Annotated in this window: 57 protein-coding genes (2 of these 57 running past the window's edge); 29 read left to right on the top strand and 28 right to left on the bottom strand. The window is 69.9% G+C overall.

Features of this window, described 5'->3' with window-relative positions; translation table 11 throughout:
* The 4 genes in view from D2K64_RS03160 to D2K64_RS03145 are tightly spaced (at most 43 nt apart) and all read left to right on the top strand, a layout consistent with a single transcriptional unit that may run on beyond the window.
* On the top strand, positions 1 to 3 hold the end of the coding sequence (locus D2K64_RS03160) for a tripartite tricarboxylate transporter TctB family protein (RefSeq protein WP_120006525.1). It extends 486 nt beyond the left edge of the window; the window shows 3 of its 489 coding nt (coding positions 487-489); its start codon lies off the left edge, out of view; it ends in the stop codon at positions 1 to 3.
* 3 nt (positions 4 to 6) lie between these two features.
* A complete protein-coding gene (locus D2K64_RS03155; protein WP_120006523.1) occupies positions 7 to 1,521 on the top strand; it encodes a tripartite tricarboxylate transporter permease in 1,515 nt (504 codons plus the stop codon).
* A 43-nt stretch (positions 1,522 to 1,564) separates the two neighbouring features.
* Positions 1,565 to 2,611, top strand: a complete 1,047-nt coding sequence (locus tag D2K64_RS03150) for an SPL family radical SAM protein (protein WP_120006521.1) — start codon at positions 1,565 to 1,567, stop codon at positions 2,609 to 2,611.
* 4 nt (positions 2,612 to 2,615) lie between these two features.
* Entirely contained in the window at positions 2,616 to 2,939 is a 324-nt protein-coding gene (locus D2K64_RS03145; protein WP_120006519.1) for a hypothetical protein, read from the top strand.
* Positions 2,940 to 2,943: 4 nt separating this feature from the next.
* On the opposite strand, the gene D2K64_RS03140 is transcribed toward D2K64_RS03145, so the two are convergent.
* The 3 genes from D2K64_RS03140 to D2K64_RS03130 all read right to left on the bottom strand — a co-directional run bounded on the left by D2K64_RS03140 (position 2,944) and on the right by D2K64_RS03130 (position 6,672).
* Positions 2,944 to 4,101, bottom strand: coding sequence for a PQQ-dependent sugar dehydrogenase (locus D2K64_RS03140; RefSeq protein WP_238383974.1), 1,158 nt, complete (start codon positions 4,099 to 4,101; stop codon positions 2,944 to 2,946).
* Between the two features lie 5 nt (positions 4,102 to 4,106).
* Positions 4,107 to 4,439 carry a thioredoxin TrxA gene (gene trxA / locus D2K64_RS03135; RefSeq protein WP_120006517.1) on the bottom strand — a complete coding sequence of 111 codons (333 nt, stop codon included), beginning with the start codon at positions 4,437 to 4,439 and terminating at the stop codon, positions 4,107 to 4,109.
* Between the two features lie 100 nt (positions 4,440 to 4,539).
* The gene (locus D2K64_RS03130; RefSeq protein WP_238383973.1) at positions 4,540 to 6,672 is read right to left on the bottom strand and encodes a YjbH domain-containing protein; all 2,133 of its coding nucleotides are present in this window, start codon (positions 6,670 to 6,672) and stop codon (positions 4,540 to 4,542) included.
* Positions 6,673 to 6,781: 109 nt separating this feature from the next.
* On the opposite strand from D2K64_RS03130, the gene D2K64_RS03125 reads away from it, so the two are divergent.
* Positions 6,782 to 7,438, top strand: coding sequence for a DUF1028 domain-containing protein (locus D2K64_RS03125; RefSeq protein WP_120006515.1), 657 nt, complete (start codon positions 6,782 to 6,784; stop codon positions 7,436 to 7,438).
* A 25-nt stretch (positions 7,439 to 7,463) separates the two neighbouring features.
* Here D2K64_RS03125 and D2K64_RS03120 read toward each other — a convergent pair whose 3' ends face one another.
* The gene (locus D2K64_RS03120; protein WP_120006513.1) at positions 7,464 to 8,477 is read right to left on the bottom strand and encodes an asparaginase; all 1,014 of its coding nucleotides are present in this window, start codon (positions 8,475 to 8,477) and stop codon (positions 7,464 to 7,466) included.
* A 67-nt stretch (positions 8,478 to 8,544) separates the two neighbouring features.
* Positions 8,545 to 9,963 carry an MATE family efflux transporter gene (locus D2K64_RS03115; protein WP_202910447.1) on the bottom strand — a complete coding sequence of 473 codons (1,419 nt, stop codon included), beginning with the start codon at positions 9,961 to 9,963 and terminating at the stop codon, positions 8,545 to 8,547.
* A gap of 160 nt (positions 9,964 to 10,123) precedes the next feature.
* Here D2K64_RS03115 and D2K64_RS03110 point away from each other — a divergent pair, with 160 nt between their 5' ends.
* The 5 genes from D2K64_RS03110 to D2K64_RS03090 all read left to right on the top strand — a co-directional run bounded on the left by D2K64_RS03110 (position 10,124) and on the right by D2K64_RS03090 (position 15,249).
* Positions 10,124 to 11,299 (top strand): MFS transporter, encoded by a 1,176-nt coding sequence (locus tag D2K64_RS03110; protein WP_120006510.1) that lies wholly within the window; start codon positions 10,124 to 10,126, stop codon positions 11,297 to 11,299.
* Positions 11,300 to 11,497: 198 nt separating this feature from the next.
* Positions 11,498 to 11,704: a cold-shock protein gene (locus tag D2K64_RS03105; RefSeq protein WP_120006508.1), complete on the top strand. Its 207-nt coding sequence runs from the start codon at positions 11,498 to 11,500 to the stop codon at positions 11,702 to 11,704.
* Between the two features lie 141 nt (positions 11,705 to 11,845).
* The gene (locus D2K64_RS03100) at positions 11,846 to 13,627 is read left to right on the top strand and encodes an IlvD/Edd family dehydratase (RefSeq protein ID WP_120006507.1); all 1,782 of its coding nucleotides are present in this window, start codon (positions 11,846 to 11,848) and stop codon (positions 13,625 to 13,627) included.
* The gene (locus tag D2K64_RS03095; protein ID WP_120006505.1) at positions 13,627 to 14,376 is read left to right on the top strand and encodes an SDR family oxidoreductase; all 750 of its coding nucleotides are present in this window, start codon (positions 13,627 to 13,629) and stop codon (positions 14,374 to 14,376) included. Before D2K64_RS03100 ends, D2K64_RS03095 begins: the two co-directional genes overlap by 1 nt.
* A 24-nt stretch (positions 14,377 to 14,400) precedes the next feature.
* The gene (locus D2K64_RS03090) at positions 14,401 to 15,249 is read left to right on the top strand and encodes a fumarylacetoacetate hydrolase family protein (RefSeq protein WP_120006503.1); all 849 of its coding nucleotides are present in this window, start codon (positions 14,401 to 14,403) and stop codon (positions 15,247 to 15,249) included.
* Positions 15,250 to 15,282: 33 nt separating this feature from the next.
* Here the strand turns inward: D2K64_RS03090 and ureG are convergent, their stop codons facing one another.
* The 9 genes from ureG to D2K64_RS03045 are packed head-to-tail and all read right to left on the bottom strand — an operon-like array spanning position 15,283 to position 24,620.
* Positions 15,283 to 15,918 carry an urease accessory protein UreG gene (gene ureG, locus D2K64_RS03085; protein ID WP_120006501.1) on the bottom strand — a complete coding sequence of 212 codons (636 nt, stop codon included), beginning with the start codon at positions 15,916 to 15,918 and terminating at the stop codon, positions 15,283 to 15,285.
* Positions 15,915 to 16,613, bottom strand: a complete 699-nt coding sequence (locus D2K64_RS03080; RefSeq protein ID WP_456316361.1) for an urease accessory protein UreF — start codon at positions 16,611 to 16,613, stop codon at positions 15,915 to 15,917. The genes ureG and D2K64_RS03080 overlap by 4 nt, the downstream gene beginning before the upstream one ends.
* Positions 16,591 to 17,124, bottom strand: a complete 534-nt coding sequence (locus D2K64_RS03075; protein WP_202910445.1) for an urease accessory protein UreE — start codon at positions 17,122 to 17,124, stop codon at positions 16,591 to 16,593. The genes D2K64_RS03080 and D2K64_RS03075 overlap by 23 nt, the downstream gene beginning before the upstream one ends.
* Before the next feature lie 8 nt (positions 17,125 to 17,132).
* Positions 17,133 to 18,842: an urease subunit alpha gene (gene ureC, locus D2K64_RS03070; protein WP_120006497.1), complete on the bottom strand. Its 1,710-nt coding sequence runs from the start codon at positions 18,840 to 18,842 to the stop codon at positions 17,133 to 17,135.
* A 4-nt stretch (positions 18,843 to 18,846) separates the two neighbouring features.
* Positions 18,847 to 19,152: an urease subunit beta gene (locus tag D2K64_RS03065; RefSeq protein WP_120006495.1), complete on the bottom strand. Its 306-nt coding sequence runs from the start codon at positions 19,150 to 19,152 to the stop codon at positions 18,847 to 18,849.
* A gap of 24 nt (positions 19,153 to 19,176) precedes the next feature.
* Positions 19,177 to 19,479, bottom strand: coding sequence for an urease subunit gamma (locus D2K64_RS03060; RefSeq protein ID WP_120006493.1), 303 nt, complete (start codon positions 19,477 to 19,479; stop codon positions 19,177 to 19,179).
* Between the two features lie 34 nt (positions 19,480 to 19,513).
* Positions 19,514 to 20,338: an urease accessory protein UreD gene (locus D2K64_RS03055; RefSeq protein ID WP_157985694.1), complete on the bottom strand. Its 825-nt coding sequence runs from the start codon at positions 20,336 to 20,338 to the stop codon at positions 19,514 to 19,516.
* Between the two features lie 44 nt (positions 20,339 to 20,382).
* Entirely contained in the window at positions 20,383 to 21,285 is a 903-nt protein-coding gene (locus D2K64_RS03050; protein WP_120006489.1) for a response regulator transcription factor, read from the bottom strand.
* Positions 21,282 to 24,620: a hybrid sensor histidine kinase/response regulator gene (locus tag D2K64_RS03045; RefSeq protein ID WP_120006487.1), complete on the bottom strand. Its 3,339-nt coding sequence runs from the start codon at positions 24,618 to 24,620 to the stop codon at positions 21,282 to 21,284. Before D2K64_RS03045 ends, D2K64_RS03050 begins: the two co-directional genes overlap by 4 nt.
* 207 nt (positions 24,621 to 24,827) lie before the next feature.
* On the opposite strand from D2K64_RS03045, the gene urtA reads away from it, so the two are divergent.
* The 5 genes from urtA to urtE are packed head-to-tail and all read left to right on the top strand — an operon-like array spanning position 24,828 to position 30,174.
* Positions 24,828 to 26,078, top strand: a complete 1,251-nt coding sequence (gene urtA / locus D2K64_RS03040; protein WP_120006485.1) for an urea ABC transporter substrate-binding protein — start codon at positions 24,828 to 24,830, stop codon at positions 26,076 to 26,078.
* 4 nt (positions 26,079 to 26,082) lie between these two features.
* Complete coding sequence (urtB, locus tag D2K64_RS03035; protein ID WP_120006483.1) at positions 26,083 to 27,645, top strand: urea ABC transporter permease subunit UrtB; 1,563 nt, start codon at positions 26,083 to 26,085, stop codon at positions 27,643 to 27,645.
* Positions 27,642 to 28,742: an urea ABC transporter permease subunit UrtC gene (gene urtC / locus D2K64_RS03030; protein ID WP_120006481.1), complete on the top strand. Its 1,101-nt coding sequence runs from the start codon at positions 27,642 to 27,644 to the stop codon at positions 28,740 to 28,742. The genes urtB and urtC overlap by 4 nt, the downstream gene beginning before the upstream one ends.
* Positions 28,739 to 29,476, top strand: coding sequence for an urea ABC transporter ATP-binding protein UrtD (gene urtD / locus D2K64_RS03025; protein WP_120006479.1), 738 nt, complete (start codon positions 28,739 to 28,741; stop codon positions 29,474 to 29,476). Before urtC ends, urtD begins: the two co-directional genes overlap by 4 nt.
* A 5-nt stretch (positions 29,477 to 29,481) precedes the next feature.
* Positions 29,482 to 30,174, top strand: a complete 693-nt coding sequence (urtE, locus tag D2K64_RS03020) for an urea ABC transporter ATP-binding subunit UrtE (RefSeq protein ID WP_120006477.1) — start codon at positions 29,482 to 29,484, stop codon at positions 30,172 to 30,174.
* Positions 30,175 to 30,216: 42 nt separating this feature from the next.
* On the opposite strand, the gene D2K64_RS25325 is transcribed toward urtE, so the two are convergent.
* The 8 genes from D2K64_RS25325 to D2K64_RS02995 form a co-directional block, all read right to left on the bottom strand.
* Entirely contained in the window at positions 30,217 to 30,573 is a 357-nt protein-coding gene (locus D2K64_RS25325) for an MFS transporter (protein WP_238383972.1), read from the bottom strand.
* The gene (locus tag D2K64_RS25320) at positions 30,570 to 30,749 is read right to left on the bottom strand and encodes a hypothetical protein (protein ID WP_238383971.1); all 180 of its coding nucleotides are present in this window, start codon (positions 30,747 to 30,749) and stop codon (positions 30,570 to 30,572) included. The genes D2K64_RS25325 and D2K64_RS25320 overlap by 4 nt, the downstream gene beginning before the upstream one ends.
* Before the next feature lie 30 nt (positions 30,750 to 30,779).
* Positions 30,780 to 31,196, bottom strand: a complete 417-nt coding sequence (locus D2K64_RS25315; RefSeq protein WP_238383970.1) for an MFS transporter — start codon at positions 31,194 to 31,196, stop codon at positions 30,780 to 30,782.
* Positions 31,197 to 31,261: 65 nt separating this feature from the next.
* Complete coding sequence (locus D2K64_RS25310) at positions 31,262 to 31,495, bottom strand: MFS transporter (protein WP_238383969.1); 234 nt, start codon at positions 31,493 to 31,495, stop codon at positions 31,262 to 31,264.
* A gap of 145 nt (positions 31,496 to 31,640) precedes the next feature.
* Positions 31,641 to 32,441, bottom strand: coding sequence for an OBAP family protein (locus tag D2K64_RS03010; protein ID WP_120006475.1), 801 nt, complete (start codon positions 32,439 to 32,441; stop codon positions 31,641 to 31,643).
* A gap of 63 nt (positions 32,442 to 32,504) precedes the next feature.
* A complete protein-coding gene (locus D2K64_RS03005; protein ID WP_120006473.1) occupies positions 32,505 to 33,512 on the bottom strand; it encodes an aldo/keto reductase in 1,008 nt (335 codons plus the stop codon).
* 78 nt (positions 33,513 to 33,590) lie between these two features.
* Positions 33,591 to 35,123: a UxaA family hydrolase gene (locus D2K64_RS03000; protein WP_202910443.1), complete on the bottom strand. Its 1,533-nt coding sequence runs from the start codon at positions 35,121 to 35,123 to the stop codon at positions 33,591 to 33,593.
* A gap of 155 nt (positions 35,124 to 35,278) precedes the next feature.
* A complete protein-coding gene (locus D2K64_RS02995; RefSeq protein ID WP_120006471.1) occupies positions 35,279 to 35,923 on the bottom strand; it encodes a YqgE/AlgH family protein in 645 nt (214 codons plus the stop codon).
* A gap of 106 nt (positions 35,924 to 36,029) precedes the next feature.
* Between D2K64_RS02995 and D2K64_RS02990 the strand changes: the two genes are divergently transcribed.
* Complete coding sequence (locus D2K64_RS02990; RefSeq protein ID WP_120006813.1) at positions 36,030 to 36,512, top strand: peroxiredoxin; 483 nt, start codon at positions 36,030 to 36,032, stop codon at positions 36,510 to 36,512.
* A gap of 60 nt (positions 36,513 to 36,572) precedes the next feature.
* Here the strand turns inward: D2K64_RS02990 and D2K64_RS02985 are convergent, their stop codons facing one another.
* Positions 36,573 to 37,193 (bottom strand): NUDIX hydrolase, encoded by a 621-nt coding sequence (locus D2K64_RS02985; protein WP_120006469.1) that lies wholly within the window; start codon positions 37,191 to 37,193, stop codon positions 36,573 to 36,575.
* 146 nt (positions 37,194 to 37,339) lie between these two features.
* On the opposite strand from D2K64_RS02985, the gene D2K64_RS02980 reads away from it, so the two are divergent.
* The 8 genes from D2K64_RS02980 to D2K64_RS02945 all read left to right on the top strand — a co-directional run bounded on the left by D2K64_RS02980 (position 37,340) and on the right by D2K64_RS02945 (position 43,981).
* Complete coding sequence (locus D2K64_RS02980) at positions 37,340 to 37,819, top strand: SUF system Fe-S cluster assembly regulator (RefSeq protein WP_120006467.1); 480 nt, start codon at positions 37,340 to 37,342, stop codon at positions 37,817 to 37,819.
* A gap of 12 nt (positions 37,820 to 37,831) precedes the next feature.
* Entirely contained in the window at positions 37,832 to 39,328 is a 1,497-nt protein-coding gene (sufB, locus tag D2K64_RS02975; protein ID WP_120006465.1) for a Fe-S cluster assembly protein SufB, read from the top strand.
* A 140-nt stretch (positions 39,329 to 39,468) separates the two neighbouring features.
* Positions 39,469 to 40,212: a Fe-S cluster assembly ATPase SufC gene (sufC, locus tag D2K64_RS02970; RefSeq protein ID WP_120006463.1), complete on the top strand. Its 744-nt coding sequence runs from the start codon at positions 39,469 to 39,471 to the stop codon at positions 40,210 to 40,212.
* The gene (sufD, locus tag D2K64_RS02965; RefSeq protein WP_120006461.1) at positions 40,209 to 41,507 is read left to right on the top strand and encodes a Fe-S cluster assembly protein SufD; all 1,299 of its coding nucleotides are present in this window, start codon (positions 40,209 to 40,211) and stop codon (positions 41,505 to 41,507) included. Before sufC ends, sufD begins: the two co-directional genes overlap by 4 nt.
* Positions 41,507 to 42,745 carry an aminotransferase class V-fold PLP-dependent enzyme gene (locus D2K64_RS02960; protein ID WP_120006459.1) on the top strand — a complete coding sequence of 413 codons (1,239 nt, stop codon included), beginning with the start codon at positions 41,507 to 41,509 and terminating at the stop codon, positions 42,743 to 42,745. The genes sufD and D2K64_RS02960 overlap by 1 nt, the downstream gene beginning before the upstream one ends.
* Positions 42,745 to 43,212 (top strand): Fe-S cluster assembly sulfur transfer protein SufU, encoded by a 468-nt coding sequence (gene sufU / locus D2K64_RS02955; protein WP_120006457.1) that lies wholly within the window; start codon positions 42,745 to 42,747, stop codon positions 43,210 to 43,212. The genes D2K64_RS02960 and sufU overlap by 1 nt, the downstream gene beginning before the upstream one ends.
* On the top strand, positions 43,205 to 43,588 hold the full coding sequence (locus D2K64_RS02950; RefSeq protein ID WP_120006455.1) for an SUF system Fe-S cluster assembly protein: 384 nt from the start codon (positions 43,205 to 43,207) through the stop codon (positions 43,586 to 43,588). The genes sufU and D2K64_RS02950 overlap by 8 nt, the downstream gene beginning before the upstream one ends.
* A gap of 24 nt (positions 43,589 to 43,612) precedes the next feature.
* Positions 43,613 to 43,981 (top strand): HesB/IscA family protein, encoded by a 369-nt coding sequence (locus D2K64_RS02945; RefSeq protein ID WP_120006453.1) that lies wholly within the window; start codon positions 43,613 to 43,615, stop codon positions 43,979 to 43,981.
* 34 nt (positions 43,982 to 44,015) lie between these two features.
* Here D2K64_RS02945 and D2K64_RS02940 read toward each other — a convergent pair whose 3' ends face one another.
* The 5 genes from D2K64_RS02940 to D2K64_RS02920 form a co-directional block, all read right to left on the bottom strand.
* A complete protein-coding gene (locus tag D2K64_RS02940; protein ID WP_238383968.1) occupies positions 44,016 to 45,080 on the bottom strand; it encodes an MBL fold metallo-hydrolase in 1,065 nt (354 codons plus the stop codon).
* Between the two features lie 33 nt (positions 45,081 to 45,113).
* Positions 45,114 to 46,397, bottom strand: a complete 1,284-nt coding sequence (locus D2K64_RS02935; protein WP_120006451.1) for a class I SAM-dependent RNA methyltransferase — start codon at positions 46,395 to 46,397, stop codon at positions 45,114 to 45,116.
* Positions 46,394 to 46,801 carry a DUF2721 domain-containing protein gene (locus tag D2K64_RS02930; RefSeq protein ID WP_120006449.1) on the bottom strand — a complete coding sequence of 136 codons (408 nt, stop codon included), beginning with the start codon at positions 46,799 to 46,801 and terminating at the stop codon, positions 46,394 to 46,396. The genes D2K64_RS02935 and D2K64_RS02930 overlap by 4 nt, the downstream gene beginning before the upstream one ends.
* A 27-nt stretch (positions 46,802 to 46,828) precedes the next feature.
* Positions 46,829 to 48,019, bottom strand: coding sequence for an acyl-CoA dehydrogenase (locus D2K64_RS02925; RefSeq protein WP_120006447.1), 1,191 nt, complete (start codon positions 48,017 to 48,019; stop codon positions 46,829 to 46,831).
* Positions 48,020 to 48,125: 106 nt separating this feature from the next.
* A complete protein-coding gene (locus D2K64_RS02920; protein WP_370764249.1) occupies positions 48,126 to 49,934 on the bottom strand; it encodes a DEAD/DEAH box helicase in 1,809 nt (602 codons plus the stop codon).
* Between the two features lie 172 nt (positions 49,935 to 50,106).
* Here D2K64_RS02920 and D2K64_RS02915 point away from each other — a divergent pair, with 172 nt between their 5' ends.
* From D2K64_RS02915 to bcsA, 5 genes are all read left to right on the top strand, one after another.
* Positions 50,107 to 50,814, top strand: coding sequence for an alpha/beta fold hydrolase (locus D2K64_RS02915; RefSeq protein ID WP_120006445.1), 708 nt, complete (start codon positions 50,107 to 50,109; stop codon positions 50,812 to 50,814).
* Between the two features lie 94 nt (positions 50,815 to 50,908).
* Positions 50,909 to 51,943, top strand: coding sequence for a glycosyl hydrolase family 8 (locus D2K64_RS02910; protein ID WP_238383967.1), 1,035 nt, complete (start codon positions 50,909 to 50,911; stop codon positions 51,941 to 51,943).
* Positions 51,944 to 52,417: 474 nt separating this feature from the next.
* Positions 52,418 to 52,855: a hypothetical protein gene (locus D2K64_RS02905; RefSeq protein WP_120006443.1), complete on the top strand. Its 438-nt coding sequence runs from the start codon at positions 52,418 to 52,420 to the stop codon at positions 52,853 to 52,855.
* Positions 52,856 to 52,864: 9 nt separating this feature from the next.
* On the top strand, positions 52,865 to 53,689 hold the full coding sequence (bcsQ, locus tag D2K64_RS02900) for a cellulose biosynthesis protein BcsQ (RefSeq protein WP_120006441.1): 825 nt from the start codon (positions 52,865 to 52,867) through the stop codon (positions 53,687 to 53,689).
* Between the two features lie 6 nt (positions 53,690 to 53,695).
* Positions 53,696 to 54,878, top strand: partial view of a UDP-forming cellulose synthase catalytic subunit gene (gene bcsA, locus D2K64_RS02895; protein ID WP_120006439.1) — the beginning only. 3,371 nt of this gene lie beyond the right edge of the window; the window shows 1,183 of its 4,554 coding nt (coding positions 1-1,183); its start codon is at positions 53,696 to 53,698; its stop codon lies off the right edge, out of view.

Below are 54,878 nucleotides of genomic sequence, written 5' to 3'. Positions count from 1 at the left end.
TGAGCCATGGATGTCTGGTCCGGCCTGGCACTCGGCTTCGGCAACGCGCTTTCGATCACCAATCTCGGCTGGGCGCTGCTCGGCTGCTTTCTCGGCACCGCGATCGGCGTGCTGCCGGGCATCGGCCCGGCGCTGACCATTGCGCTGCTGCTGCCGATCACCTTCCAGGTGTCGGCGACCGGCGCCTTCATCCTGTTCTGCGGCGTGTTCTACGGCGCCATGTATGGCGGCTCCACCACCTCGATTCTGCTGAACACGCCGGGCGAATCGGGCTCCATCATCACCGCGCTGGAAGGCGCCAAGATGGCCAGGAACGGCCGCGCCGGGCCGGCGCTGGTCACCGCGGCGATCGGCTCCTTCGTCGCCGGCACCATCGGCACGCTGGGCATCTCCTTTATCGGTCCGGTGGTGGTCGAGCTGGCGCTGAACCTGGGGCCGGCAGAATATTTCGCGCTGATGGTGCTGTGCTTCGCGACCGTGTCGGCGGTGCTCGGCGGATCGGCGCTGCGCGGCCTCGCCTCGCTCGGGCTCGGGCTGCTGATCGGCCTCGTCGGCATCGACCTGCAGACCGGGCAGCCGCGCCTGACCTTTGGCGTGCCGGAACTGCTGGACGGCATCGACGTGGTGCTGGTGGCCGTTGCGCTGTTCGCGGTGGGCGAGACGCTGTTCCTCGCCTGGACCCATGTTCCGGGCAAGCAGGAGGTGCGCGAGGTCGGCTCGCTGATGATGTCCAGGGAAGACTGGAAGCGCTCGACCGGGCCGTGGTTCCGCGGCGCGCTGCTCGGCTTTCCGTTCGGCGTCATGCCGGCCGGCGGCACCGAGATGCCCACCATGCTCAGCTACTACGCCGAGCGGAAGATGGTGCGCGCCAGGTATCGCCATGAATTCGGCACCACCGGAGCAATCGAGGGCGTGGCCGGACCGGAGGCGGCCAACAACGCCGCCGCAGCCGGCGTGCTGGTGCCGATGCTGACGCTGGGGCTGCCGACCTCGGCCACCGCGGCGATCATGCTGTCCGCCTTCCAATCCTACGGCATCCAGCCCGGCCCGCTGTTGTTCACCGCCCAGGCCGACCTGGTGTGGACGCTGATCGCCTCGCTCTACATCGCCAACATCATGCTGGTGGTGCTGAACCTGCCACTGGTCGGGCTATGGGCGCGCATCCTGAAGATCCCGACGCCGCAGCTTTATGCCGGCATCCTGGTGTTCGCCACCATCGGCACCTACGGCATCAGCAACAGCGTGGTGGACCTGGTGCTGCTCTACGGCATCGGCATCATCGCCATGTTCATGCGCCGCTTCGACTTCCCCACCGCGCCGGTGGTGATCGGCATGATCCTGGGACCGATGGCCGAGCAGGCGCTGCGCCAGGCCATGACCATCAGCCAGGGCGACTGGACCACCTTCTTCACCCGGCCGATCTCGCTCTCCATCCTGCTGATCGCCCTGGTCGCCCTGGTCGGACCACGCCTCTGGGGCCTCGTGGTGCGCAACCGCATGGACAGCGCGCCGAGCGCGTGATCCCACCCTGGCATGGCGCGGCGGCGGCCCAACATGAGGGACCATGCCGCCCGCCATCCCCTGGACACCGCGTCGCCTGCTGGTGACACCCTCCGCCCTCCGCTTCGACCACGGCGCCGCCATGGTGGAGCGGGCGGCGGCGGCCGGCGCCGAGATCATCCGCCTGCCGGCCGATCGCCTGTCCGGCCTGCCGGACAGCTACCGTGACAGCAAGACCACCATGGCGGTGGTGGTGGCCCCGCCCAGCCGCCGGCGGCCGCAGCCGATCCCGCCTTCCGCAGACTGGCGCTTCGACCTGGCGGAAGGCTGCCCGGCGCATTGCCAGTACTGCTACCTGGCAGGGTCGCTGGCCGGGCCGCCGATCATCCGCGCCTATGCCAACCTGCCGGAGATCCTTGCTGAATTGCCGCCGCTGCTGGGGCAGGGGCAGGTGACCTCGCGTTCCGAGGCGCGGCGGGGGGAGGGTACCACCTTCGAGTGTTCCTGCTACACCGACCCGCTGGCGATCGAGCCAATCACTGGCAGCCTGGCCGCGGCGATCCGCCATTTCGGCGCCTGGGAGGCTCCGGTGCAACTGCGCTTCACCACCAAGTTCGACGCGGTGGCGCCGCTCCTGGACCTGCCGCACCGCGGCCGCACCCGGATCCGCTTCTCGCTGAACGCCCGCTCGGCCGAACGCTATGAAGGCGGCGCCCCGCGCATGCCGCGCCGGCTCGCGGCGCTGCGGGCGGTGGCCGGGGCGGGCTATCCGGTCGGCATCACCGTGGCGCCGATCCTGCCCCTGCCGGAATGGCAGGCGGAGTATGACCGCCTGCTGGCCGAGGTGGCGGAGGCGCTGGACGGGTTGCAGCCGGACCTGACGGCCGAGCTGATCACCCACCGCTTCACCGACAAGTCCAAGGGCGTGCTGAACGACTGGTATCCCGGCAGCGACCTGCCAATGGACGAGGCGGAGCGCACCCGCAAGCTGACCAAGTTCGGCACCGGCAAATGGGTGCTGCCGCGCGACGCCATGACGGCGATGCGGGACGCGGTGACCGCTTCGCTGCGGCGCTGGCTGCCGACGGCGCGTCTGCTGTACTGGACCTGAGGCGATGCCGGAGAAGCATCCGGTGACCCCGGACGGACGCTATTTCGTGGTACGGGGGCGACTGTGGCGCCGCGCCGATCCCGCCCTCGGCGAGGCGGAGCGCGCGGCGCTGACCCGCGAACTCATGGCCGGCCGGCGTGCCAAGCAGCAGGCCATGCGCCAGGGCGACGAGGCCGGGCGTGAGGCAGCGCGCCGGCGCATCGAGGCGGCCAAGCACGCCCTCGGGGAACGCGGGCCGGTGTGGTGGAGGGATGGTGCGCCGGACCTCAACCGCCACATGGCGCGCAACACGCCTTATGCCGAATGGTTCGCGGCCCTGGAAGGCTGAGCCGTCAGCCTTCCGCCGGCTCCAGCCGCAGGATGCGGCCGCGGCTCTCATCGGTCAGCAGGTACAGGAAGCCGTCCGGCCCCGCCAGCACATGGCGGATCCGCGTCCGGCCCCAGAGCAGGCGCTCCTCGCCGATGATGCGGTCACCCTCCGTGGTCAGGCGCAGCAGGCCCGCGCCGCTCAGCGCGCCGAGAAACAGGTTGTTCTTCCAGCCGGGGAACGCCTCGCCGGTGTAGAAGGCGGCGCCGGACGGGCTGATCGACGGGACCCAGGCCCGCAACGGGTCCTGCATGTCCGGCCGCGAATCCGCCTCGTGAATCTGAGCGCCGCTATAGGCCCGGCCATGGCCTACCACGGGCCAGCCGAAATTGGCTCCGGGACGGACCAGATTCACCTCGTCGCCGCCGCGCGGGCCCATCTCGACCTCCCACAGCGTGCTGGTGGCCGGGTTCACCGCCAAGCCCTGTGGCGAGCGCAGGCCGAGGGCAAAGATCTCCGGCCGCGCATTGTTGCCGGGGATGGGCGGGTTGCCTTCGGCCGGCCGTCCATCGCGTTCCAGCCGCAGCAGCTTGCCGGCGAGATCCGAGACATCCTGCGCCCGCTCCGACTGGCGCTGCCGGTCGCCGGTGGTCAGGTAGACCTTGCTATCCGGGCCAAAGGCGATGCGACAACCGTAATGGCCGTTGCCGGTCTGGGCCGGGGTGGCGTCCAGCAACGGCTGTACCATGTCCAGCGAACGCGCATCGGCGGCCAGCCGCGCCCGCACCAGCCGGGTGAGATTGCCACCGCGCACCGCGGCCGCCTGGCAGAAATACAGCTCGCGGCTGCTGGCGAAGTCGGGGGCCAGTTGGATGTCCAGCAGGCCACCCTGGCCACCCGCCGCCACCGCCGGCACGCCCGCAAGCGGCGGCGAAACGCTGCCGTCCCGCGTCACCAGCCGGATCCGCCCGGGGCGCTCGGTCACCAGCATCCGGCCATCGGGCAGGAAGGCGGCACCCCAGGGATGCTCCAACCCGGCGGCGAAGGAGGTGGCGCGGAAGCTCGCGGCCTCGCTGCGCACCACCGCCTCGCCACCTCCCGGGCGCTGGGCGCAGGCCATGGTGGCGCCGCCCAGCGACAAAGCGAGGGCCAGGGCGGCGAGGCGGCGGCGCGGCGGGGTCAAGGCGCTTACTTCGCCAGTGCGCCGGCAATCCAATCCTTCAGGGCGCTCTTGGGCAGCGCGCCGACCTTGGTTTCGACCGGCTTGCCGTCCTTGAACAGGATCATGGTGGGGATGCCGCGCACCGCGTACTCGTTCGGCGTCATCGGGTTCTCGTCGATGTTCACCTTGGCGATGGTCAACTGCCCGGCATAGTCCTTGGCGATCTCGTCCAGGATCGGCGCCACCATGCGGCAGGGACCGCACCACTCGGCCCAAAAATCCACCAGCACGGGGCCGGAGGCACCCAGCACATCCTGCTTGAAGCTGTCGTCGCTGACGGCCTTGGTGAGTTCGCTCATGTGTCTCTTTCCTCAGCGTGCCCGGTTGTCGGGCGCGTCGTGTGTCCGCCCAGAAATCGTGTGCCGGGGCCGCCGGGTCAAGCGGCGGGCGGCACGGGGATCACCGGGCGAAGCCGCCGATGCTCCGGCGCAGCGCGTCCTGCCGCCCGTCGCGCGTCACCTCCCAGAGCGGGTTGTCCACCGATAGGCGCTGGCCGCCATCGCGCTGCACCGGGCGGATCACCGCGCTGCCGATCCCGGCATCCTGCCGCCCGAACAGCGACAGCGGGATCCGGACATAGAGCCCCTTGTCGAAGGAGCCCTCGCCGAAGCGCGCCGCCGACACGTTGGTGAAGGTGGCGAAGCCGCCGACCTCGATGCCCGAATCGAAGCGACGGCCGACCTCCACCGTGGTGCCCCAGTCGCCGGCGAGATAACGGCCGGCGCGCAGGATCCCGAACAGGTTCCACACCGGCAGGTCGGCGTAAAGCGAGGCGTGCCCGGTGGCCACGCTGTAGCCGCGGAAGCCCAGCTTGCCGTCGAATTCACGCTGCGCCACCCAGTTGAGGTCGAGGCCCAGGGCGAAGGGGCGGTCCTGCGGCCGCCACAGCACCTCGGCGGACAGGCCGCCGAACATCGGCTCCAGATACCCGGCCGAGGCGCGGGCGAACACGTCCGGTGCCAGGGTCCAGATCCGCTCGGCATAGAGGGTGGACACGGCGGTTCGCCCTTGCCGCGCATATTCGGCATAGTCGCTGCGGACGTGCGGCAGCAGACTGTCCGAGGGCAGGCCGCCCGACAGGTTGCCGAACAGCGCCTGCTGCACGCCGCCGGCCAGGGCGAAGCCGCTGCCGAGATCGAGCCGCGCTCCCGCGCCCAGGGATGCCTGCCAGCGCAGCGTGCGTGACGGATCGCCCAGCGCCAGGCCGAGGCGCGGTCCGACCTCCCAGTCCCAGAACGGGCCCGGCGCCCGCAGCGTGCCCGGCGCCAACTCCCCGGTGGCGGGCAGCAGGCGGCTGGCCATCCAGGCTTCCTCGGGGCTGGACAGGCCGACGGCCAACGCTTCCAGCGTCAGCCGCGGCACGTCCAGCACGGCGATCTCCGTGCCCGAGCGCCACCAGCGCAGCCGAAGCATCTCCAGCCCCGGCGGCAGCACCGGCTGCACCGCGCGCAGCGCCCGCGCGGTGACCTGCGGCAAGGTGCGGTAACTGCCGCCGGACAGGGCGATCTCGGCCGCGCCGCCATCCTGGCGAAAGGCGAGGCCGCGAAAGCCGGCACCGGCCAGCCTGTCGAACACGGCCTGCGCCAGCGTCACCTCGTCGCCCGCGATGCCGCGCGGGCGGGCCGACAGGGGCGGCGGCGCCGGCAGGGCGAGGGATGGCGGCTCGGCGGGATCCATGCGCAGCGAGAGACGGAACAGCAGGTCGGTGCCATGCACGAAGTGCAGGCCGGCATCGGCCCAGCCATTGCTCCATTGCAGTCCCAGATTGACGCGCGACTCCGCTTCGCCGCGCAGGGCCGTGCGGCGGGCCGGGTAGCCGCCACGCTCGTCGCGCAGCGCGTCGCCGGACCATTCGGCCTTGGCGCGCAGCCCGTCCAGCGCGCCCCAGGGAGTGCCGAAGGCCGGCACGCTCCATTCCACGCCGGCAAAGGGCGCCATGTCCTCGCCACGGAAGAAGCCGGTCTGCACGGTGCCGCCGCGGCCGACATCGCGCGGCCGGTCCCGGAAGCTGTCGGAGGCGAGGGCGAGCGGGCTGTTCCACTCCGCCCCGGTGCCGATGCGGCCCCAGCCCAGCCCCGCCGTCACGTCGAAGCCCCACCAGCGCTTGGAGGCGGCGATGTACTCCCCCGCATACAGGCCGGTGCCGATGAAATCCTGCAGGCCGATCGCCAGGGCCGGGGTGGTGTCGGTTTCCTCCAGCAGCCGCAGCTTCAGGTCGAAGGCGCGGTCGGTGGTCATGCCCCGTCCGCTGGTGGCGTCCAGGCGTTCCGTCAGGCGAAAGGTGGTTTCCAGAAACGGCAGGGCCTGGAAATTCAGGAACCAGAAGCGCCGCTGGTGCCGGATCGCGGTGCCGGCTTCCAGCGTGCCATCGGGGCGGAGCCGCGCATTGCGCATCTCGATCAGCCCGACACCGCCGAAATCGCCGCCGGTGGCGGGAATCTCCTCCGCCCGCGCGGCCCCGAGGCCTGCCAGAAGCAGCATGGCCGCCACACGCACGAGGCCGAGGCATTTGCCGGCTTTTCCGGCGAGCATACTCACGATGCTGTGATAATAACCGATGACGCGAAGCCGCGCCAGGATTTTGCGCGCCGCCGGGCGGGGCGGTGGACAAGGCCCGGCACCTCCCCTCCAATGCCGGGCCATGACCTTTTCCCTGCTCGGCCGCTGCCTCCGCACCGGCCATTTCGGCGCCGTCGCCACCACCTCAGGCCTCAGCATCGGGGCGCGGGTGCCGTTTCTCCGGGCCGGCCTTGGCGGCGTGCTGACTCAGCACCGCACCGATCCGCGGCTCGGGCCGCGCGGCCTGGACCTGCTGCGCAGCGGCTGCTCCGCGGCAGAAACGATCGCCGCCCTGGCCGCCAGCACGCCGGATGCCGGCTGGCGGCAACTGGCGGCGATCGACTCGGCCGGGCGCACCGCCTTCTTCCACGGCGCGCGGGTGAAGCCGGCGCACAACCATGCGGAGGGCGCCGACTGCATCGCCATCGGCAACATCCTGGCTAGCGACCAGGTGCCGCAGCGCATGGTGGAGGCGTTCCTGGCCCAGCCCGAGGCGGCGCTGGGTGACCGGCTGATCGCCGCGCTGCGGGCCGGAGAGGCGGCGGGCGGAGAAGGACGCCCGCTGGTCTCGGCGGCGCTGCTGATCGTGGGAACCGAGAGCTTTCCCTACGCCGATCTGCGCGTCGACCGCGATGCCGGACCGATCGAGGCGCTGGCCTCGCTCTGGACCGAATACGCGCCGCAGGCCGAGGATTACGTGCTGCGCGCCGTGGACCCGATGCGCTTCAGCCCGATCTGACGGCGGGAGCCGGCGGCGGCCGTGCTCAGTAGGTCGCGAAGATCCGCGCGATCTCCGCCGGATCCTGGGTCACGGTCAGCGCCAGGGCCAGCAGCACGCGGGCCTTCTGCGGCGTCAGGTTGTCGGCGGACAGGATGCCCTGCTGCCGCATGCGCGTCCCGGCCACCACCCGCCCGCTGCCGACGCGGGTGGATTGCACCACCACCACGCCCTGCTTCACCGCCTCGGCCAGGGCATCCTGCTCCACGGGGGTCGGGCCGCCCGGGGCGAAGCCGGCGCTGACGATGCCGCGGGCACCGGCCGCGACAAAGGCGCGGATGGCGGTTTCGTCGGCATCGGCATGGGAATAACAGATGTCGACGCGGGGCAGGGCGCCGAGCGTGCGGATGTCGAATTCGGTGTCCGGCGCGACGCGGCGCAGCGGCTTGCGGTAATAGCTGATGCGGTCGGCATCCGCGTGGCCCAGCACGCCGAAATCCGGGGTGCGGAAGGTTTGCAGCCGCCAGGTGGAGGTTTTCGACACCTCGCGCGCCGCCTGGATCTCGTCGTTCAGCAGCACCAGCACGCCGAGGCCGCGCGATTCCGGGCAGGCCGCGACGCGCACCGCGTTCAGCAGGTTCATGCCCATGTCGGCGGACAGGCCGGAAGCGGGACGCTGCGCGCCCACCATGACCACCGGTACCGCCACCTTCAGGCTCAGCGACAGCGCATAAGCGGTTTCCTCCAGCGTCGCCGTGCCATGGCCGATGACGATGCCGGCGAGGCCAGGGATTTCGGCCACGGCCTTGTCGCATTCGCGGGACAGGGCCTGCCAGTCGCGGAAGCCAATGCGCGTCGAGATCACCGCGCTGTAGGGGCGGGGGATAACCTCCGCCACCAGCGCCAGTTCCGGCACGCGCGCCACGATGGCGGCGGCGTCCATGACCCGGCCGTGGCGCCCGTAATCCTGGATGTCGAGGCCGTTCTCGCCCAGCGAGGCCATGGTGCCGCCGCTGCCGATGAAGGCGATGCGGGGCTGGGTCGGGGCGGTGTTCGGCATGGGGCTTCCGGTGTTGCTGCGAAGCCAAGCTGTAAATCCGAAGCGCCGCCCCCGCCAGGGGTGGTGCCTAGCCCGGCTGCACCGCCAGCCGGATCGGCCGGGTCCGGCCGCGGCCCGCCAACTGGGCCCAGCGCAACGTCATCAGCACCGCCACCACCGCCAAGCCGCTGGCCAATCCGATCCAGACGCCGAGCGGCCCCCAGCCGCCCGGAAAGCCGAGGCCGAGGCCGATCGGCAGTCCGAGCCCCCAATAGCCCAGCGCGGCGAACAGCAGCGGCAGGCGGGTATCCTTCAGCCCGCGCAACGCGCCGGCGGCGACGGCCTGCACCCCGTCCGACAACTGGAACACGCCCGCCACCATCAGCAGCGTGGCGGCCAGCGCGCGCGCCTCGCCCAGCTCCGGCGCCAGGAACAGGGCGGCCACCGGGCCAGGCAGCAGCAGCAGCACGGTGGCCGTCAGGGCCATGAAGCCGCCGCCGAGGCCGATCGCCACCCAGCCGGCGCGCCACGCGGCCTGCGCGTCATCCGCCCCGGCGGCCAAGCCGACCCGGGCCGTGGCGGCCTGTCCGATGCCCATCGGCACCATGAAGCACGCGCTGGCCACCTGCAGGGCCACGGCATGGGCCGCCACGGCGGTGGGGTTGAACCAGCCCATCACCAGGGCGGTGGCACTGAAGATGCCGATTTCCAGCAGCATGGAGCCGGCGATGGGCAGGCCGACCGCTACCATCTCGCCGATGCGGCGCCAATCGGCCCGCCAGAACCGGCCCATCAGCCGGAAGCGGGACAGCTGGCGGTCGCGCATGATCCACAGGGCGAGGCCGAGCAGCATGCTGCCATTGGCGATGGCGCTGGACAGCCCGGCCCCCACCACTCCCATGGAGGACACGCCTAAGCCCCCCGCCACCAGAACGTAAAGCAGCGCCGCGTTCACTCCGATGGCGAGCGCCGACACCCAGAGCGCCGGCGCCGGGCGCCCCATCGCGGCCAGGAAGCCGCGCAGCACGGCGAAGCCGTAGAAGAACGGCATGCCCCACAGCAGCGCCCGGTTGTAGCGCTGCGCCTCGGCCGCCAGTGCCGGGTCCTGCCCCGCGGCCAGCAGAAGGGCGCCGGTGTTCCACAACAGGGTGCCCAGCACCAGAAACAGCGGAAGGCCGAGCCAGGCGGCGGCGCGCACGGTGCGGCGCATCTCCCGCATGTGGTGGCGTACCCGCCCGCGCTCCTGCGCCAGCATGGCGGAGGCGGCAAAGGCGGCGCCGAAGGCCGGGGACAGCGCGATGAAGTACAGGTTGCCGCCCAGCGTCACGGCCGCCAGCGGCAACTCGCCGATGCGGCCGAGGAACAGGGTATCGGTCAGCACCAGCGCGATCTGCGACAGGTTGGTCAGCGCCAGGGGCCAGGCGAGCATCAGGGTGGCGCGGAGCTCGCGCTCCCATCCTCCCGGGGAAAGCGGCGCCTTCTGCGCCTCGATGGTGTCCGTGTGCATGGTCGGAGCGGCTCTAGCGCAGGTGGCGCCGGAAATCCCGCGACGATCTCGTGTCCGGCCGCCCGGCGGCGGGGGCCGGTTGAGGCAGCCATGCGCCGGGCAGGCGCGACACTGCGGGGGAGCCCGGCCATGATGCGCTGCACACCATCCCGGACCTTGAATGATAGACTCGCCTGCTGCCGTTCCCCACTGGCTGACCCTGCTGCTGGCCGCCGCCTGCGGGTTGATCGTGGCCAACATCTATTACGCGCAGCCGCTGATCGGTCCGATCAGCGCCGAGCTGGGCCTGTCCCCCGGCGCTGCCGGCCTGATCGTCACCATGACGCAGATCGGCTACGGCATCGGCCTGTTGCTGGTGGTGCCGCTGGCCGACCTGATCGAGAACCGCCTGCTGGTGCTGTGCGTCACGGCCCTGGCCGGGCTCGGGGTGGTGCTGGCGGCGCTGTCCGGTTCGGCGCTGCCCTTTCTGCTGGCCTCGCTGATGATCGGCCTGGGCTCGGTCGCGGTGCAGATCCTGGTGCCCTATGCCGCGCACATGGCGCCGGAAGCGATGCGCGGACGGGTAGTCGGCAATGTGATGAGCGGATTGATGCTCGGCATCATGCTGGCCCGTCCCGTGGCCAGCTTCGTCACCGGCCTCAGCTCCTGGCACGCCGTGTTCGTGCTGTCGGCGGCGCTGATGCTCGCGCTCGGCGTGGTGCTGCGGCTCGCGCTGCCGGTCCGCAGGCCCCATTCCGGCATGGGCTACGGCGCGCTGCTGCACTCCATGGGGCGGCTGGCGGTGACGCTGCCGCCGCTGCGCCGCCGCGCCCTGTACCATGCCGGGCTGTTCGGCGCGTTCTCCTTGTTCTGGACCGCCGTGCCGCTGCGGCTCGCGGGCGAGTTCCACCTGTCCCAGACCGGCATCGCGCTGTTCGCCCTGGCCGGGGTGGCGGGGGTGATCTCGGCGCCGATCGCCGGGCGGGTGGCCGATCGCGGCTGGGTGCGGCCAGCCACGGCGGCGGCGCTGCTGCTCGGCATGGCGTCCTTTCTGCTCACCCTGCCGGCGCCGGCAGGCTCCACCTTGGCGCTGGTCCTGCTGGTGCTGGCGGGCATCGCGCTCGACTTCGCCGTGTCGGCCAATGTTGTGCTGGGCCAGCGGGTGATCTTCGGCCTCGGCGCCGAGCTGCGCGGCCGGCTGAACGGGCTCTACATGGCAACGTTCTTTCTCGGCGGCGCCGTGGGCTCCGCGCTCGGCGGCTGGAGCTTCGCCGCCGGTGGCTGGTTCCTGACCGCGATGTGCGGCCTTGCCCTGCCTGCCTTGTCCTTGGCCTATTTCGCGACCGAACGCCGCTGAATCGCGATCTCACGTGCTTTCCGGTTGTGATATGAGCCTGGTATCCCTAGATGTGCCTCCGTCGACTGGTTTTGGTTTCGGCTTGCCTTCATCGTACTGGCCCCTGAGGCAGTGCGGCGTGCCTGGTGCCCGGTCCCATCGAAAGTTGATCCATCGCGCATGTCGCGTGAAGGAACTTCCTATCTACGGAGCACTGCGATGCCGACTGGTACCGTGAAGTGGTTCAACCCGACCAAGGGTTTCGGTTTCATTCAGCCGGAAGACGGCTCCAAGGACGTGTTCGTGCACATCACCGATGTGCAGCGTGCCGGCCTGCAGGGGCTGAACGAAGGCGAGCGCGTGGAGTTCGAGCTGCAGAAGGGCCGCGAGGGCAAGGTCTCCGCCGGCAACCTGAAGCAGATCTGAATGGCTGATCGTCCGGGACTTCGGCCCCGGACCGTCGAACCCTGCGGGGCCCAGGCCCCCGGGGTTTTTTTGCGTCCATTGACAGCGTAACCCGGCCCGGCTGTTCTTTCCGCCAAAGGTGGAAGCGGAGGCCGCACGGCGATGGACCAGACCAAGAAATCCTTCAGGCTGCGCAGCCAGCGCTGGTTCGATGACCCGGAGGATCCGGGCATGACGGCGCTCTACATCGAGCGCTTCCTGAATTTCGGCCTCACGCGCGCCGAGCTGCAATCGGGCAAGCCGATGATCGGCATCGCCCAGACCGGCAGCGACATCGCCCCCTGCAACCGGCACCACCTGGCGCTGGCCGAGCGGGTGAAGGCGGGCATCCGCGATGCCGGCGGCATCCCGCTCGAATTTCCAATCCATCCGATCCAGGAAACCGGCAAGCGCCCCACGGCGGCGCTGGACCGCAACTTGGCCTACCTGTCGCTGGTGGAGATCCTGCACGGCTATCCGCTGGATGGCGTGGTGCTGACCACCGGCTGCGACAAGACCACGCCGGCCTGCCTGATGGGCGCGGCCACCGTGAACATCCCGGCCATCGTGCTGTCCGGCGGGCCGATGCTGGACGGCCATTGGAAGGGCCGGCTCTCGGGTTCGGGCACCATCGTCTGGGAGGCGCGCAAGCTGCTCGCTGCCGGCGAAATCAACTATGACGGCTTCATGCAGATGGTGGCGTCCTCCGCCACCTCGGTCGGCCATTGCAACACCATGGGCACGGCGCTGTCGATGAACTCCCTGGCCGAGGCGCTGGGCATGTCGCTGCCCGGCTGCGCCTCGATCCCGGCGGCCTACCGCGAGCGTGGCCAGATGGCGCACGCCACCGGCATGCGCATCGTCGACATGGTGAAGGAGAACCTTCGTCCCTCCGACATCATGACGCGCGAGGCGTTCGAGAACACCATCGTGCTGGCCAGCGCCATCGGCGCCTCCTCCAACTGCCCGCCGCACTTGGTCGCCATCGCCCGCCACATGGGCGTGGAGCTGAGCACGGAGGACTGGCAGACGGTCGGCGCTGAGATCCCGCTGCTGGTGGATTGCCAGCCAGCCGGCCGCTTCCTGGGCGAGATGTTCTACCGCGGCGGCGGCGTGCAGTCGGTGATGAAGGAGCTGGCGGATGCCGGCAAGCTGCATCTCGGCGTGAAGACCGTGACCGGCCAGACGCTGGAGGAGGACCTGAAGCGGGCGCCGCTGGCGGACCGCGAGGTGATCCGCCGCTACAGCGAGCCGCTGAAGGAGCAGGCCGGCTTCGTGGTGCTGTCGGGCAATCTGTTCGAAAGCGCGGTGATGAAGGTCAGCGTTATCGACGCCGAGTTCCGTAAGCGCTTCCTGTCCGACCCCGAGGACATCTTCGAGGGCAAGGTGATCGTCTTCGAAGGGCCGGAGGATTATCACGACCGCATCGAGGACCCGGCGCTGGGCGTTGACGAGCGCACCGTGCTGGTGATCCGCAATTGCGGCCCCGTGGGCTATCCCGGCAGCGCCGAGGTGGTGAACATGCAGCCGCCGGGCGCGATGATCAAAGCCGGGCTGCACAGCCTGCCCACCATGGGCGACGGCCGGCAGAGCGGCACCTCCGCCTCGCCCTCCATCCTCAACGTGTCCCCGGAGGCCGCTGTCGGCGGCGGCCTGGCGCTGATGAAGTCGGGCGACCCGATCCGCATCAACCTGAAGACCCGCAAGGTCGACCTGCTGATCCCGGCCGAGGAAATGGAAGCCCGCCGCGCCGCCTGGACGCCGCCCAAGCTCACGCACAAGACGCCATGGGAGGAGATCTACCGCTCCATGGTCGGCCAGCTCGGCACCGGCGGCTGCCTGGAGCCGGCGACGCTGTACCTCAACATCCTCGAGACCCGCGGCGAGAGCCGCCACAACCACTGATGGCCGGCCGTCTCGCAGGCAAGCGCTGCTTCGTCACCGCGGCGGGGCAGGGCATCGGCCGCGCCACGGTGCTGGCCTACGCGGCGGAAGGCGCCACGGTGGTGGCGACCGATCGTGACGCGGAGAAGCTGTCCGGCCTCGCGGCGCAGACCGTCACCACCGCGGCGCTGGATGTGCTGGACGACCAGGCGGTGATGGAGTGCATCACCCGCCACGGCCCGTTCGACGTGCTGTTCAACTGCGCCGGCTTCGTGCACCAGAACGACGTGCTGAGCTGCACTGACGACGATTGGGACTTCGCCTTCGCGCTGAACGTCCGTTCGCAATGGAAGGTGATGCGCGCGGTGCTGCCGGGCATGCTGGGCAGGGGCGGCGGCGCCATCGTCAACATGGCCTCGGCCGCCGGATCGGTGAAGGGCGTTGCCAACCGCTTCGTCTATGGCACCACCAAGGCGGCCGTGGTCGGCATGACCAAGAGCGTCGCCGCCGACTACGTCGCCAAGGGCATACGCTGCAACTGCGTCTGCCCGGGCACGGTGGACACGCCGTCTCTCGGCGAGCGCATCTCGGCCAATGCCGCGGCGATGGGTGGGGAAACGGCGGCGCGGGCGGCCTTTGTCGGCCGGCAGGCCATGGGCCGGCTCGCCACGCCGGAGGAGATCGCAGCACTGGTGGTCTATCTCTCCGCGCCGGAATCGGCTTTCGTCACCGCGCAGGCCGTGGTGATCGACGGCGGCTGGACGAACTGAACGAACTCAGGGAACGCTGAACCCATGAAGCTGCTGCGCTACGGCCCGCCGGGCCAGGAAAAGCCGGGCCTGCTCGATGCCGATGGCCAGATCCGCGACCTGTCGGGCACCGTGCCCGACATCGCCGGCGCTGTGCTGTCGCCGGACGGGCTGGCGAAGCTCTCGGCGCTGGACACCACCAGCCTGCCGCTGGTGGGCGGCTCGCCGCGCCTCGGCCCGCCGGTCTCGGGGCTGAAGAATTTCGTCTGCATCGGCCTGAACTACGCCGACCATGCGGCGGAAACCGGTGCTTCCATCCCGAAGGAGCCTATTATCTTCCTGAAGTCGCTGGGCGCGCTGCAGGGGCCGAATGACCAGGTCGAGCTGCCCAAGGCCAGCACCAAGACCGATTGGGAGGTGGAACTGGCCATCATCATCGGCCAGCGCGCCAAATACGTGCCCGAGAACAAGGCGATGGAATACGTCGCCGGCTACGCCGTCTGCAACGACGTGTCGGAGCGCGAATTCCAGATCGAGCGCGGCGGCACCTGGGACAAGGGCAAGGGCCACGACACCTTCGGCCCGCTCGGCCCCTGGCTGGTGACCCGCGACGAGGTGCCGGACCCGCAGGACCTGTCGATGTTCTGCGAGGTGGACGGCCACCGCTACCAGGACGGCTCGACCCGCACCATGATCTTCGGCGTGGCGAAGCTGGTGTCCTACGTGTCGCACTTCATGACGCTGCACCCGGGCGACGTGATCACCACCGGCACGCCGCCGGGCGTCGGCATGGGGCAGAAGCCGCCGCTGTTCCTGAAGGAAGGCCAGACCATCCGCCTCGGCATCGAGGGGCTGGGCGAGCAGCAGCAGGTGACGGTGCGCGCCGAGTTCTGAGGCGCCCGGCCCGATGCCGGGCGCCGCAGGCGGTCAGGTGCGGAGGCCGCCGGCCCTGAGCACGAACTCGGCGATGTCCGCGACGCCCTGATCCGCCTTCAGGTTGGTGAAGATGAAGGGCCGCTGCCCGCGCATCTTCCGCGAATCCCGGTCCATCACCGACAGGTCGGCGCCCACCAGGGGCGCCAGGTCGGTCTTGTTGATCACCAGCAGGTCGGATCGCGTGATGCCGGGCCCGCCCTTGCGCGGGATCTTGTCGCCGGCCGAGACGTCGATTACGTAGATCGTCAGGTCGGCCAGTTCCGGGCTGAAGGTGGCGGCCAGATTGTCGCCGCCGCTCTCGATGAACAACACCTCCAGCCCCGGGAACCGGGCCGTCATCTCGTCCACGGCGGCGAGGTTGATCGACGCGTCCTCCCGGATCGCGGTGTGCGGGCAGCCGCCGGTCTCCACGCCGATGATGCGCTCGGGCGCGAGGGCGCCGGAGCGGGTCAGGAATTCCGCATCCTCGCGCGTGTAGATGTCGTTGGTGATGACGGCGATGTTGTGCGCGTCCCGCAGGTGCTTGCACAGCCGATCGGTCAGCGCCGTCTTGCCGGAGCCGACGGGACCGCCGATGCCGACGCGGAAGGGACCATTGCCCGGAATGCCGGGGACCGATGCGTTCATGAGCGGAAAAGCCTCGTATACTGTGTCTCGTGTTGCATGGAGAAGCGGTCGAGCACCGGCGCCGCGGTGCCGATGCGGTCGAGCTCGGCGGCCAGGGCGGCGTCCGTCGCCGCCTCCAGCTCCGGCAGCAGCGCCGCGGTGGCGATCTGCCCGTCGGTCTGGCCGAGCGGCACCAGCCGCACGCCGGCCGAGACGATGTTGGCGGCGAAGGCGGACAGGAAGCCGAACAGCGCGATCCGCAGCGGCACGCCCTGCCAGGCCGCGGCCGCGCCGAACGCCACCGGATGCGCGATCCCGTCCGGGTGGCGCGTTGCCAGCGTCCGCAGCCGCGCCTCGCCCCAGGCGGCGGCGGTGACCTTGACGAAGGCGTTGCCCTGGGCGGTGGTTTCCAGCGCCAGTTCCGCCGTGCCGCGCCAAGCGGCCGCCAGCTCCGCCACCGCGTCCAGCGCGGCATCGTCCCCGGCCCCGGCGGCCCGAAAGGCGGCGGCGAGCAGCGCGCCGTCGATGCGGCCGGCGCCACTGCGCAGCACGGTCTCGACGTAGTCGGCGAGATCGGCCCGGTTGCGCACCGCACCGCTCTCCACCGCCATCTCCAGGCCATGGCTATAGGTGTAGGCACCGACGGGATAGGCGGGCGACAGCCAGCTCAGCAGGCGTTGCAGCGCCGCCGGGTCAGTGGGCGTGGAAATGGCCATCCCCATGATCATGCAGTTCACCGTGGCCCAGGGAGCCATGCCGGTGGCCGGTGTGGCGGTTGTGCTCGCCATAGGCGCCGCCTTCCGGGTTGAAGGGCGCCTCGATGCGCTCGACGGTGGCGCCGAGGCCCTGCAGCATGCGCAGGATCACGTGGTCCTCGCGGATCAGGATACGGTCGGCATCGATCTCCGCCGGCAGGTGCCGGTTGCCGAGGTGCCAGGCGAGGCGCAGCAGGTGCTGCGGATCGCGCCCCCGCACCTCGATCAGCGGTTCCGGCGCGGCGCGCACCAGCACCACGCCGCCCCCCTCCAGCAGCAGCCCGTCGCCGTCGCGCAGCGCCACCGCCTCGGGCAGGTCGAGCAGGAAGGACAGGCCTTTCTCCGCCGTGTAGCGGCGGCGGCGGCGGTGGCGGTCGTCGAAATCAACCATGATGGTGTCGCGTGCGGTGCCGGCCTGCCATTGGCCGGCGGGCAGCACCTGTGTGGCGCGGGGCAGGGTGGCTTCGGTCATGGCTCGGCTCAGAACAGGAAGTAGCGCTGCGCCATCGGCAGCACGACGGCGGGCTCGCAGATCAGCAACTCGCCATCGGCGCGGACCTCATAGGTTTCGGGATCAACCTCGATCCGCGGCAGCAGGTCGTTCAGCACCATGTCCTTCTTGCCGATGCGCCGCGTGTTCTCCACCGGCAGCAGGACGCGTCGCAGGCCAAGCTGCCCGGCCAGATCCATTTCCATTGCCGCCCGCGACACAAAGGTCATCGAGCTGGCCTGCATCGCGCGGCCGAAGCCCGCGAACATCGGCCGGTAATGCACTGGCTGCGGCGTCGGGATGGAGGCGTTCGGGTCGCCCATGGGCGCCATGGCGATCGAGCCGGCCTTCAGCACCATCTCCGGCTTCACGCCGAAGAAGGCGGGTGACCACATCACCAGATCGGCCAGCTTGCCGACCTCCACGCTGCCCACATGCGCCGAGATGCCCTGAGCGATGGCCGGGTTGACCGTGTACTTGCTGATGTAGCGGCGGATGCGGAGGTTGTCGTTGTCGCCCTGCTCGCCGGCCAGGCGGCCGCGCTGCTGCTTCATTTTGTGGGCGCATTGCCAGGTGCGGATGATCACCTCGCCCACGCGCCCCATCGCCTGGCTGTCGGATGACATCATCGAGATGGCGCCAAGATCGTGCAGGATGTCCTCGGCGGCGATGGTTTCGCGGCGGATGCGGGATTCCGCGAAGGCCACGTCCTCGGCGATGCGCGGGTCGAGGTGGTGGCAGACCATCAGCATGTCGAGATGCTCGTCCACGGTGTTCACCGTGTAGGGCATGGTGGGGTTGGTGGAACTCGGCAGGAAGTTCGGCTCGCCGATGACGCGCAGGATGTCGGGCGCGTGGCCGCCGCCGGCGCCTTCCGTGTGGAAAGCCTGGATGGCGCGGCCGCCGATTGCCCGGATCGTGTCCTCGACGAAGCCGCTCTCGTTCAGCGTGTCCGAATGGATGGCGATCTGCACGTCCATGCGGTCGGCGACGGTGAGGCAGGTGTCGATCGCCTTGGGCGTGGTGCCCCAGTCCTCGTGCAGCTTCAGCCCGCAGGCGCCGGCGCGGATCTGCTCCTCCAGCGCCTCCGGCAGGGCGGCATTGCCCTTGCCCAGGAAGCCCAGGTTCATCGGGAAGCTTTCCGCCGCCTGCAGCATCCGCGCCATGTGCCACGGCCCCGGCGTGGCGGTGGTGGCCAGCGTGCCATGCGCCGGGCCGGTGCCGCCGCCGAACATGGTGGTGATGCCCGAGGCCAGCGCTTCCTCGATCTGCTGCGGGCAGATGAAGTGGATGTGCGGGTCGATGCCGCCCGCGGTCAGGATGCGGCCCTCGCAGGCAATGATCTCCGTGCCCGGGCCGATGACGATGTCGACGCCCGGCTGCGTGTCGGGGTTGCCGGCCTTGCCGATGGCGGCGATGCGGCCGTCCCTGAGGCCCACATCGGCCTTGACGATCCCCCAGTGGTCAATGATCAGCGCGTTGGTGATCACCGTGTCCATGGCGCCCGCGGCCCGTGTGACCTGGGATTGCCCCATGCCATCGCGGATCACCTTGCCGCCGCCGAACTTCACCTCCTCCCCATAGGTGGTGAGATCGCGCTCCACTTCCGCGAACAACTCGGTATCTGCCAGGCGGACCCTGTCGCCGGTGGTCGGGCCATACATGCCGGCATAGGCGGTACGGGAGATCCTGCTCGCCATGGGATCAGACCTTTCCTTCCGTTTCGCCGCGGAAGCCGTGCACCACCCGCGCGCCGGCATAGGGGATCAGCCGCACCTTGCGGCTCTGCCCCGGTTCGAAACGCACCGCCGTGCCGGCGGGGATGTCGAGCCGGCAGCCCCTGGCCGCCGCGCGATCGAAGCGCAGCGCCGGGTTGGTTTCGCAGAAGTGATAGTGGCTGCCGACCTGGATGGGGCGGTCGCCGGTGTTGGCCACGTCCAGCTCCATCGCCTCGCGGTCCGCGTTCAGCACGATTTCGCCCGCGGCGGGGATGACCTCTCCGGGTATCATGGCATGCTCCTCGGCAGATGGGTCTCAGCGGATCGGGTCGTGGACGGTGACGAGCTTGGTGCCGTCGGGGAAGGTGGCTTCCACCTGGATGTCGTGGATCATCTCGGGAATTCCCTCCATCACCTGCTCCCGCGTCAGCACGGTGGCGCCGTCGCGCATCAGCTCCGCCACGCTGCGGCCATCGCGTGCGCCTTCCACCACGAAATCGGTGATCAGCGCGACCGCCTCGGGGTGGTTCAGCTTCACGCCGCGCGACAGGCGCTTGCGTGCCACCTCAGCCGCCATGGCGATCAGCAGCTTGTCCTTCTCGCGGGGGGTCAGGTGCATCGGGCGGTCCTTTCCGGAAGCATTCTGGTGCGGCTCAGCTCGTCCACAACCGGGGCAGGCGCGGAGGTAGGCCCAGCACGCCGGAGCGCAGCGCCGGGATGGCGGCGCACAGCGCTTCCCGCACCATCACGGCGCCGCCGATCCAGCGCGCCAGCATCAGGCCGGGGCGGGGCAGGGTGGCGTCATGGCCGGCGGCGCGCAACAGGTCGCGCCCGGCCAGCGCCTCCGCGTCGCTGGCGGCCAGCAGCAGCAGGGCGGTGGCTTCCGCGCCGCCGAAGCCGAAGCGCGCGGCGAGCGGCGCCAGCCCGCTCTCCAGCGCCACGGCATCGGCCCAGTGCAGGCGGTCCCCACGCCGCAGCCGCCAGCCATCGAACAGGCTGCCCTGCGTCAGCCGCTCGCCGCGCGCGGGGCGGCCCAGCACCAGCATCTCCGCCGCCAGCAGCCGCGCCCCGGCGCCGAGCCGCGCCTCCATCCGCCGCTCCAGCCGCGCGCCGTCGAACAGGATGGTTTCCTGCGGGAGCCATTCCAGCGTGGCGCCCGGCGCCAGTTCCAGCCGCGTGGCGATGCGCGTGGCATCGCCCAGGCTGCGATACAGCTTCTCCGCCGCAGGCGTGGTCAGGCTGGCGCTCGTGCCCCCGGCGAGGCTCACCGCCACGTCCAGCGAATCGCCGCCGGCCAGCCCGCCGCCCACATTCACCAGCGCCGCCAGCGGCAGGTCATCCGGCTCCGACCTCGGGAACAGCACCCGCAGCGGCGCGGCGTGGTAGAGGTGGCGCAGCACGGTGCCGCGCGGCGACTGCGCGAAGCCCAGCTCCGCTCGGCCGTGGGCGCGCTGGTGCTGGGGCTCGGGGCGTGGCATCGGCGGGCAATCTGGCGCAGCCGGGGACTGGCGGATAGCACGCATCATCCCCCCAGCACCCGCACCGCCAGCGCCGCGGCCGAGGCGCGGTTCTCCACCCCGAGCTTGCTGAAGATGCCTTCCAGGTGCTTGTTCACCGTGCGCGGGCTCATCACCAGGATCTCGGCGATGTCGCGGTTGCTCTTGCCGCGGCCGAGCCAAAGCAGCACCTCCGCCTCCCGGGCCGTCAGGCCGAGGCGGTCGCGCAGCAGCGCCTCGTCGCCGCCCGGGGCGGAGGCGGTGACCCGCAGCAGCAGCTCCTCCGGCCCGATCTGCCCGACATGCTGGAACAGCACTTCGCGGCCATCGGGCAACTGCACCGCGAACGGGCGGCGCGGCGCGTCGCCCTCCGGCACCACCCAGCCGGGGATGAGGAGGCTGCCGGGTCCGCCATCCCCGGCCTCCGGCGTGACGTCGCGCAGCAGCGCGGCGGCCTGCGGCGTCGCCCACAGCACGGCGCCCTCGCGATCGGCGGCCAGCAAGAAGCGGCCGGCGACATCCAGCGCCGCATGCGCGCTGCGCGTCAGCCGCGCGTTGGCCAAGTGCGTGCCGATGCGCGCCAGCACCTCGTCCGGCGCCACCGGCTTGATCACGTAGTCGACGCCGCCGGCGCCGAAGCCGCGCAGCACGTCCTCGCTCTCGGTCAGGCCTGTCATGAAGATCACCGGCACCGACAGCAGGTTGGCGTTGCGCTTCATGCGGCGGCAGGCCTCGAACCCGTCCATGCCCGGCATCACCGCGTCCATCAGCACGATGTCGGGGGTGATCCGCTCGGTCACTGTCATGGCCGCGGCGGCGGATTGCGCCACCAGCACCATGTAGCCGGCGGCTTCCAACGTGTCGTTCAACAGGCCCAGCGTGCCGGGCGCGTCATCCACCACCAGCACGATGTCGCGCCGCTCCGTCATGCCTCCTCCTCCGGCAGGGCGGCGAGAAAGGCGTCGAGCCGGTACTCGGAGATGAAGCCGCGCAGCTCGGCGATGGCCGGCGCGGCGTCTGGGCTTTCCGTTTCCAGCGCGTCCAGCCGCTCGCGGATGCCGCCGACATAGCCGATGGCGGCGAGCTGCCGCAGATTGGCCGCCTGCGCCGCGGTCAGCCGCGCCGCGCCCGGATGCGCCACGCCCGGGGGCGGCGCCTCGGCGAAGCGCCAGGTGACGCCGAGCAGCGCGGCCGCCTTCTCCAGCAGGGCGCTGACCGAGACCGGTTTGGGCAGCACGTCGTCATGGTGCTCGACCGTGCCGCGCGCCTCGGCCGGCGGGGCCAGCTCCAGCGCGTTGGCGGACACCATGATGATCGGCGCGGCCTGCCCGGCCTCGCGCAGCCGCCGCGCCAGCTCCCAGCCACTCATGCCGGGCATGGCGATGTCGAGCAGGAACAGGTCCGGCGCCGCCTGCCGCGCCAGGGCCAGGCAGGCGGCGCCATCGGCGGCCTGTCGCACGCGGAAGCCGATCGGCTCCAGCAGGTCGGCCATCAGCGCGCGGTGCGCCGGATCGTCATCGGCCACCAGCACCTCGATTACGCGGTTGGCGCCGTGGCCGGTGACCGGGCGCTCCGCCTCGGCCGGCGGGGCGTTCCTGCCGGACAGCAACAGGCGCACGCGGAACCGGCTGCCCTCGCCGAGGCGGCTGCTGGCCGTGATGTCGCCGCCCATCACCTCCACCAGCGTCTTGGTGATGGTGAGGCCCAGGCCGACGCCGGGGGTGGACGGCGCGTGCGCGTTGGCGCCGCGCTGGAATGGCTCGAAGATCCGGGCGAGGTCGTCCTCGGCGATGCCGATGCCGGTGTCGATCACCTCGAACTCGGCCACCTCGGAGCGAAAGCGAAGGCGCAGGGTGACGCTGCCCTGCCGGGTGAACTTGATCGCGTTGGACAGCAGGTTGATCAGGATCTGCCGCAGCCGGCGTTCATCGGTGTGCACCAGCTCGGGCAGGCGCGGCGGCGCGTCGAAGGCGAAGGCGATGCTCTTGGCCTCGGCCTGCAGCCGCAGCATCTGCACGATCTGCTCCAGGAATTCGGGAAAGCGGATCTCGTCGCGGTACAACTCGATCCGCCCGGCCTCGATCTTGGAGATGTCGAGCAGCCCCTCGATCAGTGCCGCCAGATGCTCGCCGGAGCGGCGGATGGTGCGCACGCCGTCCCGCCGCCGCTCGGGGATGCTCGCGTCGCGTTCCAGCAGCTGGGCATAACCCAGGATGGCGTTGAGCGGCGAGCGCAGCTCATGGCTGATGCCGATCACGTAGCGGCTCTTGGCCTGGTTGGCGCGCTCGGCGGCTTCCTTGGCCTTCTGCAGCGCCGCGTCGGTGCGCTGGTGGGCACGGATCTCGCTCATCAGCAGGCTGGTCTGACGGCGGGTTTCCTCCCGTGCCACGGCGCGGCTCTGATGCGCCAGCACCAGGGTCCAGGCGACGATACCGCCGATCACCACCAGCACGAAGAAGGCCTTCCAGAAGGCGGCATCCAACGCGGCGCTGGGCGGCGTCTGCGCCCGGATGCCGAGAAACACCAGCCCCATGATGGCGGCGAAGATCACGAACACCACGACGAAGGCACCGACCGGCGTTGCCAGCGAACGCAGCGCCGCCGGCGGCAGAACGGCGCGCAGCGGCGCCATCACCTGTGCCGAAAGCCGCGCATGCGGCTTGCATCCATCGCCGCAGCGGGCATCGAGCGTGCAGCAGAGCGAGCAGATCGGGCCAGTGTAGACCGGGCAATAGGCCATGTCGGGCGGCTCGAACCGGTGCTCGCAGATGACGCATTCCAGGTTCGGCTCGCTGGCCCAGGCGGCGCGCGGCCGGCGCGCCAGGTAGAAGCGCCCGCCCGTGGCCCACGCGATCAGCGGGGCGGCGGCGAAGGCGGTGCCGAAGGCGATGAAGGTGGACAGCGCCTGCGCCACCGTGCCGAGAAAGCCGTAATAGGCGAGAAACGACAGCAGCACCGACAGCGCCATGCTGCCCACGCCTACCGGGTTCACGTCATACAGGTGGGCGCGCTTGAACTCGATGCCCGGCGGGCTGAGGCCGAGCGGCTTGTTCACCGCGAGGTCGGCCACCAGCGCACCCATCCAGGCGGCGGCGACGTTGGAATACACGAACAGCACCTGCTCGATGGTGTTGTAGACTCCGAGCTCCATCAGCAGCAGCGCCACCGCGATATTGAACACCAGCCACACCACGCGCCCGGGATGGCTGTGCGTCAGGCGGGAAAAGAAGTTCGACCAGGCGAGCGAGCCCGCATAGGCGTTGGTGACGTTGATCTTGATCTGCGACAGCGCGACGAAGACCGCGGTGACCGCCAGCACCAGCGCCGGGGAGGCGATCAGCACGCCGAAGGCCAGGCGGTACATCTCGGCCGGCTGCACCGCCTGGGCCAGCGACAGGCCGGAGCGGAGGGCGGCATAGGCGAGAAAGGAGCCGGCCAGCAGCTTCAGCACGTCGAACACGATCCAGCCCGGGCCGCCAGTCAGCAGCGCCAGCCACCAGACCCAACCGCGCTGCGTGGCGCGCGGCGGCATGAAGCGGATGTAGTCCACCTGCTCGCCCGTCTGGGTGATCAGCGCGAACAGGATAGAGGCGGCGGCGCCGAAGGCCAGCAGGTCGAAGCCGCCCGTGCCGCGCACGCCGGCATACGTCGTCCAGTCCGACAGCCATCCGGGATGCGCCAGCATCAGCGCGATCAGTGGCAGGATGTTGAGCACCAGCCACACCGGCTGGGTCCAGGTCTGCACCCGGCTGATGAAGGTGATGCCGTGGATCACCAGCGGCACCACCACCGCCGCGCACAGGATGTATCCCAGCCAGAGCGGCACGCCGAAGAAGCTGTCCAGCATGGCGGCCAGGATCGCCGCCTCGATGCCGAAGAAGATGAAGGTGAAGGAGGCGTAGATCAGCGAGGTGATGGTGGATCCGATGTAGCCGAAGCCGGCACCGCGGGTCAGCAGGTCCACGTCCACGCCGGCGCGCGCCGCGGCCAGGCAGATCGGCAGGCTGGCCAGGAAGATCAGCACCGAGACGAACAGGATGGCGGCGACACTGTTGGTGAAGCCGTGCGCCACCGTGAGCGTGCCGCCGATCGCTTCCAGCGCCAGAAAGGAGATCGAGCCCAGCGCTGTGCCGGCCACCCGGAAAGGCGACCATCGGCGCGCGCTCACGGCGGTGAAGCGGAGGGCGTAGTCTTCCATCGTCTCGTCGGCGACCCAGCGATTGTAGTCGCGCCGGATGCGCAGGATGCGCTGGCGATTGGCCATGCTGGGTCCCAGGAGTGCGGCGGGGGAGTGCGGCGGGTAGGAGCCGAGAGTGCGGCCCGGCTCCCGCCGGCGTCAAGCGGCGGGCCCCTACGTCATTTGACGTATTCGCCTGCGCCGGGCGGACACGGAAAGTGCCGGCCGCAAGCTACATCTTCGCGGCCTTCCAGACAGCCCTCCAGACCGCCCTCAGGGCAGGAGCGTCCTCCCATGATCCACAGGCATCCCTTTTCCCGCCGTGCCCTGCTGGGCGGCGCGGCCGGCGCCCTGGCCCTGCCGGCGCTGCGGCCCGCCCTGGCGCAGAACAGCGGCCCCATCAGGGTGGGTGTGCTGCACTCGCTGTCCGGCACCATGGCGATCAGCGAGACCGCGCTGCGCGACACCGTGCTGATGATGGTGGAGGACCAGAACAGGAAGGGCGGCATCCTGGGCCGCAAGCTGGAAGCCGTGGTGGTGGATCCCGCCTCCAACTGGCCGCTGTTCGCCGAGAAGGCGCGCGAGCTGCTGCAGGTCCACAAGGTGGACGTGACCTTCGGCTGCTGGACCTCGGTGTCCCGCAAATCCGTGCTGCCGGTGTTCGAGGAGCTGAACGGCCTGCTGTTCTACCCTGTGCAGTACGAGGGCGAGGAGCAGTCGAGGAACGTGTTCTACACCGGCGCCGCGCCGAACCAGCAGGCAATCCCGGCGGTGGATTACCTGATGAGCGACGATGGCGGCAGCGCGAGGCGCATCGCGCTGCTCGGAACCGACTACGTCTACCCGCGCACCACCAACCGCATCCTGCGTGCCTTCCTGAACAGCAAGGGCATCGCGGATGCCGACATTCTGGAGGAATACACCCCCTTCGGCCATTCCGACTGGCAGGGCATCGTGTCCCGCGTGAAGACCTTCGCCAGCCAGGGCAAGAAGACGGCGATCGTGTCGACCATCAACGGCGACGCCAACGTGCCGTTCTATCGCGAACTGGGCAACCAGGGCATCAAGGCCGAGGACATCCCGTCAGTCGCCTTCTCAGTCGGCGAGGAGGAGTTGGCCGGCATCGACACCAAGCCGTTGGTCGGCCATCTGGCCGCCTGGAACTACTTCATGTCGGTCGAAGGCCCGGCGAATGCCGAGTTCAAGCAGATGTGGGCCAGCTACATCAAGAACCCGAAGCGCGTCACCAATGACCCGATGGAAGCCACCTATACCGGGTTCCGGATGTGGGCACAGGCGGTGACCCAGGCCAGGACCACGGCGGTGGATGCGGTGCGCACCGCCATGTACGGCCAGAAGGTCGCAGCACCCTCCGGTTACACCGAGCAGATGTGGGAGAACCACCACCTGTCGAAGCCGGTAATGATCGGCGAGATCCAGGAGGATGGCCAGTTCAGCATCGTCCACAAGACGGCCGACGCCATCCGGGCGGAGAACTGGTCGCCCTTCATCCCCGAGAACGCCAACCGCGCCAAGGCCGGCTGAGGCCATGCGCGTCCTGTGCCTGGTGATGGCGCTCTTCCTGCTGCTGGCGGCGCCGCTGCGGGCACAGGACCGCTTCGAGACCCTGGCCGCCGGCCTGTCCGGCGGCTTCGGAGCCCAGGTGGAAACGGTGGAGCGCCTCGGTGCCCTCGGCGATGCCCGCGCCCTGCCGTTGCTGCAGGCGCTGGGGGAGGGACGGCTCCAGAAACGTGCCGATGGCACGCTTCTGCTGGAGCAGGACGGCACGGTGGTGGAGGCCGTGGCCGGAACCCCCGCCGCGCCGGGCGAGACGGTGCGCATCAACAACCGCGTCCGGGCCGCGCTGCGCGGCGCGCTCGGCCGGCTGCAACTGGTGGCACCGCAGGAGGGCGCGCGACTGCAGGCTGCGGACGGGCTGTTCCGCAGCCGCAGCGCTGACAACATCCCGCTGCTGGAACAGGCGCTGGCGCGGGAGGCCGCGCCGCTGGTGCGCGCGCGCATGGAACTGGCCCTGGCCGCGTCCCGCCTCGTCGCCGCTGATGAGGCCGCCAGGCGCCAGGGCATCGAGATCCTGTCGGGCAGCGGCTCGGCCGAGGCCCGCAGCCTGCTGCTGGAGGCACGCGCGGCGAACCCCGCCCTGGCCGCGCCGATCGACGCCGCCATCGCGGCGATCGACGCCCGGCTGCAGATCCGCCAGGCGGCCGAGACGGTGTTCCAGGGCCTGTCCCTCGGCTCGATCCTGCTGCTGGCGGCACTTGGCCTCGCCATCACCTTCGGGGTCATGGGCATCATCAACATGGCGCATGGCGAGATGGTGATGCTTGGCGCCTACACCACGGTGATGGTGCAGGAGGGGTTCCGCGGTGTTCCGTGGCTGGCACCCTGGTCGCTGCCGGTGTCGGTGCCGGCCGCGTTCCTGGTGACGGCCGCGGTGGGCGTGGCGCTGGAGCGCGGCCTGATCCGGCATCTCTACGGCCGGCCGCTCGAGACCCTGCTGATGACCTTCGGCGTCGGCATGATCCTGCAGCAGGCGGTGCGCCTGCTCTTCGGGGCACAGAACCGCGAGGTGGTCAGCCCGGCCTGGATGCAGGGCACGCTGGCGCTACCGGGCGACATCACCGTGACGCAGAACCGGCTCTGGATCATCCTGTTCGCCCTGGTGGTGCTGGGCCTCGCGGTCGCCGCGATCCGCTTCACCCGCTTCGGGCTGGAGATGCGCGCCGTGGTGCAGAACCGCCGCATCGCCGCCACCATGGGCATCCGCACCGGGCGCGTCGACGCCATGACCTTCGCCTTCGGCTCCGGCATCGCCGGCATGGCGGGGGTGGCGCTGAGTCAGGTGGACAACGTCTCGCCCAATCTCGGTACCGGCTACATCATCGACAGCTTCATGGTGGTGGTGTTCGGCGGCGTCGGCTCGCTCGCCGGCACCATGATCGGCGCCTTCACGCTGGGCATCGTCAACAAGCTGCTGGAGCCCTGGGCCGGCGCGGTGCTGGCCAAGATCGCCGTGCTGGTCGGCATCATGCTGTTCATCCAGCGCCGGCCGAAGGGTTTGTTCGCGCTGAAGGGAAGGGCCGCGGAACAGTGAGCGCCACCACCGCCGAAACCCCGCGCCTGCGGCCGACCCGGGCGCTGATCCTGCGCGGCCTGCTGCTCGCCGGGCTGCTGATCCTGGCCTTGCTGCCGCTGCTGAACCGGCTGCCACCTGACCATGCGCTACACGCCTCGGACTTCATCGTGTCGGTGTCAGGCAAATGGATGTGCTACGCCATGCTGGCGCTGGCGATCGACCTGGCCTGGGGCTATGCCGGCATCCTGTCGCTCGGCCATGGCGCCTTCTTCGCACTGGGCGGCTACGCCATCGGCATGCACCTGATGCGGCTGATCGGCCCGCGCGGCGTGTACGGCCATCCGGTGCTGCCGGATTTCATGGTGTTCCTGGGCTGGACGGAATTGCCCTGGTACTGGTGGGGGTTCCAGTTCTTTCCCTTCGCATTGCTGATGGCGCTGGCCGTGCCGGGGCTGCTGGCAGGGCTGCTGGGCTGGCTGGCTTTCCGCTCGCGCATCACCGGCGTGTACCTGTCGATCATCACCCAGGCGATGACCTATGCCTTGATGCTGGCCTTCTTCCGCAACGACATGGGCTTCGGCGGCAATAACGGCTTCACCGACTTCAAAGAATTGCTGGGCATGAAGCTGAACACCGCCGGCGCGCGCGCCGCGCTGTTCTACGCAGCGCTCCTGTCGCTGAGCGGTGCCGTGCTGCTGTGCCGCCACCTGACGCGGTCCAAGCTCGGGCGCGTGCTGGTGGCGGTGCGCGACGCGGAAAGCCGGGTCCGCTTCCTCGGCTACAGCACGGTCAGCGTGAAGCTCAGCGTGTTCGTGCTTTCGGCCATGCTGGCGGGCCTCGGCGGCGCGCTCTACGTGCCACTGGTGGGCATCATCAACCCCGGCGAGTTCAGCCCCGGCAACTCCATCGAGGCGGTGATCTGGGTCGCCGTGGGCGGGCGCGGCACGCTGGTCGGCGCGCTCCTGGGCGCCTTCTCGGTCAACGCGGTGAAGACCTGGCTCACCTCCTTCGCGCCGGACCTCTGGCTGTTCGCGCTGGGCGGCTTGTTCGTGGCGGTGACGCTGTTCCTGCCGCGCGGCCTGATCGGCCTGATGCGCAAGGGAGAGGAACGGTGAAGGCGGGCACCCTCTACCTCGACGGCGTGTCGGTGGTGTTTGACGGCTTCCGGGCGCTGAACAGCCTGTCCCTGGTGATCGAGCCCGGCGAGCTGCGCGCCATCATCGGCCCCAATGGCGCCGGCAAGACCACCATGATGGACATCATCACCGGCAAGACCCGGCCCACCGCCGGCACGGTGCAGTTCGGCGACCACGACCTGACGCGGATGGACGAGGCCGCCATCGCCGAGCTCGGAATCGGCCGCAAGTTCCAGAAGCCCACCGTGTTCGACGCGCTGACCGTGTTCGAGAACCTGGAGCTGGCGCTGAAGGCGCCGCGCGATCCCTGGTCCTGCCTGCGCTGGGTGCTGCCCCCTGCCGCGCGCCGCCGCATCGAGGCCACGCTGGCCGAGATCGGGCTCGCTGATCGCGCCGGTGCCCGCGCCGCCATCCTGTCGCATGGCCAGCGGCAATGGCTGGAGATCGGCATGCTACTCATGCAGGAGCCGCAGTTGCTGCTGGTGGACGAGCCGGTGGCCGGCATGACCGACCAGGAAACCGAGCACACCGCCGCGCTGCTGCGCCGCATCGCCGGGCAGCGTTCCGTGGTGGTGGTGGAGCACGACCTCGAATTCGTCCGCGCACTGGGCGAGAAGGTCACCGTGCTGTGCGAGGGCGCGGTGCTGTCGGAAGGCAGCATCGACCGCGTGCAGAACGACCCGCGCGTCATCGAAGTGTATCTGGGACGCTGAGATCCATGCTGCGAGTGGAAGGCATCGACCTGTTCTACGGCGCCAGCCGGGCCCTGCGCGGCGTGTCGCTGGCCGCTGATCCGGGGCGCATCACCTGCGTGCTGGGCCGCAACGGCGTCGGTAAATCGTCGCTGATGCGCGCCATCGTCGGGCTGGAGCGGGTCAGGACTGGCCGCATCGTCTGGGAAGGGCGCGACGTTTCCTCGCTGGCGGCCGCCGAACGGGCACGGGCCGGCATCGGCTACGTGCCGCAGGGGCGGGAGATCTTTCCCTTTCTGACGGTGCGGGAGAACCTGGAAACCGCGCTGGCTGCGGCGCCGCGCGGCTCCCGGGTGCCGGATGACATCTTTGAGCTGTTCCCGATCCTGGAGCAGTTCCTGCGCCGCCGGGGCGGCGACCTGTCGGGGGGGCAGCAGCAGCAGCTGGCCATCGCCCGGGCCCTGACCGCGCGGCCGCGCCTGCTGATCCTGGACGAGCCGACCGAGGGCATCCAGCCCAACGTCATCAAGGACATCGCGCGGGTCATCGCGCTGCTGGCGAAGCAGCGCAACATGGCCGTGGTGCTGGTGGAGCAATATTACGAATTCGCCCGGCAGCTCGGCGATCAGCTCGCCATCATGGTGCGCGGCGAGGTGGCGCTGGCCGGCCCGTCCGGCTCGCTGGACGAGGACGCGGTGCAGCGCCTGTTGACGGTCTGACCGGCGCGGCGCGGCGGCGGGAAGGCTCCCACGGCCAGCGCCTCAGCCCTTGGCCACGACCTCTGGCATGTCGGAGGAAAGCGGCTTCCGCCAGGCGGTATCGCCGCGCTCGGCCAGCACCAGGGCGATGATGATGAAGGCGGTGATCCCGAACACTGACAGGCGGGCGAATAGCGGCTCATAGCCGATCCTGCTGGCCAGCTGCCCGATGATCAGCGAGAAGGACAGGCCGCCAAGATCGCCCCTCATGCCGGCAAAGCCCGTGGCCGTCGCGATCTCCTGCGGCTCGAAGGTGTCCGTGCCCAGCGCGTACATCAGGCCGGACAGCATCTGGTGCGCGAAGCCGCCGACGGAGAACAACAGGATGGCGGTGATCGGGCTGCTGGCCCGGCCGATCATGCATACCGCCGCCACGCCGAGCCGGCGATGCGCGAATTCACCACGGACATCCGGAAGCGGCGGCTCAGATAGGGCGACAGGTAGCCGCCGAGGATGCCGCCCCGATCGGCACCCAGGAAGGGCAGCCAGGCGAGCAGCGCGAACTGCTTGATGTCCATGCCCCGCTCGCTGACCATGTAGAGCAGGATCCAGAAGGAAAAGGTCTGCTAGGCCGGCTCGGTCAGAAAGCGGCCAGCGGCGATGCCGCAGGATTCGCGGTTGCCCAGCACCTGCCGCACCGACGGTTTCGGTAGCACGGCATCCTGCTGGCCGCCCTTGATGTAGGCGTGCTCCTCGGCGGTGAGGCGGGGGTGATTCTCGGGATTGCGGTACAGCGCCAGCCACAGCAGTGACACGCCGACGCCGAGCAGCCCGGTGCCGATGAAGGCCTCGCGCCAGCCCCAGATCACCGACAGCCAGACCACCAGCGGCGGCGCCACCATGGCGCCGATCGAGGTGCCGGTGGTGAACCAGCCGGTGGCGATGGAACGCTCCCGGATGGGAAACCAGATGGCGGCGGTCTTGGCGCCGGCGGAAATGGCGGCGGCCTCGCTGACGCCCCGCAGGCCGCGGAAGAAGGCCATGGCTGCCAGCCGCCGGCCAGGGCGTGCAGCATGCCGGCGACGCCCCAGGAAAAGGTGAATAGCGCTTAGCCCAGCTTCAGGCCGATGAGGTCGGTGATGAAGCCGGCCAGCGGTTGCATCAGGCTGTAGGTGATCTGGAAGGCGGCGACGACAAAGGAATACTGCTCCGTGGTGAAGTTCAGCGCCTGCTTCAGAACCGGAGCCAGCACATCCAGGGCGTTGCGGTCGATGTCGTTGACCACGGTTCCCAGTCCGAGAAGAACCAGAATGGACCAGAGGACCCTGCCGATAGGTTTCACTTGGACACTCCTGCATGAGCTGCGTCCAAGACCGGAGCAGCAGCCTCTGCAGGCTTGTATGATGACCCTAAGGGTTTCCGGAACCACCTATTGGATGTTGAATTGGTTGGAAATTTCTCAGGTTTCGAGGTGCTGCGCCAGGAGATCAGCGCCGGTTGCGCAGCGGCACGGCCTGAAGCGACAATTGCGGCACCTGGCCCGATTGCCAGCTATTGGCCCCTTCCACCACTGTGGGCACCGGGATGTCCTTGCGGGATTGCTTGCTCTGCTCCTTCGAAACGCCGAGCCGCTGGTCGCGCTGCTCGATGTGGCGCGCGGGCAGCTGTCCTTCTGCCGTGTACGCCATCATGAGCTGCGGCGGACCCAGCGGCAGGGTGTCGCCACGATCCACCTGCCAAGTGTGCCAAGTCTTGCCGTAGGTGGTGGACAGGTCGCGCATCGCCGCGTTCTCGGCAGCATCCGGCAGGCCAGGCATCACCAGCTCGCCCGAGGTGGTCTCGTAGTCATGGCTGTGCCACAGCTTCTTCTCGTCCTCGGGCAGGGTGCGGAAGACGCGCTCGGAGACGATGTACTCGATGCCGATGAGGCGTGAATCCTCGCTGTTGCCGTCGAAGATGACGCATTGGTGAAGGTCTTCGGTGAGATGGGTGCAGAAATGGTGGGCCTCCACCGGCCGCCCCATGTCATCGGCGTAGAAGTGGAAGCCGTTCAGGTACATGTTCATGGCGTTCAGCGGCGCCTTGGTTTGCAGCGCCGCCGCGCCGGCGCCGAGCACGCGGGAGCGCAGCGAGTTCTCCTCACCCGTTGCCGGGCTGCCGCCGTGATGTTGCACCGGCTGGGCATGGGCGCGGCCGCAGGCGCAGGCGGCGATGAGGGGCGCCGCCGTGGCCACCAACCTGCGGCCCAGGGTGCGGCGGTTGAGAAGGAAGTTGCGCAGCCGGTTCATGGCAGGGATCTCCAGGATGCTTCATCCTGAACGACCGCCCGCCGGGGTTGTTTCCCCGGCCCGTCAACTCTGTGGCCGGCGGCCTTCCAGCGGATAGGCGGGATCGTTGTAGCCGGGGGTGGAGGGGTGGCCGGCCGGCACCAGTTTGTCCACCAGCGCCTCGTCCTCGGCGGTGAAGCGGTATTCCAGCGCGCCCAGGTAATCCTGCCATTGCGCCTCGGTGCGGGGGCCGGCGATCGGCGCCGTGATCAGCCGGTTGTTCAGCACCCAGGCCACGGCGAATTGCCCGGCGGTGATGCCGCGCGCCTCGGCGTGGGCCCGCAGCAACTGCGCGATGCGGAGGCTTTCCGGCCGCCACTCGGTTTCCATCATGCGCCGGTCGGCGCGGCCGGCGCGGGAGCCCGCCTCCGGCGCCGCGTCCGGCGCGTATTTTCCGGTCAGCACGCCGCGGGCAAGGGGGCTGTAGGGCACCACGCCCAGCCCGAAATAGCCGCAGGCCGGCAGGTGCTCCACCTCCGGCATGCGGTTCAGCGCGTTGTAGTAGGGCTGGCTGACCACGGGCCGGTCGATGCCCATCTCGTCGCACAGGCGGCAGATCTCGGCGATGCGCCAGCCGCGGTGGTTGGACACGCCGAAATGGCGGATCTTGCCGGCGCGCAGCAGATCGGCCATGGCGCGCACCGTTTCGGCCAGCCGGGTCGCATGGTCCTCCTTGTGCCAGTACAGGATGTCGATGCAGTCCGTGCCGAGCCGCCGCAGGCTGCTCTCCGTGGCCAGCATGCAGTGGCGGCGGGACAGGCCACGGTCGTTGGGACCCGGCCCGGCCGGGTTGGCCAGCTTGGTGGCCAGGATCCAGTGGTCGCGATGGGCGCGGATGGCGCGCCCGGTGACTTCCTCCGAACGGCCGCCGTTGTAGACATTGGCGGTGTCGATGAAGTTGATGCCGCGCTCGCGGGCGCCATCAATGATGCGGGCGGCGGTGGGCTCGTCCGTCGCATCGCCGAACATCATGGTGCCGAGGCAGAGCGGCGACACCTTCAGGCCGCTGCGGCCGAGGTTGCGGTAGTCCATGGCGGCTTCCTTCCGGGGATGCGCCGCCGCGGCGGCAAAGGCGGAACGGGGGGCCGGGCGGTGCCGGCCCCGCCCGCGTCACATGGTGGCGCCGATCGGCCAGGGCGCGAATTCGGCAGAGCCGAAGTCGAAGCTCTCGCTCTTGGTGCGCTCCCCGGAGGCCACGCGCAGGATCAGCTGGAAGATGCGCTCGCCGCATTCCTGCACCGTCTCGCGGCCGGAGATGATGGTGCCGCAGTTCACATCCATGTCCTCCTCCATGCGCTCATACATGGCGGAGTTGGTGGCCAGCTTGATGGAGGGTGCCGGCTTGCAGCCGAACACGCTGCCGCGGCCGGTGGTGAAGCACACCATGTTGGCGCCGCCCGCCACCTGGCCGGTGGCCGCCACCGGGTCGTAGCCCGGCGTGTCCATGAACACGAAGCCCTTCTCCGTCACCGGGGCCGCGTAGTCGTACACGGCGGTGAGGTTGGTGGTGCCGGCCTTGGCCATGGCGCCGAGCGACTTCTCCAGGATCGTGGTCAGCCCGCCCGCCTTGTTGCCGGGGGAAGGGTTGCTGTTCAGCTCGGCCTGGCCCTGCTCGGCGTAGCGTTCCCACCAGCGCATCAGGGACACCAGCTTCTCGCCCACCTCGCGGGAGGTGGCGCGGCGGGTGAGCAGGTGCTCGGCCCCGTAGGTTTCCGGCGTTTCGGACAGGATCACCGTGCCGCCATGACGCACCAGCAGGTCGGAGGCGTGGCCCAGCGCCGGGTTGGCGGTGATGCCGGAATACCCGTCCGAGCCGCCGCATTGCAGCGCCAGCGTCAAGTGGCTGGCCGGCACCGGCTGGCGATGCACCTGGTTGGCCTCGCCCAGCACCTCGCGCACGAAGGCGATGCCGGCCTCCACCGTCTTGCGGGTGCCGCCCATGGACTGGATGTCCATGTTGCGCAGCCGGCCGGCAAGGTTCTGCTCCTCCAGCAGGCCGGAGATCTGGTTCACCTCGCAGCCCAGGCCGATGGCGATGACGTGGCTGAAGTTCACGTGGCGGGCATAGCCGGCCAGGGTCCGGCGCAGGATGCGCAGGCCGTCATTGTCGCCCATGCCGCAGCCGGTCTTATGAGTCAGCGCCACCACACCGTCGACGTTCGGGAACTCCGCCAGCGGATCGATGCCGGTGAAGGGGTTGCGCTTGAACGCGTCGGCGATCATCGAGGCGACGTGGGCCGAGCAGTTCACGCTGGTGACGATGCCGATGAAGTTGCGCGTGGCGACGCGCCCGTCCGGCCGCACGATGCCCTGGAAGGTGGCCGGCTGCGGCACATACAGCGTCGGCTTGGCATCGATGCCCCAGGCATAATCCTTCTCGAAATCGCCCATGCCGCAATTGTCGACATGAACCCAGTCGCCCGGTGCAATGGGCCTGGTGGCGAAGCCGATGATCTGGCCGTAGCGGCGCACGGCCTCGCCCACGGCGTGCTGCTTCGCCGCCACCTTGTGGCCGGGCGGGATGCGGGCGGCCGTGGCGATGCCCGGGGCGACGACGCTGCCTTCGGCGACGGCCCGGCGCGCGATCAGCACCGTGTCATCCGGATGCAGGCGGATGAAGGGGGCGTCAGCGATGGCGTCCATGAAACGCGGTTCCTCTCCCGGCGGCCCGATGGGCCGGCGGAACAGGGGTGCCGGGCCAGAGGCCGAGATCTTGTCAGACTGGACAGATTGCGCCCCTGGGCGCCGGATGCAAGCATCGGCGGCCATGGCATGTCAGGCCGTGCCGAAACGCCGACTCAGGCGTGGCCGGCGCTGGCCGACAGCAGCAGCGGGTCGATGCGCATCTTGGCAAGCGCCTGACGCCACATGGTGTCGGGGATGCCGCCGAACAGCAGCGCCTCGTCGGCGTCCACGTTCAGCCAGGCATTGCGCTGGATCTCGTTCTCCAGCTGCCCCGGGCCCCAGCCGGCATAGCCCAGCGCCAGCAGGCCCTCGCGCGGGCCGCCGCCGCCGGCGATGGCCTTCAGGATGTCCACGCTGGCCGTCAGCGCCAGGTCGCCGGTGACCTTGAGGCTGCCCTCGCTCGACCAGTCGGTGGTGTGCAGCACGAAGCCCCGGCCGCCCTCAACCGGGCCGCCGGCCAGCAGCCGGATCTGGCGCTGCGGCGGCAGCGGCTCAACCTCCAGCTGCTTCAACAGGTCCTCGAAGGACAGGTTGTCGATCGGCTTGTTCAGCACGATGCCCATCGCGCCGTCGGCCGAATGGGCGCAGACGCAGATCACCGATTGGGCGAAGCGCGGGTCCTGCATCGATGGCATGGCCACCAGGAGCTGACCACTTAGATAGGTGGTACTCGGGCCGCCCAGATCCATCGCGCCAGCCTTCTGGGCGGCGATGCGGAAGCTGTCGGGAAGTTCGTCCTCGCGTGCGCGTCGTGCCATGATCCCGTGAACATGGCGGCGCGGACGGGTGCGCGCAAGCGGCACGGTTGACACTCACGGCGCCGGCGTGAAATGCCGGAAGCTCATTTTGTCGGAGCGCACCATCATGGCCATCCAGGTCGGCGACACCATCCCCGCCACCACCTTGACCGAGGCGACGGTCGAGGGCCCGCGCGAATTGTCCACCGAGGCGCTGTTCGGCGGCAAGACGGTGGTGCTGTTCGGCGTGCCAGGCGCCTTCACCCCCACCTGCTCCGCCAAGCACCTGCCAAGCTTCCTGGAGAATGCCGCGGCCCTGAAGGCGAAGGGCGTCGATGTCATCGCCTGCATGGCGGTGAACGATGCCTTCGTGATGCGCGCCTGGGCCAAGGACCAGGGCGTGTCCGAGGAGGTGGTCATGCTGGCCGACGGCGCCGCCGCCTTCACCAAGGCGCTGGGGCTGGAGCTGGACCTGACCGCGCGCGGCATGGGCGTGCGCTGCCAACGCTTCGCCCTGGTGGCGAAGAACGGCAAGGTGACGCATGTCGGGGTCGAGCAGCCCGGCGCCTTCGAGGTGTCGAGCGGCCAGGCGATCCTGGCCGCGATCTGACGGCGGAAGGCGCCGGACGGACTTTGCTTCCGGCGCCCTTTCAGCCCTTCCGGAAGGGGCTCAGGCCGGCTCGGGCAGCCGGCGCTCATGGCCCCGGAAGCAGATCAGCCCCCGGCCAGGGCGTTCCGCCGCCGGCAGGCTCAGCCATTCCTCCAGCTCCGCCAGCACCTTTCCAGTGATCGGCGCTACCGGCAGGGCCCGCGTGGCGGCGACGTCGCGCCATGCCAGATCCTCCAGCTCGCCCGAGCCGGCGATCCGGCCCACCGCGGCTTCCGCCGGCGCCAGCAGAAAGCGGGCGTTGAAGCGCATCGGGTGGTGCGCCGGCGTCACGGCGCGGCACAGGTAATCCAGCTGGTCCAGATGCGGCGCCGGGCCTCCCAGCTGCAGCCCGGTTTCTTCGTCCAACTCGCGCGCCGCCGCGATGGCCAGGGCGCGCGCCAGGCGCGGCGGCGCCCGGCGCTGCAGCGCGATCCGCGTTTCTGGCCGCAGCTCGGTCGCCGCCGGCGCCAGCCGATCGGTGAAATCCACCCGGCCGCCGGGAAACACCAGCCGGTTCGGCATGAAGCGGTGCCCGGCGGCGCGCAGGCCCATCAGCACCTCGGTCTGACCGGAGCGGGACTGTCGCCACAGGATCAGGCTGGCAGCGTGACGGGGATGCACGAAGCGGGGAAGCTGGACCATGGAGGAAGCTTGGCACCGCTGGCCGGAACCGGCCAGGGGGGCGGTCACAAGGGCTTAAAATCGTTTTGCCGCGGTTGACATCGGGGGGGTCCAAGCGCATTTGCCCGAAGCGGACAACACAGGTCCGGTTTGGAGGAAGATCCCGCGTGTTGCGGCTGTCGAAATTGACCGATTACGCCGTCGTGGTGCTGGCGCGGCTGGCTTCGCCGGGCGGCGATATGGCGGCCGCGGCGTCTCAGACTGCCCCTGCCATCGCTGCCGCCACCGGCATCGCCGAGCCCACCGTGGCCAAGGTGCTCAAGGCCCTGGCGCATGCGGGGCTGGTGGAGGGGCGGCGCGGCTCCGGCGGCGGATATCGTCTGGCGCGGCCGCTCAATGCCCTGACTCTGCCGGAGGTGATCGCCGCCATCGACGGTCCGGTCGCCTTGACCGCTTGCGTCGACGGTGCCGCCGGCCAGTGCGACGCCGAAGCCCTGTGCCCCGTGCGGGGGCGATGGGACCGTGTCAACCGTGCCATTCTGACCGCCTTGTCCAAGATCACCCTTGACGAACTGGCGACGCCCCCTGCGCCGCCGGCCCGTCGTGCCACCCCGCCGGCCCCGCCGGCCCACCTGCCTGCCGAGTAGGGGACAAAGACCATGCCTGCCGTCACCGAGACCATCGACACCGTCGCCGCCGTTACCTCGGGCACCTACAAGTACGGGTTCGAGACCGAGATCGAGATGGAGTTCGCCCCCAAGGGGCTGAACGAGGACATCGTCCGCTTCATCTCCGCCAAGAAGAACGAGCCGGACTGGCTGCTGGCTTGGCGCCTGAAGGCGTTCGCCATGTGGAAGACCATGGAGGAGCCGCACTGGCCCGCCGTGTCCTATCCGCAGATCGATTACCAGGACGCCTACTACTACGCCGCGCCGGTGAAGAAGCAGGGCCCGAGATCGCTCGACGAGGTCGATCCCGAACTGCTGCGCACCTATGAGAAGCTTGGCATCCCACTGAAGGAGCAGGCGATCCTGGCCGGCGTCGAGGGCGCGGGCGAGAGCCCGGCCGAGGGCCGCATGCCGATCGCCGTGGACGCGGTGTTCGACAGCGTGTCCGTCGCCACCTCCTACAAGGAGCGGCTGGGCAAGGAAGGCATCATCTTCTGCTCGATCTCCGAGGCGGTGCAGGAGCATCCGGAACTGGTGCGCCAGTACCTGGGCAGCGTGGTGCCGCAGGGCGACAATTTCTTCGCCGCGCTGAACTCGGCGGTCTTCACGGACGGCTCCTTCGTCTACATCCCGAAGGGCGTCCGCTGCCCGATGGAGCTGTCCACCTATTTCCGCATCAACGCCAAGTCCACTGGCCAGTTCGAGCGCACCCTGATCATCGCCGACGAGGGCGCCACGGTGTCCTACCTGGAAGGCTGCACCGCGCCGATGCGCGACGAGAACCAGCTGCACGCCGCGGTGGTGGAGCTGGTGGCGTTGGACGATGCCTCGATCAAGTATTCCACGGTGCAGAACTGGTACCCGGGCGATGAGAACGGGGTCGGCGGCATCTACAACTTCGTCACCAAGCGCGGTGCCTGCCGCGGCAAGCGTTCCAAGATTTCCTGGACGCAGGTGGAGACGGGTTCGTCCATCACCTGGAAGTATCCCTCCTGCATCCTGCAGGGCGATGACAGCGTGGGCGAGTTCTACTCGGTGGCCATCACCAACAATCGCCAGCAGGCCGACACGGGCACCAAGATGATCCATATCGGGCGCAACACGCGCTCGACCATCGTGTCCAAGGGCATCAGCGCGGGGAAGGGACAGAACACCTATCGCGGCTTGGTCAAGATCCTGCCGAAGGCGAGCGGGGCGCGGAACTTCACCCAGTGCGACAGCCTGCTGATCGGCGACCAGTGCGGCGCGCACACCGTGCCCTACATCGAGAACCGCTGCATCTCGGCCAAGGTGGAGCACGAGGCGACCACCTCCCGCATCGCCGAGGACCAGCTGTTCTATTGCCGCCAGCGCGGCCTGTCCGAGGAGGACGCGGTCGGGCTCATCGTCAACGGCTTCTGCCGCGAGGTGTTGAAGGAGTTGCCGATGGAGTTCGCGGTGGAAGCGCAGAAGCTGCTGCAGATCAGCCTCGAAGGCTCGGTGGGCTGAGGCCGCGCGTCGGCGGGACGACCCGCCGGCCTGACGCGGCTTCGCCGAAGACGTGACGTTTCGGGCGCCTCCTGCGCCCGCGGAATTGCATGGAGAGAGCGGCGCCCTGCCAGCGCCGTAGAGGACGGAACCGAAGAGCGATGTTGAAGATTGAAGGCCTGCGCGCCGAGATCGAGGGCAAGGAGATCCTGAAGGGGATCGACCTCGAAGTGCCGACCGGCGAGATCCACGCCATCATGGGCCCGAACGGCTCGGGCAAGTCGACGCTGTCCTACGTGCTGTCGGGGCGCGAGGGCTATGAGATCACCGGCGGCTCCGCCACCTTCAACGGCCAGGACCTGCTGGCCATGGAGCCGGAGGAGCGTGCCGCCACCGGTCTGTTCCTGGCCTTCCAGTACCCGGTCGAGTTGCCCGGCGTCGGCAATGCCAACTTCCTGCGCACCGCGCTGAACGCGCAGCGCCGGGCCAAGGGCGAATCCGAGCTGGACGCCATGCAGTTCCTGAAGCTGGCGCGGGAGCGGATGCGCGCGCTCTCCATGCCTGAAGACATGCTGAAGCGCGGCGTCAATGTCGGCTTCTCCGGCGGCGAGAAGAAGCGCAACGAGGTGCTGCAGATGGCGCTGCTGAAGCCGTCGCTCGCGATCCTCGACGAGACCGACTCCGGCCTCGACATCGACGCGCTGAAGATCGTGGCGGATGGCGTCAACGCCATGCGCGGGCCGGACTTCTCCTCGCTGGTGATCACGCATTACCAGCGCCTGCTGGACTACATTGTGCCGGACCGCGTCCACGTGCTGATGCAGGGCCGCATCGTGCAGAGCGGCGGCCCGGAACTGGCCAAGCAGCTTGAGGCGAGTGGCTACGCCTCGGTGGAGGCGGCATGAACGCGATCACCGAGCACAACGCGCTGACGGAGCCCGGCGCCGCCGGCTTCCTGCATCGCTTCGAAGGGCTGCGTGCCCGCCTGCCGGGCCGCGACCTGCCCTGGCTGCAATCGCTGCGCGAGGCGGGTGCGGCATCCTTCCGCGAGCAGGGCTTCCCGACCCGCCGGGTGGAAGCCTGGAAATACACCGATCTCGGCCCGCTGAAGGAAGCCGGCTTCGGTGAGGCGCTGACGCCGGTGGACAGCGCCATTCCGCTGCCGCGCGCCGCAGCGCCGCGCCGGGTGGTGTTCATCGACGGCCGCTTCAGCCCCGAGCTGTCCGATCCGGATGCGCCCGTGCGCTCCCTGGCGCGGCACCTGGACGAGGTGGAAGGGCTGCTGGGCTCCGTGGCGCGCCACGAGGGCGTCCCGCTGGCCGCTCTGAACACCGCCCTGTTCGAGGACGGTGCGCTGATCGACCTCGCCCCGGGCGAGGATGGCGGGGTGGTGGAGCTGCTGTCGGTGGTGCGCGCCGACCGCCCCGTGGCCCTGCACCCGCGCCACTTGGTGCGGCTGGCGCCGGGCGCGAAGCTGGTGCTGATCGAGCGTGCCTGGGGGCATGGAGAGAGCCGCTATCTGCACAGCCCGGTGCTGGAGTTCCAGGTGGCCGCCGACGCCCATGTCACCCATGCCCGCCTGCAGCAGGAGGGGCCGGCCGGCATCCACCTGTCCACCGTCTTCGCCACCGTGGCGGAGAAGGGCACCTATGACAGCTTCCTGCTGCATGCCGGCGCCCGGCTGGCGCGGGCCGAGGCCTATGTGACGCTGGCCGGGGCATTCTCCGCGGCGCACCTGAACGGCGCGCAGCTGGTGGGCGACGGGCAGCATGCCGATTGCACCACCTTCCTCGACCACGCGGCGCCGGACTGCCCGAGCCGCCAGACGGTGAAGACGGTGCTGGCCGGCCGCTCGCGCGGCGTGTTCCAGGGCAAGATCCACGTCCACCAGATCGCCCAGCGCACCGATGGCTACCAGATGAACCAGGCGCTGCTGTTGTCCGAGCAGGCCGAGATCGACAGCAAGCCGCAGCTGGAGATCTACGCCGACGACGTGAAGTGCAGCCACGGCGCGACCGTGGGGGCGCTGGACGAGACGCAGCTCTTCTACCTGCGCTCGCGCGGCATTCCGGAGGCCGAGGCGCGGTCCATGCTGATCGAGGCCTTTCTGCTCGACGCGGTGGAGACGGTGGAGAACGAGGTGGCCCGCGCCGCGCTGAGCGAAGCGGTGTCCGGCTGGTGGCAGAGGATGGCTGCGTGATGGACGGGGGAACACCGGCCTTCGACGTCGCGCGCATCCGCCAGGACTTCCCGATCCTGTCGCAGAAGGTCCGCGGCAAGGATCTGGTGTTCCTCGACAGCGGCGCCTCGGCGCAGAAGCCGCGCCAGGTGATCGGCGCCATGACGCGGATGATGGAGACGTCCTACGCCAACGTCCACCGCGGCGCCTACCACCTCTCGGAGGCGGCGACGGAGGCGTATGAGAGCGCCCGCCGCGCCGTGGCCGGCTTCCTCAACGCGGCGACGGAGCGGGAGGTGGTGTTCACCAATTCCTCCACCGCCGCGATCAATCTGGTGGCGCATTCCTATGGGCGCGGCGTGCTGCGCCCGGGCGACGCGGTGCTGGTGTCCGAGATGGAGCACCACGCCAATTTCGTGCCCTGGCTGATGCTGCGGGACGCGCATGGCATCGAGCTGCGCATCGCCCGCGTCACCGATGATGGCGAGCTGGACCTCGACGACCTCGAGGCCAAGCTGCGCGACGGCAAGGTGCGGCTGGCCGCCATCACCCACATGAGCAACGTGCTGGGCACCGTGACGCCGGCTGAGCGCATCGCCCGCCTCGTGCACGCGCATGGCGCCAAGCTGCTGCTGGACGGCTCGCAGGCCGCCGTGCACCGGCGCGTCGACGTGCAGGCGCTGGATTGCGACTTCTACGTCTTCACCGGTCACAAGCTCTACGGTCCGACCGGCATCGGCGTGCTGTGGGCGCGGATGGAGCTGCTGGAGCAGATGCCGCCCTTCATGGGCGGCGGCGACATGATCGAGGAAGTCACCCTGGAAGGCTACCGCACCGCGCCGGTGCCCGCCAAGTTCGAGGCCGGCACGCCGCCCATCATCGAGGCGGTGGGGCTGCACGCCGCCATCGATTACGTTCAGGCCATCGGCATGGCGTCGATTGAAGCGCATGAGCGCCGGCTGGTCGACCATGCCATGCGGAAGCTTTCGGCGGTGGAAGGACTGCGGCTGCTCGGCAATGCGCAGGATCGCGGCGGCGTGTTCGCCGTGTCGCTGCCCAACGCCCATTCGCATGATCTGGCGACATTGCTGGACCGCGTCGGGATCGCGGTGCGCTCCGGACGCCATTGCGCCGAGCCGCTGCACACCCGATTTGAGATCGAGAGCACCTGCCGCGCTTCCTTCGGTCTGTACACGACCGAGGGCGAGATCGACTATCTCGCGGAGGCGCTGGGCAAGGCGCGGGAGTTCTTCGGGTAATGTTTGACGATCTGCGGGATCTTTATCAGGAAGTTATCCTCGACCACGGCCGCAAGCCGCGGAACTTCCGCCGGCTGGACGATGCCGACCGCGAAGGGCGCGGCGACAATCCCATGTGCGGCGACCGCATGGAGCTGTGGGTCAAGCTGGCGCCGGACGGGCGGCTGGATGACATCGCCTTCCAAGGAAAGGGCTGCGCCATCTCCATGGCCTCGGCCAGCCTGATGACGGAAACGGTGCGCGGCAAGACGCCGGAAGAGGCCAAGGAGCTGTCCGACAAGTTCCGCGCTCTCGCCACCACCGGCACCTGTCCGGAATGCGGCGGCGCGCTGGCCGACGACATGGAGCGCCTGCAGGTGCTGGGCGGCGTTTCGGAGTTTCCCAGCCGGGTGAAGTGCGCCACGCTGGCCTGGCACACCCTGAACGCCGCGCTGGACAATTCAGGCAAGGAGGCGAGCAGTGAGTGATGGCATTCCTGCGCCGGACGGCGCCCCGAGGGAGGCGCACGCCGCCTGGACGCCGGATGGCGAAACCACGCCGCGCATCTCTGAGGACGCGGTGATCAGCGCGATCGGGCAGGTCTACGACCCCGAGATCCCGGTCAACATCTACGAGTTGGGCCTGATCTACGCCATCGAGATGGGCGAGGACGGCAAGGTCAAGGTCGAGATGACGCTGACCACGCCCTCCTGCCCCTCGGCGCAGGAGTTGCCGGCGCAGGTCGAGGAAATGGTGCGCACCGTGCCGGGCGTCAGTGACGTCGCGGTGGAAGTGGTGTGGGACCCGCCCTGGGATCCGTCCCGCATGAGCGAAGACGCCAAGCTGGCGTTGAACATGTACTGAGGCCGCGCCATATCAGGGTTTGTCATGAGCACCACCACCACGTCCCGCCCGACCCGTGCCCTGCCGCCGCTGATGTCGCTGTCCGACGCCGCGGCCGAGCGGTTGCGCGCGCTGTATGAGAGCGGCGGCCAACAGGGCAAGCTGCTGCGCATCGCCGTGAAGACCAAGGGCTGCTCCGGCATGGCCTATGACCTGGACTGGGCCGAGGCGCCCGGTCCGGGTGACGAGGTGGTGAAGGACAAGGGCCTGACCGTCCTGGTGGACCGCAAGGCGACGCTGTTCCTGATCGGCACCACCATGGACTATGAGACCAAGGCGATGTCGGCCGGCTTCACCTTCACCAATCCCAATGAGAAGGGTCGCTGCGGCTGCGGCGAAAGCTTCCACGTCTGAGGCGATGCGGCGGGCCTGACGGCCCGCCGGTGGCTCAGACGGCGCTGCTCCAGGTCACTGGCACGAAGCGGTAGCCATTCGCCTCCTTGGCGACGTGGCCAACCGCCGGGAAGGGCCAGTGATAGCCGGCGCAGCGGATACGGTCGGCGGCCACGCGGTCAAAGGTGCTGCGGCGGGTGCTTTCGGCCAGCGCCGGATCCATGTCGAACACCAGGTGCCAGCCGGGATTCCGCAGGTTCAGCTCGGGCCGGTTGGTAACGTCGCCCAGCACCATCAGCTGGTCATTGCCATCCGCCAGCAGGTAGCTGGTGTGGCCCGGCGTGTGACCCGGCGTCGGCACTGCCTGGATGCCATCGGCCACCGCCGCCGCACCCTCGACCTGGCGCAGCTTCGCCTTGTAGGGCTCCATCTTCCGGCGAACCAGGGCGAAGGCCGGCCTCATGGGCTCGGGCGCGCGGCTGGCCTGCCCGTCATCCATCCAGAAATCCCACTCCTCCTTGGGCACCACCAGCTCGGCATTCGGGTAGGTGGGCTTGCCGCCCGCGTCGGTCAGGCCAGCGATATGGTCGCCATGGAAGTGGGTCATGACAATGCGGGTGACGCGGGCCGCATCGAGCCCCGCCGCGCGCATATTAGCCGCCATCCGGCCCGCCGTGGCGCCGAGCTGGCCGCCCGTCCCGGTGTCGAACAGCGTCAAACCGTCCGGGCCATCCAGCACCACCACGGTGTAGGGAATCTCCAGCGCGTCGGTCGGCAGGAAGGCCTCTTCCAAGGCGGCCTGCACGGCACCGGCTTCGGCGTTGCGGACAAAGCCCTCGGTAGGCTTAGGACGGCGGCCGAAGCCGTCATTCACCAGCGTCACATGGCGGCTGCCGAGCTTGAGGCGGTAGAAGCCGGGGGCCTGCGCGGCCGGATCGCCGAGTCCGGTGGTCGGCGCGGCGGCGGGGGCCTGGGCCAGCGCGCTGCCCAGCCCGTAGCGCAGCACGGCCGGTGCCATCGCCACGGCGCCTGCCGCCAGCACCAGCGTCCGTCGATCGAAATTCATGCTCTCGCCTCCCACGGCCACCCCGGCGGTGGCATCCGGTGAAAGGGTGGTCATCACCCGGCCCGGATCAAGAGGCCGCAAACGGCGTCAGCGCGGCCTTTCGAAGCTGACCACGGCTTCCAGCTGGGTGGACCACAGGAACTGGTCGATGGGCGTGGCCTGTGCCACCCGCCATCCCGCCTGCTGCAGCAACTTGCCGTCGCGTGTCAGCGCGGCAGGGTTGCAGGACACGTAAACAATGCGCTGCAGCTGGCTGCGGGCCAGCGCCGGCATCTGGTCCAGGGCGCCGGCGAAGGGCGGGTCCAGCACCAGGGCGGCGAAGCCGTCCAGCTCCTTCGGCGCCAGCGGCTGACGCGCCAGGTCGCGCCGCGTGGCGCTGATCGCGGCGCCGACCCGGCGGGCGGCGACGTCCAACGCCGCGACGGCATCGGCCGCTCCCTCGAATGCGGCCACGCGGGCGCGTTCCGCCAGCGGAAAGGACAGGGTGCCGAGCCCGGCGTGCAGTTCCGCGATGCGGGCCTTGCCGGCCAGCTTGCGGGGCAATCCGTCCAGCACCGCGGCGATGATGGCGGCTTCGCCCTGCGGCGTCGCCTGCAGGAAGGCACCGGGGGGAGGGGCCACCGGCACGCCGCCCAGGGCCATGGACACCGCGCCCAGCTGGGCCAAGGTTTCCGTGGTGCCGCCCTTCAGCGTCCCACCGGCGATCCGTGGAATGCGGTGCGCCGCCGCGAAGGCCGCGATGGCGCTGCGATCGGCGGCGTTCGGCTCGCCATCCAGACGCAGCAGCAGGTCGGGACCGGTGTCCAGCAGGTTCAGCACCGCCGAGCCTTCCCGGCGGAAGGCCCGCAGGCCCCGCAGCAGGGCCCGCAGCGGCTCGAACAACGCCACCAGCGCCGGGTTCAGCACCAGGCAGGTGGAGAGGTCCTCCACCGCGCCGGCGCTGCGCTCGTGGAAGCCGAGCAGCACGCGGCCATCCGCCTGCCGCCGCAGCGCCAGGTCGGCCCGGCGGCGGGTCTGCGGCGGCGTGACCACCGTGTCCGCCACCGGCGCGTCGGGAAAGCCGGCGCGCGACAGGGCCTCGGCCAGCCGAGCGCGCTTCCAGGCGGCGTAGGGCGCGAGGGCCAGATGCTGGATGGTGCAGCCGCCGCAGCGGGGAAAATGCGGGCAGGGCGGCTCCACGCGATCGCGACTGGGGGACAGCACGCCCTCCAGCACCACCGCCATGCCATCGCCACGCTTCGGGCCGGGACTGACGCGCACCTGCTCGCCCGGCAGTGCGCCGGGCACGAACAGGCGGGCGCCGTCCGGGGTGGCCGCCAGCCCGTCGCCGCCGGCGCCGAGGGCGGTGATCTCCAACTCCAGGGTCGTCATGGTCCCGGCAGGTCCTCGCGGGTCCGGGCCAGCCAGACCTCGAACAGAAACAGGAGAAAGGTGGCGATCAGCATCGCCATGCCGCCCAGCAGCAGCAGCCCGACCGCGCCGCCGAGCGGGATGGCCAGGAACACGCCGACAAAGCCGGCGGTAGCCAGCAGAGAGATGCAGATGGCCGAAACAATGGCACAGGCAATGGCGGCGCGGATCACGGCCGCCCGCCGCTGCAGCAGCCCCTGGCGCGGCCTGCTGTTGTTGTCCGGCATCAGACTGCGATCGATCACGCGGTTCAGCCGCAGTGTCAGCAGGTTCAGCGTGGCGACGGTGGCGGTGAGCAGAAAGGCGGGCGCGATCGCCAGCTGGATCGCGCGCTCCACCTCCACCAGATCGGCGGCGTCAGGCACCCATTCTCCTTCCGCCGCCGCGCCGGTTCAGCCGAAGGCGTTGAGCCCGGTCTGCGCCCGGCCCAGGATCAGGGCATGCACGTCATGCGTGCCCTCATAGGTGTTCACCGCCTCCAGGTTCATCACATGGCGGATCACGTGGTACTCGTCGGCGATGCCGTTGCCGCCATGCATGTCACGCGACACGCGGGCGATGTCGAGCGCCTTGCCGCAATTGTTCCGCTTCAGCAGGGAGATCATCTCCGGCGCCACGCGGTGCTCGTCGAACAGCCGGCCCAGGCGCAGCACGCTGTGCAGGCCTAGCGTGATCTCGGTCTGCATGTCGGCCAGCTTTTTCTGCACCAGCTGCGTCGCCGCCAGCGGGCGGCCGAACATCTTGCGCTCGAGCGTGTAGGTGCGGGCGGCGTGCCAGCAGAACTCGGCCGCGCCGAGGGCGCCCCAGGCAATGCCGTAGCGCGCCCGGTTGAGGCAGGAGAACGGCCCCTTCAGCCCCTTGACGTTAAGCTGGTTGTCCTCGGGAACGAACACTTCCTCCATCATGATCATGCCGGTGGTGGAGGCGCGCAGGCTGAACTTGCCCTCGATCTTGGGCGCGGACAGGCCCTTCATGCCCTTCTCCAGCACGTAGCCGCGCACATCCCCGGCATCGTCCTTGGCCCACACCACGAACACGTCAGCAATGGGGGAGTTGGTGATCCAGGTCTTGGAGCCGGACACCAGATACCCGCCATCCACCTTCTTGGCGCGGGTGCGCATGGAGGAGGGGTCAGAGCCGGCATCCGGCTCGGTCAGGCCGAAGCAGCCGACCAGCTCACCCTTCCGCATCCCCGGCAGCAGCCGGTCCTTCAGCGCCTCGGAGCCGTAGGCCCAGATCGGGAACATCGCCAGGGAGGACTGCACCGAGAAGGCCGAGCGGTAGCCGCTGTCGACCCGCTCCACCTCGCGCGCGATCAGGCCGTAGGAGACGTAGTTGACGCCGGCGCAGCCATGGCTGTCGAGCGTGGCGCCCAGGAAGCCCATCTCGCCGAACTCGTTCATGATCTCCCGGTGGAAGTGCTCATGCCGGTTGGCCTCCAGCACGCGCGGGAACAGCTTCTCCTGGCAGTAATCGCGCGCGGCGTCGCGGATCATGCGCTCGTCTTCGGAGAGCTGGTCCTCCAGCAGCAGCGCATCGTCCCAGACAAAGCTGGGACGGGCAGACTGGGTGATGGCGTTCATGGGGCGTTCTCTCCTGGCAGAGTCTTTTCGGCAGGCCGGGAGATTGGCCCTGCCGGGGGCGTCCGACAACCACCCGCTCCCTGAATCCTGGAGCGGGCGGCTGTGATCAGGCCGCCTCGGAGCCGGCGTCGCCATCCGGCGCGGGCTGCGCCTCGGCGGCGTCGCGCCGCGGGCGCGGGATCGGGATCAGCATGAAGGCCGGAATGGCATCGCCGAAGCCCAGCACGGCCGGGCCGAGGTCGTCCCGCCGGCTGTCGCCACGGTCGCGCCTGCGATCGTCGCGCGGTGCATCGCGGTAGCTGTCGCGCTGCTGGTCCCGCGGCTGGCTCTCCCGCTGGGGACGGCCGGCCTCCCGCGGGTCCTGGCGGCGGCCACCGCGGGGCTCGTCGCGCCGCTCGTCACGGCGGCGCGGCTCCTGGAACCGTTCCTCGCGGGGCGGCAGCGGCGCGGGCGCCTCCACCACCTCCTCGACGGGGCGCGCTTCCACCAGCCGCGCTTCCGCCGGCCGGGGTTCGGGCCGCCGCTCGTCGCGGTGCCGGGCATTGCCGCGGCGGGCGATCTCGCGCGGCTCGTCGCGGCCGCGCCCCTTGGCGGGAGCGGCGCGGCCACGGCCACGGCCGCCGCGCGGGGCGCTGGCCGCCTCGGCCAGTTCCTCGGCGGACACCGGATCGAGGCCGGGGATCTCGATGCGGGGGATCGGCTTGCCGGTCAGGGCCTCGATGGCCGCCACCAGCTTCACGTCGTCCGCCGTGGCCAGGGTCAGGGCATTGCCTTCCCGGCCGGCGCGGCCGGTGCGGCCGATGCGATGGACGTAATCCTCGTCGCGGAACGGCACGTCGAAGTTGAAGACGTGGCTCAGCCCGCCGATGTCGATGCCGCGCGCCGCCACGTCGGAGCAGACCAGCAGCTGCAGCTCGTTGTTCTTGAATTTCTCCAGCGTGGCGAAGCGCACCGATTGCGGCAGGTCGCCATGCAGCGCGCCGGCGGCGAAGCCGTGCTTGCTCAGGCTCTTGTGGAGCACGTCGACGTCACGCTTGCGGTTGCAGAAGATCAGCGCGTTCTGCACGTCCTGCGAGCGGATCAGGCGCCGCAGCGCCTCGCGCTTGTCGTGCGGCTGCACGAAGGCCACGCCGGCGGTGATCGTGGTCGCCACGGAGGCGGGGGCGGACACGGTGATGGTTTTCGGGTTCTGCAGGAAGGCATCGGCCAGCCTGCGGATCTCGGGCGCCATGGTGGCGGAGAAGAACAGGGTCTGGCGCAGCGGCGGCAGCAAGGAGACGATGCGCTCGACATCGGGGATGAACCCCATGTCCAGCATGCGGTCCGCCTCGTCGATCACCAGCACCTTGCAATCGGCCAGCATGACGCGGCCGCGGTCGAACAGGTCGAGCAGCCGACCCGGCGTGGCGATCAGCACGTCCACGCCCTTGTCCAGCACGTCCCGCTGGTCGGACATGCTTTCGCCGCCGATCAGCAGGGCGTGGTTCAGCTTCATGTGCTGGCCGTATTTCACGAAGTTCTCGGCCACCTGCAGCGCCAGCTCGCGCGTCGGCTCCAGGATCAGCGAGCGCGGCATGCGCGCCTTGGCCCGGCTGCCGGCCAGGATGTCCATCATCGGCAGCACGAAGGAGGCGGTCTTGCCGGTGCCGGTCTGGGCACAGCCCATCACGTCGCGTCCCATCAGCACCACCGGAATGGCCTGTTCCTGGATCGGCGTCGGGTGGATATAGCCGGCATCGGCAACGCCGCGCAGCAACGCCTCGGACAGGCCGAGGTCGGCGAACACGGTGTGCGGCGCCTCCGGCTCGTCGGGCATGGGAGAATTGTCCGGTTCGGCTTCGGCCGGAGCGGTCTGGGCAACGGAAAGATCGGTGTCGGCCGCGTCAACAGCGGTCGGAGTCAGCGGGTCGCTCAAGGGCTATCGGTTCCTGCGCCGGCAGGCGGCGAGATGTGGGCCGGCCGGCCACGCGAAAACCCACGCGCCCTGCGATCCGGCGTCCGTAGCGCCGCATATGCGCCGAACAGGGCCGGTTGGCAAGGTTTTCCACGGTTGCGGCGGGGGTTTCCTGAGCGTAACCGTGCCCCTGATGCCCGAAACGCGCCCCCTGCTCCTGCTCCCCGGCCTGTTGTGCGACGCCCGGCTGTGGCGCGACCCCGTGGCCCTGCTCGGGGATGCGGTGTCGGCGCAGGTCGCCGACCTGGCCCAGGACGACACGCTGGGCGCCATGGCCCGCAGGGCGCTCGCCGCCGCGCCGCCGCGCTTCGCCCTCGCCGGCCTGTCGATGGGCGGCTATGTCGCGTTGGAGATCCTGCGGCAGGCGCCGGAGCGGGTGACCCATCTGGCGCTGCTCGACACCTCGGCACGGCCGGACAGCCCGGAAGCGGCGCGCAGGCGGCGCGGGCTGATGGCCCTCAGCCGCTCCGGCCAGTTCAAGGGCGTCACGCCGCGCCTGCTGCCCAGCCTGCTGCATCCCGAGGCGGTGGACGGCCCGCTCCGGCATGAGGTCCGCGCCATGGCCGAACGGATCGGCAAGGATGCCTTTCTGCGGCAGCAGCTGGCGATCCTGCACCGGCCCGATTCGCGGCCCATGCTGCCGAAGCTGCGCCTGCCCGTTCTGGTCGCCGTCGGCCAACAGGACGTGCTAACGCCGCCCGATCTGTCCCGCGAGATGGCCGAGGCGATCGCCGGGGCAACCTTGGCGGTGATTCCCCGCGCCGGCCACCTGCCCACCATGGAGCAGCCCGAGGCCAGCGCATCCCTGCTGCGCGCGTGGCTGGCCCGCCCGCCCGCTTGACCGGAGATGCCCGATTGGGGCCGCACCCGATCGATCATGAAGCAGCGGCGGCGCCGTCAATGCTTCGGTAAGAAACGTCTCCCTACCATGCGGCATGTTGTCGCTTCTGCCCCGCCGCGCCTTGCTGGCCGCCCTGGCGACCGTTCCGGCAACGGCGCGGGCCTCGGCGCCGCGTCCCGGCGCGCCGCCCGACGCGGAGATGCTGGCGGCGTGGCGCGGCTTCCGCCGAAGCTTTCTGCGCCCGGACGGGCGCGTGGTGGACAGCGGCAATGGCGGCGTGTCGCATTCCGAGGGGCAGGGCTGGGCGATGTTCTGCGCCGAGCGCTGCGCCGACCGGGCCAGCTTCGACCTGGTCTGGTCCTGGACCCGGAAGGTGCTGGCCCGGCCGGCTGACCGGTTGCTCGCCTGGCGCTTCATGCCGCGCACCGCGAATGCGGTTCCGGACAGCAACAACGCCACCGATGGCGATTTGTTCGCCGCCGCCGCCCTGCTGCTGGCCGCGCAGCGCTGGAACCACGCGCCCTATGCCGAGGCCGGGGCAGGGATGGCGCAGGACATCCTGCAACTGGTGCTGCGGCAGGTGGCCGGCCGGTGGGTGCTGCTGCCGGGGGTGCAGGGTTTCGAGGACGCCGCGACGGTCACGCTCAACCCGTCCTATTATGCTTTTCCCGTGTTCCCGGTGCTGGCCCGCGCCGTGCCCGATCCGGCTTGGCTGGGCATCGTCAGGGACGGGCTGGACCTGTTGCGCCGTGCCCGGTTCGGCGCCTGGGGATTGCCGCCCGACTGGGTCACGCTGGATGGCCGCGACGGCACCCTGTCGCTGCCCGAGCGCTGGCCGCCCCGCTTCTCCTACGACGCCGTGCGGGTGCCCCTGTACCTCCGCTGGGCCGGGCTGACTGAGGAGCCGGCGCTGGAGGCCTGTGCCGAGTTCTGGCGGCAGCCGGAACCACCAGCCTGGGTGGATCTGCGCAGCAATCAACCAGCACCCTACGCCGCCTCGGATGGCGTTCAGCGCCTCGCCGCATGGGTCGCGGAGCGTGAGCCGAGCCTCAATCCTGTTGCTCAGGACGATTATTACTCGGCAGTTCTTAAACTGCTGACAAAATGCGCCATAGCCTCAGCTTTCTAGACAGAAGATAATCATGAGGCGTGACATTAAATCTCTGGTTTTGTTTCGAGGTGCGTTGCGGCATGCTTCGCGGCACAGCAGAGGGTTCCGTAGTCGATGAGCGAGGATCGTGATGTTGACCGGCTGAGAACCGCGCTGGGCACGATGGGGATGCGGTACCACTCGTTCGGCAACCCGCCGGTGCGCCTGAACGCCGCATTGCGCACGACCGCGGCTCCCGCTCCGGTTCCGCTGTTGCCGGCCTCTGAGCCGTCGATGCCGCTCCCGCCCGGAGCGATTCCCGAGGCCCATGCCGCCGTCGTTATGGCCTCCTCGCCCCTCCCTGCTGCGGCCGAGGCTCCGATACCCTTTCCGTTGCCACCGGCGTCCACACCCATCCTGATGCGCAGCGTGGCCGAGCCACGATACCCGCCGCAGGCTGCACCGCTCCACGCTATGCTACCGCCGGCGCCGCCGGGACCATCTCTGGAGACATTGCCTGGACCGCTGCCGGCGCTGCGGACGGAATTGCCGGCCGGGGCCGCGCCGGCCTTTCCGGCGCATTGGCTGCCGGGAAGCGCCGCGGCGGCGTCGCCGCCCACGGATCAGCCGGCCACCGGTCAGGCGTCAGTGCCGCCCCTGCTCGATCGGTTGCGTCGGCAGGAGACGGCGCCGGCGCGGGCGCCGCAGCTCCTGGCGCAGCTTGGCCAGCCCAGCCCGGCGTCGGGGCCAAGGCCCGCCGCGCCGGCCGGCCTGCCGCCCCTGCTGGCGGCGCTGCCGTCCATCCATGCCCCCGCCCAGGGTTCGGCTGGTCCGCAGCCGGCGGCCCCCTTGGCGGATCTCTTCCGCAACATGGGCCAGCCCGAGGCGCCGGCGCCGGCAAGGCCCACCAGCGATGTGCTGCGGGCGCTTCGCCTGCAAGGCCGGAGTTGAATCGACGCCATGCCCCTGATCCTGATCGCTTCTCCCAAGGGCGGCGTCGGCAAGACCACGCTGGCCGCCAACCTGGCCGATGGCTTCCGGCGCAACGGGCGCCCGGTGCTGCTGCTCGACCTCGATCCCCAGAACGCGCTGCGGCTGCATTTCGGCATTCCGGTGCAGGATGTGGGTGGGTACCTCGCTGACCGCACGGCGTGCCAAGACTGGCGCGCGCATCTGCGGCAGGTGGCGCCCGGGCTGCTGCTGCTGCCGCACGGCGCCGTGGAGCTTCGCGCCGCGCTGGAGAACGCCCTGGCGCTGGAGCAGGATCCCTCGCTGCTGCAGGCGCCGCTGCGCGACATGCTGGCCGATCCCTCCGTACTGGTGGTGGCTGACCTGCCGCCCGGCCCGTCGCCCGCGCTGCAGGTCACGGCGCCCCTGGCCAGCCTGGTGCTGACCGTGCTGCAGAGCGAGCCGATCAGCGCCGCCATGCTGGCCGAGGTGGAAAGCGGCCGCTTCCTGGGCAGCGGCACCCTGCCGGCCTTGTTCGCCGGCCGGCTGCACTTCCTGCTCAACGGCGTGGACCTGCAATCCCGCCTGTCACGCAGCTCGGCCGAAACCATGGCGCGGCATCTGGGCCCCCGGCTGGTGGGTGCCGTGTCGCGTGACGAGGCGCTGGCCGAGGCGCTGGCCTATCAGCGGCCGCTGCTGGACCACGCACCGCAAAGCGCCGCCGCGGCCGATCTGCGGCAGGTCACGGCGGCGGTGGAAGCGCTGCTGCCATCGCCCGAGGCCCTGCCGCAACCCGCGGTCGCCTATCCCCTGACTGCTTCGCGCGGAGCCTGGTGAAAAACAATGCGCGCTCTTTTTCGGACCTTGTTCCGCCTGAAAGCCACGGCGGTGGTTCTGTCGGTGATCGGTGGCCTGATGGGCCTCACCTTCGTGGTGGCGCCCCTGGAGCCGGAGCAGCAGAGCTGGCTGGCGCTGGGCGGCTTCCTGGTGTTCCTGATGATCAGCCGCGCGAAAGGGCGCGGCGCGATCTTCTTCCTGGTGATGCTGTCGGTGCTGGTCTCGTCCCGCTACCTGTATTGGCGGCTGACCGAGACGCTCGACTATTCGGGCTATTTCTCGACCTTCTTCGGCACCGGCCTGCTGCTGGCCGAGATCTATGCCGTGATCGCGCTGATGCTGTCCTATTTCCAGCAGCTCTGGCCGCTGGACCGCAAGCCGGTGCCGCTGCCGGCCGATCCGGACGAATGGCCGACGGTCGACATCTTCATCCCCAGCTACAACGAGCCGCTGGAAGTGGTGAAGCCGGCCATCTACGGCGCCATGGCCATGGACTGGCCGCGGGACAAGATGAACGTCTATGTGCTGGATGACGGCCGGCGCGACGATTTCCGGCAGTTCTGCGAGGATGCCGGCGTCGGTTACATGATCCGACCCGACAACAAGGGCGCCAAGGCCGGCAACATCAACCACGCCACCGGCAAGACCAGTGGCGAGTACATCGTGGTCTTTGACTGCGATCACGTCGCCACCCGCGCCTTTCTGCAGATGACCATCGGCTGGATGATGCGCGATCGCGGTATCGGCATGCTGCAAACGCCGCATCATTTCTATTCGCCGGATCCGTTCGAGCGGAACCTGGCATCCGGCCGGCGCGTGCCGAACGAGGGCCTGCTGTTCTATGGCCTGGTGCAGCAGGGCAATGACCTGTGGAACGCCACCTTCTTCTGCGGCTCCTGCGCCGTGCTGCGCCGCACCGCGCTGCTGCAGGTGGGCGGCGTGCCGCACGACACCGTTACCGAGGATTGCCACTGCTCGCTGAAGATGCAGCGCCTGGGCTGGCGCACCGCCTATCTGCGCGTGCCGCTGGCGGCCGGCCTCGCCACCGACCGCCTGATCTCGCATATCGGCCAGCGCATGCGCTGGGCGCGCGGCATGGTGCAGATCTTCCGCATCGAGAACCCACTGATGGGGCCGGGGCTGAAGCTGCACCAGCGGCTCTGCTACCTGAATGCCCAGTGGCACTTCC

Origin of the sequence: Teichococcus vastitatis (assembly GCF_003604215.1) — a bacterium.
GTDB classification, from domain to species: Bacteria; Pseudomonadota; Alphaproteobacteria; order Acetobacterales; family Acetobacteraceae; genus Pseudoroseomonas; species Pseudoroseomonas vastitatis.
The sequence above is the reverse complement of the archived record's forward strand: the minus strand, read 5'-3'. Positions and strand labels throughout refer to the sequence as shown.

Coding starts and splice junctions, on each gene's coding strand:
- D2K64_RS03155 (WP_120006523.1), top strand. CDS start 7: ATGGATGTCTGGTCCGGCCTGGCACTCGGCTTCGGCAACGCGCTTTCG.
- D2K64_RS03150 (WP_120006521.1), top strand. CDS start 1,565: ATGCCGCCCGCCATCCCCTGGACACCGCGTCGCCTGCTGGTGACACCC.
- D2K64_RS03145 (WP_120006519.1), top strand. CDS start 2,616: ATGCCGGAGAAGCATCCGGTGACCCCGGACGGACGCTATTTCGTGGTA.
- trxA (WP_120006517.1), bottom strand. CDS start 4,439: ATGAGCGAACTCACCAAGGCCGTCAGCGACGACAGCTTCAAGCAGGAT.
- D2K64_RS03130 (WP_238383973.1), bottom strand. CDS start 6,672: ATGCTCGCCGGAAAAGCCGGCAAATGCCTCGGCCTCGTGCGTGTGGCG.
- D2K64_RS03125 (WP_120006515.1), top strand. CDS start 6,782: ATGACCTTTTCCCTGCTCGGCCGCTGCCTCCGCACCGGCCATTTCGGC.
- D2K64_RS03120 (WP_120006513.1), bottom strand. CDS start 8,477: ATGCCGAACACCGCCCCGACCCAGCCCCGCATCGCCTTCATCGGCAGC.
- D2K64_RS03115 (WP_202910447.1), bottom strand. CDS start 9,963: ATGCACACGGACACCATCGAGGCGCAGAAGGCGCCGCTTTCCCCGGGA.
- D2K64_RS03110 (WP_120006510.1), top strand. CDS start 10,124: ATGATAGACTCGCCTGCTGCCGTTCCCCACTGGCTGACCCTGCTGCTG.
- D2K64_RS03105 (WP_120006508.1), top strand. CDS start 11,498: ATGCCGACTGGTACCGTGAAGTGGTTCAACCCGACCAAGGGTTTCGGT.
- D2K64_RS03100 (WP_120006507.1), top strand. CDS start 11,846: ATGGACCAGACCAAGAAATCCTTCAGGCTGCGCAGCCAGCGCTGGTTC.
- D2K64_RS03095 (WP_120006505.1), top strand. CDS start 13,627: ATGGCCGGCCGTCTCGCAGGCAAGCGCTGCTTCGTCACCGCGGCGGGG.
- D2K64_RS03090 (WP_120006503.1), top strand. CDS start 14,401: ATGAAGCTGCTGCGCTACGGCCCGCCGGGCCAGGAAAAGCCGGGCCTG.
- ureG (WP_120006501.1), bottom strand. CDS start 15,918: ATGAACGCATCGGTCCCCGGCATTCCGGGCAATGGTCCCTTCCGCGTC.
- D2K64_RS03080 (WP_456316361.1), bottom strand. CDS start 16,613: ATGGCCATTTCCACGCCCACTGACCCGGCGGCGCTGCAACGCCTGCTG.
- D2K64_RS03075 (WP_202910445.1), bottom strand. CDS start 17,124: ATGACCGAAGCCACCCTGCCCCGCGCCACACAGGTGCTGCCCGCCGGC.
- ureC (WP_120006497.1), bottom strand. CDS start 18,842: ATGGCGAGCAGGATCTCCCGTACCGCCTATGCCGGCATGTATGGCCCG.
- D2K64_RS03065 (WP_120006495.1), bottom strand. CDS start 19,152: ATGATACCCGGAGAGGTCATCCCCGCCGCGGGCGAAATCGTGCTGAAC.
- D2K64_RS03060 (WP_120006493.1), bottom strand. CDS start 19,479: ATGCACCTGACCCCCCGCGAGAAGGACAAGCTGCTGATCGCCATGGCG.
- D2K64_RS03055 (WP_157985694.1), bottom strand. CDS start 20,338: ATGCCACGCCCCGAGCCCCAGCACCAGCGCGCCCACGGCCGAGCGGAG.
- D2K64_RS03050 (WP_120006489.1), bottom strand. CDS start 21,285: ATGACGGAGCGGCGCGACATCGTGCTGGTGGTGGATGACGCGCCCGGC.
- D2K64_RS03045 (WP_120006487.1), bottom strand. CDS start 24,620: ATGGCCAATCGCCAGCGCATCCTGCGCATCCGGCGCGACTACAATCGC.
- urtA (WP_120006485.1), top strand. CDS start 24,828: ATGATCCACAGGCATCCCTTTTCCCGCCGTGCCCTGCTGGGCGGCGCG.
- urtB (WP_120006483.1), top strand. CDS start 26,083: ATGCGCGTCCTGTGCCTGGTGATGGCGCTCTTCCTGCTGCTGGCGGCG.
- urtE (WP_120006477.1), top strand. CDS start 29,482: ATGCTGCGAGTGGAAGGCATCGACCTGTTCTACGGCGCCAGCCGGGCC.
- D2K64_RS25325 (WP_238383972.1), bottom strand. CDS start 30,573: ATGATCGGCCGGGCCAGCAGCCCGATCACCGCCATCCTGTTGTTCTCC.
- D2K64_RS25320 (WP_238383971.1), bottom strand. CDS start 30,749: ATGGTCAGCGAGCGGGGCATGGACATCAAGCAGTTCGCGCTGCTCGCC.
- D2K64_RS25315 (WP_238383970.1), bottom strand. CDS start 31,196: ATGGCCTTCTTCCGCGGCCTGCGGGGCGTCAGCGAGGCCGCCGCCATT.
- D2K64_RS03010 (WP_120006475.1), bottom strand. CDS start 32,441: ATGAACCGGCTGCGCAACTTCCTTCTCAACCGCCGCACCCTGGGCCGC.
- D2K64_RS03005 (WP_120006473.1), bottom strand. CDS start 33,512: ATGGACTACCGCAACCTCGGCCGCAGCGGCCTGAAGGTGTCGCCGCTC.
- D2K64_RS03000 (WP_202910443.1), bottom strand. CDS start 35,123: ATGGACGCCATCGCTGACGCCCCCTTCATCCGCCTGCATCCGGATGAC.
- D2K64_RS02995 (WP_120006471.1), bottom strand. CDS start 35,923: ATGGCACGACGCGCACGCGAGGACGAACTTCCCGACAGCTTCCGCATC.
- D2K64_RS02990 (WP_120006813.1), top strand. CDS start 36,030: ATGGCCATCCAGGTCGGCGACACCATCCCCGCCACCACCTTGACCGAG.
- D2K64_RS02985 (WP_120006469.1), bottom strand. CDS start 37,193: ATGGTCCAGCTTCCCCGCTTCGTGCATCCCCGTCACGCTGCCAGCCTG.
- sufB (WP_120006465.1), top strand. CDS start 37,832: ATGCCTGCCGTCACCGAGACCATCGACACCGTCGCCGCCGTTACCTCG.
- sufC (WP_120006463.1), top strand. CDS start 39,469: ATGTTGAAGATTGAAGGCCTGCGCGCCGAGATCGAGGGCAAGGAGATC.
- sufD (WP_120006461.1), top strand. CDS start 40,209: ATGAACGCGATCACCGAGCACAACGCGCTGACGGAGCCCGGCGCCGCC.
- D2K64_RS02960 (WP_120006459.1), top strand. CDS start 41,507: ATGGACGGGGGAACACCGGCCTTCGACGTCGCGCGCATCCGCCAGGAC.
- sufU (WP_120006457.1), top strand. CDS start 42,745: ATGTTTGACGATCTGCGGGATCTTTATCAGGAAGTTATCCTCGACCAC.
- D2K64_RS02945 (WP_120006453.1), top strand. CDS start 43,613: ATGAGCACCACCACCACGTCCCGCCCGACCCGTGCCCTGCCGCCGCTG.
- D2K64_RS02940 (WP_238383968.1), bottom strand. CDS start 45,080: ATGACCACCCTTTCACCGGATGCCACCGCCGGGGTGGCCGTGGGAGGC.
- D2K64_RS02935 (WP_120006451.1), bottom strand. CDS start 46,397: ATGACGACCCTGGAGTTGGAGATCACCGCCCTCGGCGCCGGCGGCGAC.
- D2K64_RS02925 (WP_120006447.1), bottom strand. CDS start 48,019: ATGAACGCCATCACCCAGTCTGCCCGTCCCAGCTTTGTCTGGGACGAT.
- D2K64_RS02915 (WP_120006445.1), top strand. CDS start 50,107: ATGCCCGAAACGCGCCCCCTGCTCCTGCTCCCCGGCCTGTTGTGCGAC.
- D2K64_RS02910 (WP_238383967.1), top strand. CDS start 50,909: ATGTTGTCGCTTCTGCCCCGCCGCGCCTTGCTGGCCGCCCTGGCGACC.
- bcsQ (WP_120006441.1), top strand. CDS start 52,865: ATGCCCCTGATCCTGATCGCTTCTCCCAAGGGCGGCGTCGGCAAGACC.